Source organism: Caulobacter sp. UNC358MFTsu5.1 (assembly GCF_000712075.1).
Lineage (GTDB): Bacteria > Pseudomonadota > Alphaproteobacteria > Caulobacterales > Caulobacteraceae > Caulobacter.
In genome coordinates, this window is sequence record NZ_JONW01000005.1 from 1,184,938 (window position 1) to 1,239,930 (window position 54,993).

At 70.1% G+C, this 54,993-nt stretch carries 51 protein-coding genes (2 of these 51 cut by a window edge); 25 read left to right on the plus strand and 26 right to left on the minus strand.

The genetic code is table 11. The features are described 5' to 3' along the window. Positions 1-1,946: the 5' portion of a membrane-bound PQQ-dependent dehydrogenase, glucose/quinate/shikimate family gene (locus BR39_RS0107400; protein WP_051695255.1), read on the minus strand. The gene continues 466 nt to the left of window position 1, outside the view; the window shows 1,946 of its 2,412 coding nt (coding positions 1-1,946); its start codon is at positions 1,944-1,946; its stop codon lies off the left edge, out of view. Between the two features lie 189 nt (positions 1,947-2,135). Here BR39_RS0107400 and BR39_RS0107405 point away from each other — a divergent pair, with 189 nt between their 5' ends. The 3 genes from BR39_RS0107405 (at position 2,136) to BR39_RS0107415 (ending at position 3,887) form a co-directional block, all read left to right on the plus strand. Further along, positions 2,136-2,690, plus strand: coding sequence for a hypothetical protein (locus BR39_RS0107405; RefSeq protein WP_029909267.1), 555 nt, complete (start codon positions 2,136-2,138; stop codon positions 2,688-2,690). Between the two features lie 2 nt (positions 2,691-2,692). Next, on the plus strand, positions 2,693-2,995 hold the full coding sequence (locus tag BR39_RS0107410; RefSeq protein WP_029909268.1) for a transcriptional regulator: 303 nt from the start codon (positions 2,693-2,695) through the stop codon (positions 2,993-2,995). 202 nt (positions 2,996-3,197) lie between these two features. Continuing rightward, complete coding sequence (locus BR39_RS0107415; RefSeq protein ID WP_029909269.1) at positions 3,198-3,887, plus strand: alternative oxidase; 690 nt, start codon at positions 3,198-3,200, stop codon at positions 3,885-3,887. 211 nt (positions 3,888-4,098) lie between these two features. Here the strand turns inward: BR39_RS0107415 and glmM are convergent, their stop codons facing one another. Continuing rightward, complete coding sequence (gene glmM, locus BR39_RS0107420) at positions 4,099-5,445, minus strand: phosphoglucosamine mutase (protein ID WP_029909277.1); 1,347 nt, start codon at positions 5,443-5,445, stop codon at positions 4,099-4,101. A gap of 162 nt (positions 5,446-5,607) precedes the next feature. On the opposite strand from glmM, the gene glmS reads away from it, so the two are divergent. Continuing rightward, positions 5,608-7,428, plus strand: a complete 1,821-nt coding sequence (gene glmS / locus BR39_RS0107425) for a glutamine--fructose-6-phosphate transaminase (isomerizing) (protein WP_029909279.1) — start codon at positions 5,608-5,610, stop codon at positions 7,426-7,428. A 52-nt stretch (positions 7,429-7,480) separates the two neighbouring features. On the opposite strand, the gene BR39_RS0107430 is transcribed toward glmS, so the two are convergent. Next, on the minus strand, positions 7,481-8,893 hold the full coding sequence (locus BR39_RS0107430) for an APC family permease (RefSeq protein ID WP_029909281.1): 1,413 nt from the start codon (positions 8,891-8,893) through the stop codon (positions 7,481-7,483). Positions 8,894-9,016: 123 nt separating this feature from the next. Here BR39_RS0107430 and BR39_RS0107435 point away from each other — a divergent pair, with 123 nt between their 5' ends. Next, positions 9,017-9,478, plus strand: coding sequence for an SAM-dependent methyltransferase (locus BR39_RS0107435; RefSeq protein ID WP_029909282.1), 462 nt, complete (start codon positions 9,017-9,019; stop codon positions 9,476-9,478). 7 nt (positions 9,479-9,485) lie between these two features. Here BR39_RS0107435 and BR39_RS0107440 read toward each other — a convergent pair whose 3' ends face one another. The 3 genes from BR39_RS0107440 to BR39_RS0107450 form a co-directional block, all read right to left on the minus strand. Then, positions 9,486-10,535: an alpha/beta hydrolase-fold protein gene (locus tag BR39_RS0107440; protein WP_029909284.1), complete on the minus strand. Its 1,050-nt coding sequence runs from the start codon at positions 10,533-10,535 to the stop codon at positions 9,486-9,488. 85 nt (positions 10,536-10,620) lie between these two features. Beyond that, positions 10,621-11,808, minus strand: a complete 1,188-nt coding sequence (locus tag BR39_RS0107445; protein WP_029909286.1) for a cyclopropane-fatty-acyl-phospholipid synthase family protein — start codon at positions 11,806-11,808, stop codon at positions 10,621-10,623. A gap of 100 nt (positions 11,809-11,908) precedes the next feature. Further along, positions 11,909-12,904 (minus strand): aldo/keto reductase, encoded by a 996-nt coding sequence (locus BR39_RS0107450; RefSeq protein ID WP_029909288.1) that lies wholly within the window; start codon positions 12,902-12,904, stop codon positions 11,909-11,911. Positions 12,905-13,009: 105 nt separating this feature from the next. On the opposite strand from BR39_RS0107450, the gene BR39_RS0107455 reads away from it, so the two are divergent. The 5 genes from BR39_RS0107455 to BR39_RS0107475 all read left to right on the plus strand — a co-directional run bounded on the left by BR39_RS0107455 (position 13,010) and on the right by BR39_RS0107475 (position 18,960). Continuing rightward, entirely contained in the window at positions 13,010-13,903 is an 894-nt protein-coding gene (locus BR39_RS0107455) for a LysR family transcriptional regulator (RefSeq protein WP_029909290.1), read from the plus strand. 157 nt (positions 13,904-14,060) lie between these two features. Continuing rightward, a complete protein-coding gene (locus tag BR39_RS0107460) occupies positions 14,061-15,089 on the plus strand; it encodes an aspartate-semialdehyde dehydrogenase (RefSeq protein WP_029909292.1) in 1,029 nt (342 codons plus the stop codon). 105 nt (positions 15,090-15,194) lie between these two features. Further along, entirely contained in the window at positions 15,195-16,115 is a 921-nt protein-coding gene (gene rarD, locus BR39_RS0107465; RefSeq protein ID WP_029909294.1) for an EamA family transporter RarD, read from the plus strand. A 68-nt stretch (positions 16,116-16,183) separates the two neighbouring features. Continuing rightward, positions 16,184-17,488 (plus strand): serine hydrolase, encoded by a 1,305-nt coding sequence (locus tag BR39_RS0107470; RefSeq protein WP_051695257.1) that lies wholly within the window; start codon positions 16,184-16,186, stop codon positions 17,486-17,488. Between the two features lie 92 nt (positions 17,489-17,580). Next, positions 17,581-18,960, plus strand: a complete 1,380-nt coding sequence (locus tag BR39_RS0107475; protein ID WP_231499409.1) for an MFS transporter — start codon at positions 17,581-17,583, stop codon at positions 18,958-18,960. Here the strand turns inward: BR39_RS0107475 and BR39_RS0107480 are convergent. The 3 genes from BR39_RS0107480 to BR39_RS0107495 form a co-directional block, all read right to left on the minus strand. Continuing rightward, complete coding sequence (locus BR39_RS0107480) at positions 18,957-19,769, minus strand: transporter (protein ID WP_029909301.1); 813 nt, start codon at positions 19,767-19,769, stop codon at positions 18,957-18,959. The genes BR39_RS0107475 and BR39_RS0107480 overlap by 4 nt on opposite strands. 10 nt (positions 19,770-19,779) lie before the next feature. Next, complete coding sequence (locus BR39_RS0107485; protein ID WP_029909310.1) at positions 19,780-20,907, minus strand: serine hydrolase domain-containing protein; 1,128 nt, start codon at positions 20,905-20,907, stop codon at positions 19,780-19,782. A 204-nt stretch (positions 20,908-21,111) separates the two neighbouring features. Continuing rightward, a complete protein-coding gene (locus BR39_RS0107495) occupies positions 21,112-21,972 on the minus strand; it encodes a pyridoxal kinase (protein ID WP_029909314.1) in 861 nt (286 codons plus the stop codon). A 200-nt stretch (positions 21,973-22,172) separates the two neighbouring features. Here BR39_RS0107495 and BR39_RS0107500 point away from each other — a divergent pair, with 200 nt between their 5' ends. Then, the gene (locus tag BR39_RS0107500; RefSeq protein WP_081916577.1) at positions 22,173-23,495 is read left to right on the plus strand and encodes a site-2 protease family protein; all 1,323 of its coding nucleotides are present in this window, start codon (positions 22,173-22,175) and stop codon (positions 23,493-23,495) included. A gap of 58 nt (positions 23,496-23,553) precedes the next feature. Here BR39_RS0107500 and ahcY read toward each other — a convergent pair whose 3' ends face one another. The 3 genes from ahcY to BR39_RS0107515 form a co-directional block, all read right to left on the minus strand. Further along, positions 23,554-24,945, minus strand: coding sequence for an adenosylhomocysteinase (gene ahcY, locus BR39_RS0107505; RefSeq protein WP_029909318.1), 1,392 nt, complete (start codon positions 24,943-24,945; stop codon positions 23,554-23,556). A 114-nt stretch (positions 24,946-25,059) separates the two neighbouring features. Beyond that, positions 25,060-26,097 (minus strand): DUF1176 domain-containing protein, encoded by a 1,038-nt coding sequence (locus BR39_RS0107510; RefSeq protein ID WP_029909320.1) that lies wholly within the window; start codon positions 26,095-26,097, stop codon positions 25,060-25,062. Positions 26,098-26,123: 26 nt separating this feature from the next. Then, positions 26,124-27,656 (minus strand): CYTH and CHAD domain-containing protein, encoded by a 1,533-nt coding sequence (locus BR39_RS0107515; RefSeq protein ID WP_029909322.1) that lies wholly within the window; start codon positions 27,654-27,656, stop codon positions 26,124-26,126. Between the two features lie 108 nt (positions 27,657-27,764). On the opposite strand from BR39_RS0107515, the gene bioB reads away from it, so the two are divergent. Continuing rightward, positions 27,765-28,775, plus strand: coding sequence for a biotin synthase BioB (gene bioB / locus BR39_RS0107520; RefSeq protein ID WP_029909323.1), 1,011 nt, complete (start codon positions 27,765-27,767; stop codon positions 28,773-28,775). Positions 28,776-28,915: 140 nt separating this feature from the next. Here the strand turns inward: bioB and BR39_RS0107525 are convergent, their stop codons facing one another. The 5 genes from BR39_RS0107525 to BR39_RS0107545 all read right to left on the minus strand — a co-directional run bounded on the left by BR39_RS0107525 (position 28,916) and on the right by BR39_RS0107545 (position 32,487). After that, entirely contained in the window at positions 28,916-29,194 is a 279-nt protein-coding gene (locus BR39_RS0107525; protein WP_029909325.1) for an HPr family phosphocarrier protein, read from the minus strand. Continuing rightward, the gene (locus BR39_RS0107530; RefSeq protein WP_029909326.1) at positions 29,191-29,598 is read right to left on the minus strand and encodes a PTS sugar transporter subunit IIA; all 408 of its coding nucleotides are present in this window, start codon (positions 29,596-29,598) and stop codon (positions 29,191-29,193) included. Before BR39_RS0107530 ends, BR39_RS0107525 begins: the two co-directional genes overlap by 4 nt. 75 nt (positions 29,599-29,673) lie before the next feature. Continuing rightward, positions 29,674-30,108 (minus strand): HPr kinase/phosphorylase, encoded by a 435-nt coding sequence (locus tag BR39_RS0107535; protein ID WP_029909329.1) that lies wholly within the window; start codon positions 30,106-30,108, stop codon positions 29,674-29,676. Beyond that, entirely contained in the window at positions 30,105-31,769 is a 1,665-nt protein-coding gene (locus BR39_RS0107540; RefSeq protein WP_029909331.1) for an ATP-binding protein, read from the minus strand. The genes BR39_RS0107535 and BR39_RS0107540 overlap by 4 nt, the downstream gene beginning before the upstream one ends. 7 nt (positions 31,770-31,776) lie before the next feature. Further along, positions 31,777-32,487, minus strand: a complete 711-nt coding sequence (locus tag BR39_RS0107545; protein ID WP_029909332.1) for a response regulator transcription factor — start codon at positions 32,485-32,487, stop codon at positions 31,777-31,779. A 203-nt stretch (positions 32,488-32,690) separates the two neighbouring features. Here BR39_RS0107545 and BR39_RS0107550 point away from each other — a divergent pair, with 203 nt between their 5' ends. Beyond that, a complete protein-coding gene (locus BR39_RS0107550) occupies positions 32,691-34,412 on the plus strand; it encodes a hypothetical protein (RefSeq protein ID WP_029909334.1) in 1,722 nt (573 codons plus the stop codon). Between the two features lie 15 nt (positions 34,413-34,427). Here BR39_RS0107550 and pseC read toward each other — a convergent pair whose 3' ends face one another. Together pseC and pseB are read right to left on the minus strand one after the other, a co-directional pair. Continuing rightward, the gene (gene pseC / locus BR39_RS0107555) at positions 34,428-35,609 is read right to left on the minus strand and encodes a UDP-4-amino-4,6-dideoxy-N-acetyl-beta-L-altrosamine transaminase (RefSeq protein WP_029909337.1); all 1,182 of its coding nucleotides are present in this window, start codon (positions 35,607-35,609) and stop codon (positions 34,428-34,430) included. Further along, positions 35,609-36,643 (minus strand): UDP-N-acetylglucosamine 4,6-dehydratase (inverting), encoded by a 1,035-nt coding sequence (gene pseB, locus BR39_RS0107560; RefSeq protein ID WP_029909339.1) that lies wholly within the window; start codon positions 36,641-36,643, stop codon positions 35,609-35,611. The genes pseC and pseB overlap by 1 nt, the downstream gene beginning before the upstream one ends. Before the next feature lie 129 nt (positions 36,644-36,772). Between pseB and BR39_RS0107565 the strand changes: the two genes are divergently transcribed. Further along, a complete protein-coding gene (locus tag BR39_RS0107565) occupies positions 36,773-37,180 on the plus strand; it encodes a hypothetical protein (protein ID WP_029909341.1) in 408 nt (135 codons plus the stop codon). Here the strand turns inward: BR39_RS0107565 and BR39_RS0107570 are convergent. Next, positions 37,177-37,674, minus strand: coding sequence for a nucleoside deaminase (locus BR39_RS0107570; protein ID WP_156035612.1), 498 nt, complete (start codon positions 37,672-37,674; stop codon positions 37,177-37,179). The genes BR39_RS0107565 and BR39_RS0107570 overlap by 4 nt on opposite strands. 49 nt (positions 37,675-37,723) lie before the next feature. Here BR39_RS0107570 and BR39_RS0107575 point away from each other — a divergent pair, with 49 nt between their 5' ends. After that, positions 37,724-39,115 carry a pseudouridine synthase gene (locus BR39_RS0107575; RefSeq protein ID WP_029909346.1) on the plus strand — a complete coding sequence of 464 codons (1,392 nt, stop codon included), beginning with the start codon at positions 37,724-37,726 and terminating at the stop codon, positions 39,113-39,115. Between the two features lie 30 nt (positions 39,116-39,145). Here the strand turns inward: BR39_RS0107575 and BR39_RS0107580 are convergent, their stop codons facing one another. Next, entirely contained in the window at positions 39,146-40,084 is a 939-nt protein-coding gene (locus tag BR39_RS0107580; protein WP_029909348.1) for a CPBP family intramembrane glutamic endopeptidase, read from the minus strand. 141 nt (positions 40,085-40,225) lie between these two features. Between BR39_RS0107580 and BR39_RS0107585 the strand changes: the two genes are divergently transcribed. Both BR39_RS0107585 and rsmD read left to right on the plus strand, forming a co-directional pair. Further along, entirely contained in the window at positions 40,226-40,864 is a 639-nt protein-coding gene (locus tag BR39_RS0107585; protein WP_029909349.1) for a TMEM175 family protein, read from the plus strand. Positions 40,865-40,867: 3 nt separating this feature from the next. Beyond that, entirely contained in the window at positions 40,868-41,431 is a 564-nt protein-coding gene (gene rsmD, locus BR39_RS0107590; protein ID WP_029909350.1) for a 16S rRNA (guanine(966)-N(2))-methyltransferase RsmD, read from the plus strand. Positions 41,432-41,567: 136 nt separating this feature from the next. Here rsmD and BR39_RS0107595 read toward each other — a convergent pair whose 3' ends face one another. Both BR39_RS0107595 and BR39_RS0107605 read right to left on the minus strand, forming a co-directional pair. Next, positions 41,568-43,670, minus strand: a complete 2,103-nt coding sequence (locus tag BR39_RS0107595) for an AsmA family protein (protein WP_369795626.1) — start codon at positions 43,668-43,670, stop codon at positions 41,568-41,570. Between the two features lie 248 nt (positions 43,671-43,918). After that, a complete protein-coding gene (locus tag BR39_RS0107605; RefSeq protein WP_029909352.1) occupies positions 43,919-44,281 on the minus strand; it encodes a hypothetical protein in 363 nt (120 codons plus the stop codon). A 153-nt stretch (positions 44,282-44,434) separates the two neighbouring features. Between BR39_RS0107605 and BR39_RS0107610 the strand changes: the two genes are divergently transcribed. The 3 genes from BR39_RS0107610 to BR39_RS0107620 all read left to right on the plus strand — a co-directional run bounded on the left by BR39_RS0107610 (position 44,435) and on the right by BR39_RS0107620 (position 46,394). Continuing rightward, complete coding sequence (locus tag BR39_RS0107610; protein WP_029909353.1) at positions 44,435-45,076, plus strand: HAD-IA family hydrolase; 642 nt, start codon at positions 44,435-44,437, stop codon at positions 45,074-45,076. 32 nt (positions 45,077-45,108) lie between these two features. Beyond that, positions 45,109-45,396, plus strand: a complete 288-nt coding sequence (locus BR39_RS0107615) for a 4a-hydroxytetrahydrobiopterin dehydratase (RefSeq protein WP_029909354.1) — start codon at positions 45,109-45,111, stop codon at positions 45,394-45,396. A gap of 212 nt (positions 45,397-45,608) precedes the next feature. Further along, complete coding sequence (locus tag BR39_RS0107620) at positions 45,609-46,394, plus strand: SDR family oxidoreductase (RefSeq protein WP_029909356.1); 786 nt, start codon at positions 45,609-45,611, stop codon at positions 46,392-46,394. 92 nt (positions 46,395-46,486) lie between these two features. Here BR39_RS0107620 and BR39_RS0107625 read toward each other — a convergent pair whose 3' ends face one another. Both BR39_RS0107625 and BR39_RS0107630 read right to left on the minus strand, forming a co-directional pair. After that, entirely contained in the window at positions 46,487-47,044 is a 558-nt protein-coding gene (locus tag BR39_RS0107625; RefSeq protein WP_029909359.1) for an ActR/PrrA/RegA family redox response regulator transcription factor, read from the minus strand. Positions 47,045-47,132: 88 nt separating this feature from the next. After that, on the minus strand, positions 47,133-48,542 hold the full coding sequence (locus BR39_RS0107630) for an ActS/PrrB/RegB family redox-sensitive histidine kinase (RefSeq protein WP_029909361.1): 1,410 nt from the start codon (positions 48,540-48,542) through the stop codon (positions 47,133-47,135). Positions 48,543-48,597: 55 nt separating this feature from the next. Here BR39_RS0107630 and BR39_RS0107635 point away from each other — a divergent pair, with 55 nt between their 5' ends. The 4 genes from BR39_RS0107635 (at position 48,598) to BR39_RS0107650 (ending at position 51,701) form a co-directional block, all read left to right on the plus strand. Then, complete coding sequence (locus BR39_RS0107635; protein ID WP_029909363.1) at positions 48,598-49,191, plus strand: SCO family protein; 594 nt, start codon at positions 48,598-48,600, stop codon at positions 49,189-49,191. 90 nt (positions 49,192-49,281) lie between these two features. Beyond that, a complete protein-coding gene (locus BR39_RS0107640) occupies positions 49,282-50,538 on the plus strand; it encodes a polyhydroxyalkanoate depolymerase (protein ID WP_029909365.1) in 1,257 nt (418 codons plus the stop codon). 37 nt (positions 50,539-50,575) lie between these two features. Beyond that, on the plus strand, positions 50,576-50,935 hold the full coding sequence (locus BR39_RS0107645; protein WP_029909368.1) for a hypothetical protein: 360 nt from the start codon (positions 50,576-50,578) through the stop codon (positions 50,933-50,935). A 46-nt stretch (positions 50,936-50,981) separates the two neighbouring features. Beyond that, a complete protein-coding gene (locus BR39_RS0107650) occupies positions 50,982-51,701 on the plus strand; it encodes a M48 family metallopeptidase (protein WP_029909370.1) in 720 nt (239 codons plus the stop codon). Positions 51,702-51,846: 145 nt separating this feature from the next. Here the strand turns inward: BR39_RS0107650 and BR39_RS0107655 are convergent, their stop codons facing one another. After that, positions 51,847-53,811, minus strand: a complete 1,965-nt coding sequence (locus BR39_RS0107655) for a transglycosylase domain-containing protein (RefSeq protein ID WP_029909372.1) — start codon at positions 53,809-53,811, stop codon at positions 51,847-51,849. A gap of 322 nt (positions 53,812-54,133) precedes the next feature. On the opposite strand from BR39_RS0107655, the gene recQ reads away from it, so the two are divergent. Beyond that, positions 54,134-54,993, plus strand: the 5' end (the start) of a protein-coding gene (recQ, locus tag BR39_RS0107660; RefSeq protein ID WP_029909374.1) for a DNA helicase RecQ. 979 nt of this gene lie beyond the right edge of the window; the window shows 860 of its 1,839 coding nt (coding positions 1-860); its start codon is at positions 54,134-54,136; its stop codon lies off the right edge, out of view.

The following is a 54,993-nucleotide window of genomic DNA, read 5'->3' on the forward strand; positions in this document are numbered from 1 at the left end:
GCGCCTTCCGCGCCCTTCTTCATCGAGCCGCCGCGGGCGTCGCCGCGCGGGGTCCAGCCCTTGGCGTCGGCCACGGCGCGCGGCACCAGGCGGTTGTAGTTGGGCATGTCGTTGTAGTTGGCGACGATCACGCCGCGGCTGGAATCGACGGCCACGCCGCCCCAGTCCGACCCGCCGTTGTAGCCGGGATACTCGACATAGCGGCGGTCGGCGACCGGCGGGGTGAAGAAGCCGTCGTACTTGGCCCGCTTGAACTGGATGCGGCAGATCATCTGGTCGATCGGCGACATGCCCCACATCTGCTTCTCGGTCAGGTCGGCCTTGCGCAGGCTGTGGTACAGCGAGAACGGTTGGGTGGCCGAACGCTGCTCGGGTTCGAGCCCGCCCTGCGGCACGGCGCGTTCCTCCACGCCCGTCAGCGGACGGCCGGTGCGGCGGTCCAGCACGAAGATGTCGCCGCGCTTGCTGGGCAGCACCACGGCCGGGACCGGGCCGCCGGCGCTGGGGAAGTCGACCAGAGTCCCCTGCGAGCCCAGGTCGTAGTCCCAGACGTCGTTGTGCACGGTCTGGAAGCTCCAGCGCGGCTTGCCGGTAGTCACGTCCAGGGCGACCAGCGAGGTCGAATACTGCTTCTCCAGCGCCGAGCGACTGGAGCTCCAGTAGTCGGCGGCGCTGACGCCCAGCGGCAGGTAGACCAGGCCCAGGGCCTCGTCGCCCGTGGCCGTGGTCCACATGTTGGGCGTGCCCTTGGTGTAGGTCTGGCCCTCGGGCGGCAGGGTCGTGATGTCGGGACGGGTCATGTCCCAGGCCCAGCGCAGGGCGCCGGTGACCGCGTCATAGCCCTGGATCACGCCCGACGGGGCGTCGCGCCGCTGGCCGTCCAGCACCTGGTGGCCGGTGACGACCACGCCGCGCACGATGGTCGGGGCCGAGGTGATCGACAGCATGCCGGCCGCCGAGGGGCCCATGCCGACATTTGTCGAGACCTGGCCGTTGGTCCCGAAATCGGCGCACGGGACGCCGGTCCGGGCGTCCACCGCGATCAGCCGGGCGTCCAGCGTGCCCTCGATGATCCGGGTGGAGCAGGCCTTGGCCGGATCGGCGCCGGGCACGGCGTAGTACGACACGCCCCGGCAGGCGGCGGTGTAAGGGATGGCCTCGTCCGGCACCTTGGGGTCGTAGCGCCAGCGGGTCTGGCCGGTGGCCGGGTCGATGGCGATCATGATGTTCTTGGGCGTGCAGACATAGAGCATGTTCCCCACCTTCAGCGGGGTGTTCTCGGCGCCGTACTTCCCTTGCGCCGCCGCGCTGGGCATGTCGCCGGTGCGGATCATCCAGACCCGGGCCAGGTTGCGGACGTTGTCCGGGTTCAGCTGGTTCAGGGGCGAATAGCGCTGGCCGGCGTAGGTGCCGCCATAGGCCGGCCAGTCGGCGCCCACCCGCATCAGGGAGGGATCGTTGTCGGTCATGGCCGCGATGGCGGGCAGCGGCCCGTCGACCTTGGCCTTGTTGGCGCCGGCCACCACCACGCCGCCCACGATCAGGAAGACCGCCAGGCCCGCGAAGCCGATCAGCGATTTCTTGCGGCCCTCCGGCCCCGGATCGACGGTCGGCAGGACGGCCAGCACCAGGACCAGCAGCACGGTCGGGGCGATCACGCGCGGGACCAGGGCCCAGCCGTTCAGCCCCACCTCCCACAGCGCCCACAGCACCGTGGCGACGAACACGCCGACATAGATCCAGGCCCCCAGGGCGCGCCTCTGGATCAACAGGACGCCCGACACCAGCAGGCCCAGGCCGGCCAGCACGTAGTAGGGAGAACCGCCCAGCACGGCCAGCCAGGCGCCGCCGATCGCCAGGACCAGGCCGATCAGGGCCAGGACGACGCCCAGGACCACGGCGACCCAGGCGCCCGCGCCCTTTCGAGAAGATGCCAGGGACGCCATCGCCATGCTCCGAAACCGAACTGTCGTGTACTGGACCGAACATGTTCAGCGAGGCTTCGGTTCCCCCGTCGCGAGACCGATCGCGGCGCATCGCGAATAGATCATAGAGGACTCTGCTTGACAGAGCATTTGGACATGATAACTCTGCATCACAGAGCGCTCTGGGCGCGAAGTTCAACGGAGGGTGCGATGGGCATTTCCAAATCCGAGGCGGCGTCGGCCCTGACCGACATCGAGACCGCTGCCGGCCGCAGCCGGCTGATGAAGGGCTATCATCACGCGGCCCCGATCCTGATGGTGTGGGGCGTCGTCTGGGCGGCCGGCTACACCGCCATGGGCCTGCTGGCGCCCGAGCGCTGGGGCGTGCTGTGGCTGGTCCTGGACGTGATCGGCGTGGGCTCGACCATGCTGCTGGCCCGGCGCGGCAAGGGGACGGCGGCGCCCGGCCAGGGCTGGAAGATCGCGGCCGGCGTCCTGGTGATCCTGGTCTTCTTCGCCGGCACCTTCGCCCTGTTCCGCCCCGAGTCGACCGACGCCGCCATCGCCTATCCGGGCCTGGTCACCGGCCTGGTCTATGCCGGGATCGGCATCGCCTTCGCCCCCCGCTACCTGTGGATCGGCGCGGCGCTGTTCGCGGCCAGCCTGGTCGGCTTCTTCTTCTTCCAGCCCTGGCTGACCTTCTGGATGGCCGCGGCCGGCGGCGGGTCGCTGTTCGTCTCGGGCCTGTGGATGCGGGGAGCGTGAGCGTGGCCGAGTTGGACGAGCTTATCCACCAGCCCCTGCGGCTGAAGATCATGGCCGCGCTGCACGCCGAGCGCGACGCCGAGCCGGTGGAGTTCTCGCGCCTCAAGGCCGCCACCCAGGCGACCGACGGCAATCTGGGCAGCCACCTGACCACCCTGGAGAAGGCCGGCTATGTCGAGATCACCAAGGACTTCGTCGGCAAGCGGCCCCGCACCCGCGCGGCCCTGACCCAGACCGGCCGCAAGGCTTTCCGCCGTCACGTCGACTACCTGCGCGCCGTGGTCGAGGGCGTGGACGGCGACTAGGGGCCTCTCCTCCCCCCGCGCAGCGAGGCGTGGGGGGTCTTTTTGCGCGCCGCCCCGTGCAATGGGCGCGCCAAACGGCGTTACGTAGCCCCCCTTAGGGGGCGTCCGTTAGGGGGCGGCCCCGAATTTCGCCTGTCCTCGGCCGGGCGTACCAAGGCGTCATGACCGGCCCGAAGCGGACCGGCCCTTTCGGGGAACCATCATGACCAGCCCAGCCATCGACCTGACCGTCCACCACAAGCCCGCCGGCGTTTCGGACCGCGTCGCCCATGGCTTCGTCAAGCTGCTGCGCTTCTGCGCCGACACCTTCTTCGCCAAGCGCTACGGCCACCGGGCCGTGGTCCTGGAAACCGTGGCGGCGGTGCCCGGCATGGTCGGCGCGACGCTGACCCACCTGAAGTGCCTGCGCCGCATGGAAGGCGACAAGGGTTGGATCAAGACCCTGATGGACGAGGCCGAGAACGAGCGGATGCACCTGATGACCTTCATCGAGGTCGCCAAGCCCACCCTGTTCGAACGCTTCGTCGTCGTGGCCGCCCAGTGGGTGTTCTACCTGTTCTTCTTCGGCCTCTACCTGGTCAGCTCCAAGACCGCCCACCGCGTGGTCGGCTATTTCGAGGAAGAGGCGGTGATCAGCTACACCCACTACCTGGCCGAGATCGACGAGGGGCGCAGCGCCAACGTGCCGGCGCCGCAGATCGCGCTGGACTACTGGAACCTGCCCGCCGGCTCCACCCTGCGGGACGTGGTCGAGGTGGTCCGCGCCGACGAGGCCCACCACCGCGACGTCAACCACGGCTTCGCCAACGAACTCCGCGGCCTGCCGCAGGGCGAGATCGCCCCCTGCCCGCCGCACGTGGTGCTGGAGCCGAACTGGAAAGCGGCGGCCTGACGCCAGCCTCCCAGCTCAGGCCCCGCGCGCGCCCCGAGGAGTCCCCCTCGGGGCGTTGCGCTGTCTCCAAATGTTGTCATCCCGGAAAGCGCGCAGCGCTTGTCCGGGACCCAGGTGAACCGCAAAGCCTCAGCCCAGCCCCCTGGGTCCCGGACAGCCTCTGCGAGGCTTCCGGGATGACAACGGTTTTAGTGTTGATTGGGCGAGCGCCCTAGACCGCCTTCACCGCCGAGACGATCGACTTGACCACCTTCCTGACCAGGGCCGGGTCGTCGCCCTCGGCCATGATGCGGATCAGGGGCTCGGTGCCGGACGGGCGGACCACGATGCGGCCCGAGCCGTTCAGCTGGCTCTCACCGTCGGCGATGGCCTCCTTGACGCTCTTGTGTTCCAGCGGCTTGCCGCCGGCGAAGCGGACGTTCTCCAGCAGCTGCGGCACCGGCTCGAACTGGCGGCCCAGGGCGCTCATCGGCTTGCCGCTCTCGATCAGCACCGCCAGCACCTGCAGGGCCGCGATCAGGCCGTCGCCCGTGGTCGAGAAGTCCGACAGGATCACGTGGCCCGACTGCTCGCCGCCGATGTTGAAGCCGCCCTCGCGCATGCGGGCCATCACGTAGCGGTCGCCGACGCTGGTGCGCTCCAGCTTCAGCCCGTTGTCGGCCATCAGGCGCTCGAGGCCGAGGTTGGACATGACGGTGGCCACCACCCCGCCGGCCTTCAGCTTGTCGGCCTTGGCCAGGGCCAGGGCGATGATCGCCATGATCTGGTCGCCGTCGACCACCACGCCCTTCTCGTCGCAGATCACCAGCCGGTCGGCGTCGCCGTCCAGGGCGATGCCGATGTCGGCGCGGTACTCGCGCACCAGCCGGGCCATGGTCTCGGGATGGGTCGAACCGCACTCGGCGTTGATGTTCGTGCCGTTGGGCGCGACGCCGACCGGGAACACCTCGGCGCCGAGTTCGTAGAGGGCCTCGGGCGCGACCTTGTAGGCCGCGCCGTGGGCGCAATCGATGACGATGCGCAGGCCCGCCAGGCTCAGGTGACGCGGGAAGGTCGCCTTGACGATCTCGATGTAGCGGGCCTGGGCGTCGTCGACGCGCTTGACCCGGCCCAGGTCGCGCGGCGAGGCCAGGCCTTCCTGCAGGCCCTCGTCCATCAGGGCCTCGATCTTCAGCTCCTGCTCGTCCGACAGCTTGTAGCCGTCCGGACCGAACAGCTTGATGCCGTTGTCGGCGAAGTCGTTGTGCGAGGCGCTGATCATCACGCCCAGGTCGGCGCGCATCGAGCGGGTCATCATGGCGACGGCCGGGGTGGGCAGCGGGCCGAACAGCCGCACGTCCATGCCGACGCTGGCGAAGCCGGCCACCAGGGCGGGCTCGATCATGTAGCCCGACAGGCGGGTGTCCTTGCCGATCACCACCAGGTGGCGGCGGTCGTCCTGGGATCGGAACAGCTTGCCCGCCGCCAGGCCGACGCGCAGGGCGACCTCGGCGGTCATCGGGTGCTTGTTGGCCTGACCGCGGATGCCGTCGGTCCCGAAATACGCGCGCTTGCTCATGTTCTCGACTTTGTCTTGATCCGGTCTCGATCGGGCCGCGAAACGATCCGAAATGCAGATTTATGAGGGCCGCCGATAAGCGAATGCTAAAGGCGGCGCTCGAAATATCCCGCGACGGTAGCAATAGTCCTCACCGCTGCGTTCTACAAAGGATCATGGCCCATGTGCGGCATCATCGGCATCGTCGGCAAAGCCCCCGTCACGGAACGCCTGGTCGACAGCCTCAAGCGGCTCGAGTACCGCGGCTATGACTCAGCCGGCGTCGCGGCGGTCGTGAAGGGGAAGGTCGAGCGCCGCCGGGCCCAGGGCAAGATCAAGAACCTGGAAGCGGTGCTGGCCGAGCAGCCGCTGGTCGCCCAGAACGGCATCGGCCACGTCCGCTGGGCCACCCACGGCGCGCCCAATGTCAAGAACGCCCACCCCCACACCGCCGGCCGCGTCACCCTGGTGCACAACGGCATCATCGAGAACTTCGCCGAGCTGAAGGCCGAGCTGGCCGCCACCGGCCGCACGTTCGAGAGCGACACCGACACCGAGGTCATCGCCCAGCTGATCGACGCCGAGCTGGCCACGGGCCTGGCCCCGCTGGACGCCTTCAAGGCCACGCTGGACCGCCTGACCGGCGCCTACGCCCTGGCCGTGCTGATCGAGGGCGCCGACGACCTGATCCTGGGCGCGCGTCGCGGCAGCCCGCTGGTGGTGGGCGAGGGCCAGGGCGAGATGTTCCTGGGCTCGGACGCCCTGGCCGTGGGCCCCTTCACCAACCGGGTGATCTATCTGGAGGAAGGCGACTACGTGGCCATCGACCACGACAGCGCCCGCATCTTCGACGCCTCGGGCGCGCCGGCGACCCGCCCCGTGAAGGTCGTCCCCGCCTCGGCCGTGATGATGGAGAAGGGCAACTATCGGCACTTCATGGAAAAGGAGATCCATGACCAGCCGGAGGGCTGCCAGCGCACGATCTCGGCCTATGTCGACGCCCTGACGGCCCGCGCGGCCATGCCCGGCGACATCGATTTCAAGGCGCTGGAGCGCATCCAGATCGTCGCCTGCGGCACGTCCTACATCGCCGGGGTGATCGGCAAGTACCTGATCGAGCAGCTGGCCGACCTGCCGGTCGACGTCGAGATCGCCTCGGAATTCCGCTACCGCCAGCCGGCCCTGCGCCCGGGCTCGCTGGTCATCGCCATGTCGCAGTCGGGCGAGACCGCCGACACCCTGGCGGCCCTGCGCTACTGCAAGGCCAAGGGCATGAAGAGCGCCGTGGTGGTCAACGCCCAGGAATCGACCATGGCCCGCGAGGTCGACGTGGTCTGGCCGATCCACTGCGGCCCCGAGATCGGCGTGGCCTCGACCAAGGCCTTCACCGCCCAGGTCAGCGTGATGATCGCCCTGGCCGTCGCCGCCGCCACGGCGCGCGGGACGATCGACGCGGCCGAGGAGCAGCGGATGGTCCGGCTGATGCTGGAGGCCCCGCGCCTGATCGCCGAGGCCATCGGCCTGGAGGATGCCCTCAAGGAGATCGCCGTCGACATCGCCAAGGCCCGCGACGTGCTGTTCCTGGGCCGCGGTCCGATGTCGGCCCTGGCCCTGGAAGGCGCGCTGAAGCTGAAGGAGATCAGCTACATCCACGCCGAGGGCTACGCCGCCGGCGAGCTGAAGCACGGCCCGATCGCCCTGGTCGACGACAAGACCCCGATCATCATCCTGGCCCCCTTCGACAGCTATTTCGAGAAGTCGGCCTCGAACATGAGCGAGGTCATGGCGCGCGGCGGCCAGGTGGTGTTCATCACCGACCCCGAGGGCGCCAAGCACGCCCCGGCCGGCGCCCGCGTCGTCGTCACCGCCCCGGCCAGCGACCCGCTGGTCTCGACCCTGGTGATGTCGGCCCCGATCCAGCTTCTGGCCTACCACGTGGCCGTGGTGAAGGGGGCGGATGTGGATCAGCCGCGGAACCTGGCGAAGTCGGTGACGGTGGAGTGAGCCGCCCACATCCGACTATCCTCGCGAAAGCGGGGATGATCGGATTTTGGAATTATCCCGCCAGCTTCGACTTGCGCACCGAATAGCCGAAATAGACGACGCACGCCGCCGCGGCCCAGGCGGCGAACAGCAGCCAGGTGTCCAGCGGCAGGCCGACGATCAGGTAGGCGCAGAAGGCGACGCTGGCGACCGGCACGAGCGGATAGAACGGCACGCGATAGCCGCGCGGCAGGTTCGGCTGGGTGCGGCGCAGGATGATCACCCCCAGCGAGACGATGGCGAAGGCGATCAGGGTGCCCATGCTGGTCAGGTTCACCAGGGTGTCCAGCGGCACGAACGCGGCCAGCAGGGCGATGAAGGCCGCGACGATCCAGGTGTTGAGGTCGGGGCTCTGGGTCTTGCGGTTCACCCGCTGGAACACGGATGGCAGCAGGCCGTCGCGGCTCATGGCGTAGAGGATGCGGGTCTGGCCGTACATGACCACCAGGGTGATCGAGAAGATCGAGACGATGGCCCCCACGCAGAGGATCAGCGAGGTCCAGGCCTGGCCGGTCAGGTTGCGCAGGATCACCGCCAGCCCGGCTTCCTGCCCCGCGAACGCGGTCCAAGGCTGGGCCCCGACGGCGGCCAGGGCCACCAGGATGTAGACGCCGGTGACGATCAGCAGCGACAGGATGATGCCCAGCGGCAGGGTGCGGCGCGGGTCCTTGACCTCGTCGCCGGCGGTCGAGACCGCGTCGATGCCGATATAGGAGAAGAAGATCGACGAGGCCGCCGCCCCGATCCCGGCCACGCCCATCGGGGCGAACGGCGTCAGGTTGCCGGCGTGGAAGCCGCTGAAGGCGATGACCACGAAGAACAGCAGCACCAGCAGCTTCAGCACCACCAGGATCGCGTTGACGGTCACCGACTCCTTCACGCCGCGCAGCAGCAGGACCAGGCAGGCGCCGACCAGGACCACGGCCGGCAGGTTGAACACCCCGCCCGCGCCCGGGGCCTTGGCGATGGCGTCGGGCATGCGCCAGCCGATCAGGTCGGAGAACATCTCGTTCAGGTACTGCCCCCAGCCCACGGCGATGGCCGAGGCCGAGACGGCGTACTCCAGCAGCAGGCACGCCCCGACGAGAAAGGCGGTGAACTCGCCCAGGGTGGCGTAGGCGTAGCTGTAGGACGAACCCGACACGGGGATGGTCGAGGCCAGTTCGGCGTAGCACAGGGCCGTCAGGGCCGCGGTGATCCCGGCGATCACGAACGAGACGATCACGGCGGGACCGGCGGCCGGCACGGCCGTGGTCAGGGCCACGAAGATGCCGGTGCCGATGGTGGCCCCGACGCCGAGCATGGTCAGCTGGAACAGGCCGATCGAGCGGTCCAGGCTCTCCTCGGGCAGATGCTCGCCGCCTTCGGCGATGACCCGGCCCACGGGCTTGCGGCGAAGAAGGTCGGCCGCGCGAAACTGGCCCATGGAGTCCCTCGAAGTCTTTGGGGGGGTCTGGAAAACGGCGGCAAACTAGCCTCGCCGGGCCCGCGACATCAACTTGCCTTCGCGGGATTCGCCGCCGAAGCTGGGCCGAAGGCGGAGGAAGCCATGTCCATCACCATGACGCCGATCGGCGTGGTCCGCGGCGGTCGCGACGTTCCCGAGGACGACGACTGGGGCCAGAGCCGGGCGCGCATCGACCTGGACCCGGCCCGCTTCGACGCCGAGGCCCTGGCCGGGCTGGACGCCTTCAGTCACGTCGAGGTGGTCTATGTGTTCGACCGCGTGACCGACGACCAGATCGTCACCGGCGCCCGCCATCCGCGCGGCAACACCGCCTGGCCCAAGGTCGGCATCTTCGCCCAGCGCGGCAAGAACCGGCCCAACCGCATCGGGGTGACGGTCTGCGACATCGTTTCGGTGGACGGCCTGTCGCTGGAGGTGCGGGGCCTGGACGCCATCGACGGCACGCCGGTCCTGGACCTCAAGCCGGTGATGGCCGGCTTCGCCCCGCGCGGCGAGCACCGCGAGCCCGATTGGGCGCGGGAGATCATGAAGGACTACTGGTAGGCCAGCTTCATTCGTACACGAGGTTTTGGGCGAAGAACGGCAGCATGTCGGTATAGACCCGCCCCGTCGGGCCCCAGGTGCGATCGCCCCAGCCGCCCACATACTCCTCGGCCTCGTGCGGCACGCCGAACTCGACCAGGGCCCGCGAGAAAGCCTGGTTGGAAACCACGTGGTCGGGATTGGGGTCGTTGCGGCCCCAGTCGAACTTGAAGCCGCGCAGGGTCTTCAGGTTGTCGGCGTAGCGCGACAGGTTCTGGCCCAGCAGGAAGCTGTTTTGAAGCTTGGCGGTCAGGGCCATGTCGACCGCGATGCGCCCGTCCGGACCCTTGCGCGCCGGCAGGTCGGCATAGAGCGGCGGCTTGTCGGGATTGGGCAGGTGGGCCTGGTAGATCGCCACGAACAGCTGCGAGAAGCCGTCGGCCTTCAGATCGTCCAGCGACTTGGCGTTCTGGATCAGGTCCCAGTTGGGCCGCGAGGACATGGTCTGCAGGCCCAGGCCCGTGCCCACCGGGTGGAGGGCGTAAACCGAACCGAACACGTCGGCGTGGCGCATGCCGAAGGCGATCGCGCCGTAGCCGCCCATGCGGTCGCCGGCCAGGCCGCGCGAGTCCCGGGTCGCCAGGGTCCTGAACTGCTTGTCCGTCCACGGAACAAGGTCACGGACCATGAAGTCGTCCCAGCGGCCGGTCACCGGCGAGCTGGTGTAGATCGAGCTGCCCAGCGAGGTGCTGAAGTCGGCGGCGACCACGATCACCGGCGGGATCGCCCTGGCGGCGATCGCCTTGTCGAGCAGGGCGGCGAAGCCGTCCCGGTCGAAGGCCGCGCGCTCGTCCTCGAACAGGTTGTGCAGGTAGTAGACGACCGGATAGCGCCGGCCCGAGGCGTCGTAGCCGTCGGGCAGATAGACCCGCACCCGCCGCTGCGGACTGACGCCGATCTTGTTGCCGTCGAAGGCCTTGGACGCGACGACGAAGTCGCGCACCTGGCTCTGGGCCAGGGCCGGCGGTGCCGCCAGCAGGGTCATGAAGGCCGCCAGCAGCAGGCCGAGCCGGATCATCGGGACTCTCCGTGTCACACCCAGGGAGAACGCCACTCAACTGAAGGTCATCAGCGCCTCGCAATCAGGCGCATTTGCGGCGCCGCTAGCGCCGCTCGCCCTCGAACATGTAGTCGCGGGTGATCGGCAGGGCGCCGACCTTCTTGGCCACCTGGATCTGGAAGACCATGTGGCCGCCGTAGCGGAAGCCCAGCTCGGCCCCGCACAGGTAGAATTCCCACATCCGCCGGAACCGCTCGTCGAACATGGCGGGGATGTCCGGATCGGCCAGGAAGCGCATCCGCCAGTGCTTGCAGGTCTCGGCGTAGTGCAGGCGCAGGATCTCGATGTCGGTGATCCACAGGCCCGCCGCCTCGACGGCTTTGACGATCTCCGACAGGCCCGGGATGTAGCCGCCGGGGAAGATGTACTTGGCCGTGAAGGCGTTGGTCGCGCCGGGACCGGACATGCGGCCGATGGCGTGGATCACCGCGCTGCCGTCGTCGGCCAGCAGGCGTTTCACGGTCTCGAAATAGGTCTGGAAGTTGGGCGCGCCGACGTGCTCCAGCATGCCCACCGAGACGATGCGGTCGAAGGTCTCATTGAGGTCGCGATAGTCGGTCAGGCGGAACTCGACCTGGTCCGACAGCCCCGCCTTCTCGGCCCGCTCCTTGGCCAGGGCCAGCTGCTCGGTCGACAGGGTGACGCCGGTCATCCGGGCCCCGTGGTCGGCCGCCAGGGTCAGGGACATGCCGCCCCAGCCCGAGCCGATGTCCAGCACCTTCATGCCGGGGGTGATGTTCAGCTTGGCGCCGATATGGGCCTTCTTGGCGGCCTGGGCCTCCTCCAGCGTCATGTCGGGCCGCGCGAAATAGGCGCAGCTGTACTGCATGTCGGTGTCGAGGAAGCGCTTATAGAGCTCGTTGCCCACGTCGTAGTGGTGGGCGACGTTGCGGCGCGAGGCGATGCGGTCGTTGACCGACTGCACGGTGCGCTTGATCGCCTTGCGGGCCCGGGTGACCGGCGTGCCGCGCTTGGGCGTGCGCCCGCCGCTCCTGCCGACGATCTCCAAGAGGTCCCACAGGGTCCCCTGCTCGATCTTCAGGTCGCCTTCCATGTAGGCCTCGCCCAGGCCCAGGCTGGGATTGGCCACCAGGCGGCGCAGGCCGCGGGCGTTGACCCGCATCGTCACGGGCGGGCCCGAGCCGTCGCCGGCCTTGGTGGTCGAACCGTTCGGAAGGTGGATGGTCAGGTCGCCGACCTTGACCATCTTTTTCAGCAGAGCTTCGATCATGGCCGCGAAGCTAAACCCAGCTTCGCGGCCGAGAACAGGCCGAAATTTTCATCCGCCCACCCTTGAAAATCGAGCCCCGAGGACCACGGAGGCGACCCGGTCAGCGCTCGCTGTCCAGGTGCGCCATCTGGGCTTCGGCGTAGCGCGTGCCCGCCGCGGCGTCGCGGGGCACCGCCCGCTCGATGGCGGCCAGGTCGTCGGCCGACAGGGCGACATCCAGCGCGCCTAGCGACTCGGCGAGACGCGCGCGGGTGCGGGCCCCGACCAGTGGCACGATGTCGTCGCCTTGCGCCGCCACCCAAGCGATGGCGATCTGGGCGACGCTGACGCCCTTGGCCGCCGCGATGGCGCGCAGGGCCTCCACCAGGGCCAGGTTCTTGTCGACATTGTCGCCCTGGAAGCGCGGGGAATAGGCGCGGAAGTCGCCCCGGGCCTTGCCCTGATCCTTGTCCCAGTGGCCGCTGATCAGGCCGCGCGACAGCACGCCGTAGGCGGTCATGCCGATGCCTAGCTCGCGCAGGACCGGCAGGATCTTGTCCTCCACGCCTCGGGTGATCAGGGCGTACTCGATCTGCAGGTCGACGATGGGGTGGACGGCGTGGGCCTTGCGGATGGTCTCGACGCCCACCTCCGACAGGCCGATGTGACGCACGAAGCCCGCCTGGACCATCTCGGCGATGGCCCCGACCGTGTCCTCGATCGGCACGTTCGGGTCCAGGCGCGCGGGGCGGTAGATGTCGATGTGGTCGACGCCCAGGCGCTGCAGCGTATAGGCCAACGAGGTCTTCACCGCCGCCGGGCGGCCGTCGAAACCGATCCAGCCGGCCCCGGGGTCGCGCTGGGCGCCGAACTTGACGCTGAGGATCGCCTTGTCGCGCTTGCCGCCCTTCAGCGCCTCGCCGATCAGCATCTCGTTGTGGCCCATGCCGTAGAAGTCGCCGGTGTCGATCAGGGTGATCCCGGCCTCCAGGGCGGCGTCCAGGGTGGCCAGGCTCTCGGCGCGGTCGGACGGGCCGTACATGCCCGACATGCCCATGGCCCCCAGGCCCAGGGTCGAGACGACGGGACCGGTCTTGCCGAGTTGACGCGTTTGCATGGGGAAGTCTCCGAAGGGGGCGTGTTCGATGGCGGGGACTATGCGCCGCCGCCTCGCGTGCGATAATCCGTTCATCACCGCACGAGCCGTTCGGAAAATCGTACAATGGCCAAGCCCGACCTCGCCGATCTCGACGCCTTCACCGCCGTGGCCCGGGCCCGCGGCTTCCGGGGCGCGGCCGCCCAGCGCGGGGTCTCGGCCTCGTCGCTGTCGGAGGCCCTGCGGCGGCTGGAGGCGGACCTGGGCGTGCGCCTCCTGAACCGCACCACCCGCAGCGTCACCCCCACCGAGGCGGGCGAGCGGCTGCTGGCCCGGCTGACCCCCGCCCTGGCCGACGTCTCCCTGGCCCTGGACGAGGTCAACGCCTTCCGCGACAGCCCGACCGGCGTGCTGAAGCTGAACGTGCCGGGCGCGGTGTCGCGGATCGTCTTCCCCGACCTGATCCCGCGCTTCCTGGCGGCCCATCCCGGGGTGCGGCTGGAGATCACCGCCGAGGACGCCTTCGTCGACGTGCTGGCGGCCGGCTACGACGCCGGCGTCCGCTACGACGAGCGGCTGGAGAAGGACATGATCGCCGTGCCCCTGGCCGGGCCGCAGCGGTTCGTCGTGGTCGGCTCGCCGGCCTATTTCGCCGCGCGCGGCCGGCCGAGCCATCCGCGCGAGGTGCTCAACCACCCCTGCATCCGCCACCGCTTCCCCAGCGGAGCCAGCTACGCCTGGGAGTTCGAGAAGGACGGCGAGGTCATCCGCGTCCAGCCCGAGGGCCCGCTGGTCACCAACAGCGGCGAGCTGGAACTGGCCGCCTGCGAGGCGGGCGTGGGCCTGCTGGCCACCTTCGAGGGCTTCGTCGCCCACGCCATCGCCGCCGGACGGCTGGAGACCGTGCTCGACGACTGGCTGCCGCCGTTCAGCGGGCCCTATCTCTACTATCCCAGCCGCCGCCACATGCCCGCGCCGCTGCGGGCGTTCGTGGACTTCGTGAAGGCCGAGCGGAAATAGGGCGTGCAGAACCCGTCCACGCCGGGTGAAATCTTCCCCGAACGTGCCGCGCTAAGCGTCGCATTAGAAAGCCTGTCCTTGCTTATGCGCCTTCCCGGGCGTAACGGGTCCGCTCCCGCCGCCGACGGCGGGATCAAGTTTGAAATTGGAGGCTGCGATGGGTTACCGGGTCGCCGTGGTCGGCGCCACGGGCAATGTGGGCCGTGAGATGTTCAACATCCTCGAGGAAGTGAAATTCCCCGTGGACAAGATGCATGCGATCGCGAGCCGCAAATCCATCGGCGTGGAAGTCTCGTTCGGCAGCCAGATCATCCGCTGCGAGGACCTGGAGACCTTCGACTTCTCGACCGTCGACATCGTGCTGATGAGCGCGGGCGGGGCGATCTCGAAGGCCTGGGGCGAGAAGATCGGCGCGGCCGGCGCCATCGTCATCGACAATTCCAGCCACTTCCGGATGGATCCGGACGTGCCGCTGGTGGTGCCGGAAGTGAACCCGGACGCCGTCAACAGCCTGCCCAAGAACATCATCGCCAACCCCAACTGCTCGACCGCGCAGTTGGTGGTGGTGCTGGCTCCCCTGCACGCCGAAGCCAAGATCAAGCGGGTGGTCGTCTCGACCTACCAGTCGGTCTCGGGCGCGGGCAAGGAAGGCATGGACGAGCTGTGGGAGCAGACCAAGGGCGTCTACGTCCTCGGCGCGCCGCCGCCCAAGAAGTTCACCAAGCAGATCGCCTTCAACGTCATCCCCCACATCGACGTCTTCATGGAAGACGGCTTCACCAAGGAAGAGTGGAAGATGATGATGGAGACCAAGAAGATCCTGGATCCGTCGATCAAGCTGACCGCCACCGCCGTGCGCGTGCCGGTCATGGTGGGCCACGCCGAGTCGGTGAACATCGAGTTCGAGACCCCGCTGGACGAGGACGACGTCCGCGAGATCCTGCGCGACGCCGACGGCGTCCAGGTGGTCGATAAGCGCGAGGACGGCGGCTACATGACGCCCAAGGAAGCGGCCGGCGAGTTCCCGGTCTATGTCTCGCGCATCCGCACCGACCCGACGGTCGAGAACGGCATCGCGCTCTGGTGCGTGGCCGACAACCTCCGCAAGGGGGCGGCCCTGAACGCCGTGCAGATCGCCCAGCTGCTGCACGAAAAGGGCCTGATCAAGCAGAAACTCCCGGCCTAAGCCGCCGTCCGCAACAAGCGGGTGGACGATTTCAGGGGCTCCCGGGACATCAGGTCCCGGGAGCCCTTTTCATTTGCGATCTACGATTCGAGGGGACACGAAGCGATGTCGGCGGACCTGACCAAGAGCCCAGCCACGAACCAGGACGAGGCCCGGACGGCGTTGATCGCCGGGGTGGGCTGCTACCTCCTGTGGGGCTTCCTTCCGCTCTATTTCCACCTGCTGTCGAACCTGGGCGTGGGCCCGTGGGAGATGGTCGCGCACCGCACCCTGTGGGCCGCGCCCTGGGCCTTCCTCGCCGTGCTGCTGGCCCGCCAGGGCGGCCAGGTGGCGGCCGTGCTGCGCCAGCCCCGCACCCTGGGGATCCTGGCCCTGAGCACGGCGGCGATCTTCATCAACTGGTCGATCTACGTGTTCGCGGTCACCGCCGGCCACGTGATCGAGGCCAGCCTGGGCTATTACATCAACCCGCTGATGAACATGGCGGCCGGCGCCGTGCTGTTCCGCGAGCGGATCAGCCGCGAGGGGGCGATCGCCATCGGCCTGGCGGTGATCGGGGTGGCGATCCAGACGGCGGCCCTGGGCCACCTGCCGATCATCTCGCTGGGCGTGGCCCTGAGCTTCTGCGTCTACGGCATCCTGCGCAAGCAGGTGAAGGCCGACGCCCAGACCGGCCTGTTCATCGAGTGCGCCTACCTGGCGATCCCGGGTCTGATCTACGTCCTGCACCTGCAGGCGACGGGCGCCGGCCACTTCGCCACGGGCGCGGGCGTAACCACCCTGCTGGCCCTGGCCGGTCCGGCCACCGTCGTGCCCCTGGCCCTGTTCGCCTGGTCGGCCCGCCGCATGCCGCTCAGCGCCATGGGCTTCCTGCAGTTCATCGCCCCGACCCTCCAGTTCCTGATCGGCGTGGCGCTGGGCGAGGCCTTCACCCCGCTGCGGGCCCTGTCGTTCGGCTTCATCTGGGCGGGCGTGGCGGTGTTCGCCTACGGGGCGTGGAAGCGGACGCGAGCGGTGGCGGCCTGAATCGGCGGGCCGGGGATGACGGGGCCGGGAAGTCGGCTAGGCTGCCGGGCTCCAGGAGAGTCCGCCGCATGCCCACCCGACGTTCCCTGCTCGCCGCCGGCGGCGGCCTGGTCCTCACCGGCGCCCTGACCGGCGCGGCGCGCGACCCGCTGGACGACCTGCTGGCCGGGGCCGGCGATCCGGGCGCCGCCGTTCCGGGCCTGGCGGGCGCGGCGTTCAGGGACGCGTCCAGGCCCGGCGCGACGACCGTGGCGCGCGGCCTGGCCGACGTCGCGACCGGTCGCTCGATGACGGCGGACTCCCCGGCCCGCATCGCCTCGATCTCCAAGCTGGTCACGGCCCTGGGCTTCATGACCCTGGTCGAGGCCGGCAAGGTCGGGCTGGACGACGACGTTTCCGACATCCTCGGCTGGTCCCTGCGCCATCCGCGCTTCCCCAAGGCGACGATCACCCCGCGCCGGCTGATGTCGCACACCAGCGGCCTGCGCAACGGCCCCAGCTATCCCGTCGCCTTCGGCCGCCCGCTGAGCGCGGCCCTGACGCCCGGCGGCGCCCAGTGGGGCGACGGGGCCTGGTTCGGGCCGGCCGGCGAGGCCCCGGGCGACTGGTTCGCCTATGCCGACGTCAACTTCGCCGTGGTCGCCCAGCTGATAGAGCGGCTGTCGGGCCAGCGCTTCGACCGTTTCATGACCGCGCGGGTGCTGGAGCCGCTGGGCGTCCAGGCCGGCTTCAACTGGAGCGGCGTCGCCCAGGCGGTCCGCGACCGGCGCGCGGTGCTCTACCGCAAGGCCCCGTCCGACGACGGTCCCTGGGATGCGGCCGGCCCCTGGGTCGCCCAGCTCGACCAGACCCTCCCGCCCGCCCCCGAGCTCGCCGTCCGCGTGGCGCCCGAGGCGGCCGGGCGCGCGCTGGACAGCTACCAGCCCGGCGAGAACGGCTTCGTCTTCGGACCGCAGGGCGGCCTGCGGGCCTCGGTCGTCGACCTGGCGGCGATCGGACGGCTGCTGGCCCGGCGGGGCGCCCCGATCCTCAGGCCCGAGACCTTCGCCGCCATGACCACGCCGACCTGGCGCTTCGATCCGGCCCGCCCGAACGGCGAAGGCTATGGCGGCCTGATCCGCGCCTACGGCCTCGGCGTCCAGACCCTGACCGGGACGGCGGGAAGCGACGATCCTTTCGACGGCTGCGAGGGCTGGATCGGCCACGCCGGCGACGCCTACGGCCTGACCTCGGGCCTGTGGGTCCATCCGACGAAGGGCCGGGGGATGGCCTATCTGCTGACCGGCCAGGCCGCGCCGCTGGCGCGCAACAAGGGCCGCTCGAAGCTGACCCGCCAGGAAGAGGCCCTGGCCGGCCGGCTGGCGCGGGCCTGACGACGCCGTCGGACGGGGCATGGCGCCGGGCGCGCGCCTGGGCCATGCTCGCGGCCATGGCCGGCCCGCATCATCCCCCCTGTGACGAAGGCGTGATCCGCGCCGCCCGCCCCGAAGCCTCCGCGCCGCGCAAGCGCCTGGCCCTGGCGGCCACGGTGCTGGGCTCGAGCATGGCCTTCATCGACGGCTCGGTGGTCAATGTCGCCCTGCCGGCCATGCGCGCGGCGCTGAAGGCCGACCCCGCCCAGGTGCAGTGGATCGTCAACGCCTACCTCCTGCTGCTGGGCGCCCTGGTGCTGATCGGCGGCTCGGCCGGCGACCGCTACGGTCGGCGGCGGGTGTTCGTGATCGGGGTCGGCCTGTTCGCCGCCGCCTCGCTGGGCTGCGCCCTGGCTCCGGACGCCGGCTGGCTGATCGCCGCCCGCGCCGTCCAGGGGATCGCCGCGGCCCTGCTGGTCCCGGCCAGCCTGGCGATCCTGGGCTCCACCTTCGACGACCAGGAGCGCGGCGGGGCGATCGGGGCCTGGGCCGGGTTCGGCGCGGTGACCACGGCGATCGGGCCGGTGCTGGGCGGCTGGCTGGTCGACCATGTCTCGTGGCGCGCCATCTTCCTGATCAACATCCCGCTGGCGGTCGCCACGGTCTGGCTGGCCCTGGCCGCGGTGCGCGAGAGCCGCGACCCCGAGGTCGAGCGCCTTGACTGGCGCGGCGCGGTCCTGGCCGCCGCCGGCCTGGGCGCGGTGACCTGGGGCCTGACCGCCGCCGGCGAGCGGGGCTGGACCAGCCCGGCGGTCTGGGGCGCCCTGGCGGTCGGCGCGGCCCTGCTGGCCGGCTTCGTCGTCAGCCAGGCCCGCGAGGCCCATCCGATGATGCCGCTGGCGCTCTACCGCTCGCGGACCTTCAGCGGCGCCAACCTGCTGACCCTGGCGCTCTATTTCGGCCTGACCGGGGCCCTGTTCTTCCTGCCCTACGAACTGATCGCCCGGCACGGCTACGCGGCCGCCGCGGCGGGGGCGACCCTGCTGCCGTTCTCGCTGGTCATGGGAACCCTGTCGGGGATGGCGGGCCGGCTGGCCGACCGGTTCGGGGCGCGGCCGATGCTGACGGTGGGTCCGATCCTGGCGGGGATCGGCTTCGCCCTGCTGGGCGGGCCGTGGATCGGGGCGGGCTTCTGGACCGGCGTGCTGCCCGGCCTGCTGACCGTGGCCCTGGGCATGACCATCGCGGTCGCGCCCCTGACCAACACGGTGATGAGCGCCGTGGCCGCCAGCCATGCCGGCGTCGCCTCGGGGATCAACAACGCCGTGGCCCGGATCGCCGGCCTGCTGGCGGTGGCCATACTGGGCCTGATCTATTTCGCGCCGGGCCCGTCCGGCTATCCGTGGGTGATGGGGATCAGCGCGGCGACGGCGATCCTCGCGGGGATCGTCGGGGCGCTGACCATCGAGGGAAAGCCTAGCAGAAAGGCCTAGAACCGCTTGGCCACGCCCACCGCCAGCTCCAGGTCCGGCGTGTCGTGGTTCAGCCCCACATAGGCCGAGGCGTCCAGCTGGACGTCCTTCAGCGCGGGCGGGGTCCACGCGGCCGTCAGGTCGAAGCTGGCCGAGGTGACGTGGCCGGACGGGTCCTCGTCGCGATCGGCCCACAGCTCCACGCCCAGGGCCACCGGCCCGAACGACCGCCCGATCCCGACCGCCCCGCCGAAGCCGGCGTGACGGCCCGAGCCGTCGGCGTCGGCGCGGACGTCGACCTCGGGCGACAGGGCCAGCGACCAGTCGGCGTTCAGCGGCAGGGAGACGGGCAGGATCAGACCGCCCAGCCAGGTCCCGTCGCCGATCTGGTCCGATCCGACCGGCGCGGTGACGAAGGGCTGCAGGGCGACCGAGACGCCGTCGCCGCCCGGGTTCTTCAGCGACCAGCGCAAGGCCAGGCCCAGGTCGCCGACGCCGTCGGCGGTGGCGCTGGCGCCGCTGGCGCGGTCCTTGTCGTGGATCCGCTCGTAGGCGTTCCAGCTGAGCTGACCCTCGACGCGGTCGGACAGGCCCAGCCGCAGCTCCAGCGTCCCGAAGGAGGTGTCGTCGCTCGACGTCCCGTCGCCTCGGGTCCAGGCGCGGTCGGCCAGGCCCAGCTCGGCCTGGAAGCGGCCGGCGTCCAGCACGCAGGGCGGCGAGCCCTTGCCCGGCCGGTCGGCGCAGAAGTCGCGTCCGGTGTCTTGAGCGTGGGCGGTCGAGGCCAGGAGCCAGACGAGACCGGCGACGCTGACGATTCCGGCCTTGGCCATGTCCGCCTCCCTAGAGCGCCGTGTACGCCGCCTGGATCAAACGCACGGCGCGCGGATCTCCGATCAGCTCGGTGCCCTGCTTGTTCATCACATAGGCCCCGGACACGCCGCGCGAGGGGTCGGCGAAGGCGCACGAGCCGCCCCAGCCGCTGTGGCCGAACGCCTCGGCCGTCGGGCCGTAGAAGAAGTTGGGCGTGTTGCGCATGAAGCCCGCGCCCCAGCTGATCACATAGGGCAGGACCAGGTCCTGGCCGACGATCCGCTCGGCGCTGGCCAGGGCGATCACCGCCGGCGACAGCACCGGGACGCCGTCCAGCTCGCCGCCCGAGGCCAGGGCGCCCATCAGCCGGGCCAGGGCCGGGGCGGTGGCGTGGCCGTTGGCCGAGGGGATCTCGGCCCGGCGCCAGTCGGCGGTGCCTCGGCCACCGGGGGCGGCCCACTTGGTCATGAAGGCGGCCTTCACCGCCTCGTTCATCGCCCCGAACTTGGGCAGGGCGGTGGGGCGCATCAGCTCGGCGCAGCGGGCGTGCTCGCTGTCGGGCAGGCCGATCCAGATATCGAGGTCCAGCGGCCGGGCCAGGTCCTCGCGCAGGGCCGTCCCCATGGTCCGGCCGTCGACGCGGCGGAAGATCTCGCCGGCCGTGAAGCCGAAGGTCACCGGGTGGTAGCCGCTGGCCGAACCGACCGGCCACAGCGGGGCCATGGCGGCCAGCTTGGCGGTGGTGGCCTGCCAGTCGAACCAGATGGCCGGGTCGGTCTCGTCCGGGAAGCCCGACAGGCCGTCCTGGTGCGACATCACCTGGCCGACCGTGACGTCCTGCTTGCCGTTCTGGGCGAACTCCGGCCAGACCGAGGCGACGGTCTGGTCGTAGGACAACCGACCCTGGTCCACGAGGCGGGCGATCAGCAGGGCGGCGACGGCCTTGGTGGTCGAGAACAGCGGCGTCAGGGTGTCGGGCCCGAAGGCGACCTCGCGCTTGCGGTCGGCGAAACCGCCCATCAGGTCGACGACGACCTCGCCGTGGATGGCCAGGCTGAAGCGCGCGCCCAGCTCGCCTCCATCCTCGAAGTTCGCCGCGAAGGCGTCGCGGACGGCGGAGAAGCGGTCGGGGCAGAAGCCGGTGATGTCGACGGTCATGGGTGTGCTCTACTCCACCGCCGTTCAGCTTGTCACCCGCCACCACAACACCGTCATCCCGGGCCTTGTGCCCCGGGATCCCTGGTTCAGCCCGCACGTGAAGCGCTTTGGCGCGCTGGCGCGCCACACCTCCGCCCTTGCGGCGGACAGAGGGGCCCCGGGCACAAGGCCCGGGATGACGGGCTGAATTTGTGGTCGCTGCCGTTAGGCCAGCCGCTCGATCCGCACGGTGGGCGAGGTCTGCTTGATCCGCGCGGCCATGGCCACGATGGGCAGTTCGGGCGCGTTCCAGATGTTGGCCGCCGTCACGGTCTCGGCCACGCCGCCCACGGCGCGGGCCAGGCCGTACGAGATGGTCTGGCCCTCCAGGATCGAGGCGGCGTAGAGGGCGGTCAGCAGGTCGCCGGTGCCGCTGGGCGAGCGCTCGGCCTTGGCGTGGGCGGCCAGCCAGGCCTCCTTGCGGTCGACATAGACCACGCCGATCTCGTTTCCTCTGTGTACGGACGACACCAGGGTCGGCTTGCCGAGCAGGCGGCCGGCGCGCACCGCCGCGTGGGGGTCGCGCGAGTCCGTGCCGGTCAGGCGCTGCAGCTCCCAGGCGTTGCAGGCCACGATGTCGGCGCGCGGGATCAGGTCGCTGGCGATGGCCTCGGCCACCTCGGCGGGGACATAGAGGCCCTTGCCGGCGTCGCCCATGGTGGGATCGACGATCACGGTCGGCTTGCGGGCCGTCGCGCCCTGCGGCGGGTTCTCGCGCGGCGTGGCGCGGACGGCGTCGATGGTCCGGGCGGCGGCGCGCACCTGGGCGGCGCTGGCGAAATAGCCGGTGATGACCATGTCGGTCAGGCCGAACAGGCCGTTGGCCTCGATGCCGTCCAGCATGCCCTCCATCACCTCGATGGGCGCGGGCGCGCCGCCGGGGATGCCCCAGCCGGGATGGCGGCCGAACAGCACGGTCGGCACGACCATCGAGTCGATGCGGAACTGCACGAGGGCGGCGGCCTGGGCCGACGCGCCGACCCGGCTGCCGGCGACATGGCTGGAGATGATCAGAGCGAGCGGCATGACTAGCGGCTTAGCCGAGCATTGGGGACTTGAATAGGGCAAGCTGGGCCATGATCGGCGACTGACCGCATAACATCGGTATGTCTTTGCCCGAGCATCCCAGACCTTGTTCAACCGCCCAACGAAGAGGCCGCCGCGAAGCGGCGCCCGGCGGGCGGCGGCGTTGACTCGCCAAGCCTGACCATGGACAGGCTAAGGCCATGCTTGGTTTCATTTCGGACGGCCCTCTCCGTGCGGGCGCGACGCGCCGCTGCCGCCAATGCGGTTTCCGATCCGCCGTCGCCTCGTCGTTCCGCGTCGAGCGCGGCGGCATGTTCGGCCGTCGGGGTCACGTCTGCTTCGGGTGCAAGCCCTATCAGGCCGGCCCCGATCGCGCCTACTGGCATAGCTGGTTCTTCCAGCTGTTCACCTCGGCCGCGATCGCCTGGTGGTGCAGCCTGGACGGCGGCTTCGCTTTCGGCGTCCTGCTCTGGCTGACCCTGGTCCTCGCCCGCCCGCTGGCCATCCTGGTCCACGAATCCGGACACGTCCTGGCCGCCAAGGCGGTCGGCTTCGACGTGGTCGACGCGCAGGTCGGCCGCGGCCCGGTGGCCTTGGCGCACCGCGCCTGGGGCGTCCGGTGGTCGATCCATCGCTACGCGGCGCTGGGCGGGATGACCCTGTTCATCCCGCCCGAGGGGGCCAGCCGTTGGCGCAGCGGCGTGAGCTACGTCGGCGGCGCCCTGGCCAACCTGGCGGCGGCGGTCGTGGCGGCGGCGCTCTTTCCGTTCGCGGACGGCGCCGCGGGGGGCCTGGCGGGGGCGGTCGTCGTCGGCTGGCTGTTCCTGAACCTGCTGATGGCGCTCAACGCGCTGTGGCCGAGCAAGGGCGTCGACCACCCCTCGGACGGCGCCCTGATCCTGGCGCTGCTGCGCAAGCCCGCGCCCGACGCCAACGAGCGGTTCCCCCTGCTCCGCCAGACCCAGCGCCTGACCTTGGCCGGCCGCTTTTCAGAGGCCGCCGACGCCTTCGAGGCCCAGCTGAAGGTCTGGCCGAACGATCCGTACGCCCTGGGCATGGTCGTCCACTGCATCTCCCTGGCGAAGGACGATCGCGCGGCGCTCGCCCGCTATCGCGCCCTGGCCGCCGAAGCGCCGGCCGGACCGCCCAGGCCGTTCGACTGGCATGCGTACATGGCCGGCTGGATGGCCGGCAATATCGCCTGGGCGGCGATCAACGCCGGACCCGACGCCGATCTCGACCTCGCCGAACGGCAGCTCCAGGTCGCCCTGTCGCTGCTGCCCGACGTCCCGGCCATCAAGGGGACCCATGGCGCTTGGCTGGCCGCCCGGGGGCAGGCCGACATCGGCGAGGGCCTGCTGGCTCAGGCGCTTCCCGAGCTGGAGACGCCCAGCGACAAGGCCGCCTTCGCCCGGCGGCTGGCCGAGGCCCGGCGGGCGCGCGCGGACGCCGTCGGCGCGGCCGAGGCCGAGCGGCTGGGCGATCACATCCTGAGCCGTGCGCTGGAGCGCCCGGCCGTCTAGCAAAAGGGCCCGCCGCGTTTCCGCGGCGGGCCCTTCCGGCTTGGCGGTGAGGCCAGGCTTAGTAGCGGTAGTGACCCGGCTTGAACGGACCCTTCACCGGCACGTCGATGTAGTCGGCCTGTTCCTTGCTCAGCACCGACAGCTTGGCGCCCAGCTTCTCCAGGTGGAGGAAGGCGACCTTTTCGTCGAGGTGCTTGGGCAGGGTGTAGACGTCGTTCTTGTAGGCCGACTTGTTGGTCCACAGTTCGATCTGGGCCAGGGTCTGGTTGGTGAACGAGGCCGACATCACGAACGAGGGGTGGCCCGTGGCGTTGCCCAGGTTCACCAGGCGGCCTTCCGACAGCAGGATGATCTTCTTGCCGTCCGGGAATTCCACGTGGTGGACCTGCGGCTTGATCTCGTCCCACTTGAAGTTCTTCAGGCCGGCGACCTGAATTTCCGAGTCGAAGTGGCCGATGTTGCAGACGATGGCGTTGTTCTTCATCCGACGCATGTGGTCGACGGTGATGACGTCCTTGTTGCCGGTCGCCGTCACGTAGATGTCGGCCTTGTCGGCGACGTCGTCCAGGGTCTGGACCTCGTAGCCTTCCATCGCCGCCTGCAGGGCGCAGATCGGGTCGATTTCGGTGACGATCACGCGGGCGCCGCCCTGGCGCAGCGAAGCGGCCGAGCCCTTGCCCACGTCGCCGTAGCCGCAGACCACCGCGACCTTGCCCGACAGCATGACGTCGGTGCCGCGACGGATGGCGTCGACCAGCGATTCACGGCAGCCGTACAGGTTGTCGAACTTCGACTTGGTGACGCTGTCGTTGACGTTGATGGCCGGGAACGGCAGCTCGCCCTTGGCGGCCATCTGGTACAGGCGGTGCACGCCCGTGGTGGTTTCTTCCGACACGCCGCCGATGGCATCGCGGATCGCCGAGTAGAAGCCCGGCTTTTCGGCCAGGTAGCGCTTCATCACGGTGTAGAGCGCTTCTTCTTCCTCGTTCTGCGGGTTGTTCAGGATCGAGGGATCCTTCTCGGCCTTCGGGCCCAGAACGCACAGCAGGGTGGCGTCGCCGCCGTCGTCGAGGATCAGGTTCGGATAGCCGCCGTCATGCCATTCGAAGATCTTGTGGGCGTATTCCCAGTACTCGACCAGGTTCTCGCCCTTGAAGGCGAAGACCGGGACGCCGGCGGCGGCGATGGCGGCCGCGGCGTGGTCCTGGGTCGAGAAGATGTTGCACGAGGCCCAGCGGACCTCGGCGCCCAGCGCCGTCAGGGTCTCGATCAGCACGCCGGTCTGGATGGTCATGTGCAGGCTGCCGGCGATGCGGGCGCCCTTCAGGACCTGGGCCGGGCCGTATTCGGCGCGGGTGGCCATCAGGCCGGGCATTTCGGTCTCGGCGATGGCGAGTTCCTTGCGGCCGAAATCGGCGAGCGAGATGTCCTTGACGATGTAGTCGGCCACGGTCGGCTCCTGCGGTCGGGGGATGGTCTTGGGCGGTCTATACCGCGCCCGGGCCCTTCTCGCAATTAAGGCATAAGGATTTCTTTATATGCCGAGCCGACAGACCGCCCGCCGCTAACGCACCTCGGCGTGGAACGCGGTCGGCCAGTCGTAGCCGTAGCCCCGGCAGACCGGCATGACCGTCGCCTCGGACAAGGCGAAGACCTCGCCGCTCCAGACCCAGGCGGTGGAGTTGCCGCAGTCGCCGACCCCGCGCCCCTTGCTGTAGGACGACAGGACGCGGGTCTTGGGATCGTAGTCGGCGTTGGTGGCCAGGCCGTCGTCGACGCCCTCCAGCGGCGCCAGGATCGCTTTCCCCGCCTTGTCGACCACCACGAACAGCGAGTCGAAATTGTAGGCCCCGCCGCTGCACGGGACCTGCCACAGAACCTGGTCGGCCGACAGGCGATAGGCCTGGGGCTTCTGGCTTTCCCAGTCGGGCCCGACGTCGCATTCGGCCTTGCGCAGCAGGGCCTGGACCGGCGCGGGCGGCTTGGACGGCAAGCCGGTCTGGGCGGCGGCCGGGGCGGCGCGCAGCACCGGAACGGGCGGCGGGGCGGGGACGCCGGAAGCCGGGGTCGCGCCCTTGGCGACCATGGCCGTCACCGTGCCGACCCGCTTCTGCTGGTCGTCGGCGTAGCGCAGGGCCGCGACCATGCCGGCCAGCGACACCTGGCCCACCGTCCTGTCGCCGGCCCGGATCGTCAGCACCGCGCCGTTGCGCGCCGCGCCCAGCAGCGGTCCCACCTGGGCGTCGTCGAGCACGACGGTGAAGCCGCCGGCCTCGCTCAGGGGCTTGGACCGCGCGGTCAGCACCACCTTGCCGTCGACCGCCAGGACGGGCGGCTTGCCGCCGAGGCCGGCCTCGCTGTCGGACTGGTCGATCTCGACCTTGGCCGGCGCGCCCGCCGCGGCGGCGCGGGTCAGGCGCAGGACGGCCGGCAGCTCGCCCTCCTCGGACCCGAAGCCGACGACCGTGCAGGCCCGCAGGTTGTCGCAGACCACCGTCCAGTCCTTGAAGCTCTCGACGCCGTCGGCGCGGGCCGCGACCGGGGCCGCGACGGGAACCAGGGCCAGGACGGCCAAGCCCAGGGCCGGGATTTCGATCTTCATGCGACGCCTCCGATAAAGAGGAACGATCACCAGAACCGTTTGGCCTCGACGAAGCTGACATAGGCGCCCTGGGCGTCGGCCAGCAGCTCGGCTTCGTGCTCGGCGCCGCCCGCCGTCAGCCGTCCGGCGGCGAAGGCGGCCTCGGGATCCTCGCACGACAGGGCCACCTCGCGGGCCAGGGCCTCGCGCCCGGCCAGGTCGTTCAGCAGGCCCAGGGCGTCCTGCAGATCCTTGGTCGCCTCGACGAAGCCGGCCAGGCGCTTGGGATGGTCGGGGAACAGCCCGCCCAGGTCCTCGACGGCGTAGCGCAGCTTCTTGCCGCGGATGCGCAGGTGGTGGCGATCCTCGGGGCTGAGGGAGATCAGGTCGCGGCCGTCCTTGCGGATACGGCGGCGGCGCTTGTCCAGCGCCTTGGCGGCGAAGGCGGCGGCGGGCTTCTCGCGACGTTTCTTCAGCCGGGCGTCGGTGGTCCAGGCGCCGGCCTCGAGCCAGGCGGCGGCGTCGATGGCCAGGGCGCGGAAGCGGGCGCTGTCCACGGCCGAGTCGGCCTTGGCGTAGGCCTCCGTCTGGGCGGCCAGCAGCGCCTTGCCGAACGCCGCCAGGGCCCGGGCCTCGTCCTGGACGGCCTCGCCCGGGTCCTCGCTCGGCTCCTGGGCCGTCTGGCGCTCGACGGCGGGGCGCCAGACGTCGGCGATGAACACGTCCAGACCGCGCGCCGCGCCCAGGGCGTCGGCCAGCCATTTCAGCTCGGCCTTGACGTGGAGGGCGGCCGGATCGCCGGCCAGGGCCTTGAAGGTGGACAGCAGGGCGCGGAACCGTCGGGCCGCCACGCGCAGCCGATGCACGCGCTCGGGACCGGGACGGGCGCGCAGGGCCTCGGCGGCGGCGCACAGCCGGTCCAGGGCCGCGCGGCCCAGGGCCTGCAGCGCCTCGCCCGTGGTCGCGTCGGGCTTCAGGGACGCCTCGGCGCGCGGGCCTTCCGGCTCGCCCAGGGCGAGGGCGTAGCCACGCTCGGCCTTGCTGACCAGGGACAGGCGCAGCGGCGCGTGGGCGGCCAGGTCGCGGGCCAGGTCGAACAGCACGCGCGGCGCGCCGGCCTTCAGCTCCAGCTCCAGCTCGCTGACCGCCGCGCGGCGGTCGTCGGCCAGCAGCTCGCCCTGGTCCAGGGCCGCCTCGATGGTCGCCCCGTCACGCTCGACCAGCCGGGTCACGCGCCGGACGTTGGTGGCGAACACCGGGGCCAGGGCGTCGCCGTTGATGACCTGGGCGGCCGGGGTCTTGGCCAGCAGCTCGCGGTCGGGCTCGGGCCCGGCCACCGCGTTCTCCCACTCGCCCCGGGCGAACACCCCGCCGGACGAGGCCGATTTCAGGGTCTGCTTGCGGCCGTTCTCGCCGTCGCGGATGCGCAGGCCGAAGCCCGCCTTGCGCAGGGCGTGGTCGACGGTGTCGAAATAGGTGGCGTCGAGCTGTCGAACCGCCTCCCGCCCCTCAAGCCGGGCCAGGATCGCGTTCGAAGACTCCGGGGCGATCAGGAACTTCAGCTCGATTTCGTGATCCATGCGACAATTATAACTTGGCCGACGGCGTTTGGCTGCATCGGGCCGTGACGGGGTGCGCACGTTGGACGTGCTTGCCATTCCCTTTGACCGAGTCCAAACCTGCGCGCCATGAGCCAGATCAACGCCGCCCAGCCCCGTTACGATTGGACCCTCGACCAGGTCGAGGCCCTGTTCGACCTGCCGTTCATGGAGCTGGTGTTCCAGGCCGCGACCGTGCACCGGGCCTGGTTCGACCCGTCGGAAGTGCAGCTGTCGCAGCTGTTGTCGGTCAAGACCGGCGGCTGCGCCGAGAACTGCGGCTATTGCAGCCAGTCGGCCCACTTCAAGACCGGCCTGAAGGCCGAGAAGCTGATGGACGCCGACGTGGTGATCGCCAAGGCCCGCGAGGCCCGCGAGGGCGGGGCCCAGCGCTTCTGCATGGGCGCGGCCTGGCGCGAGCTGAAGGACCGCGACCTGCCCAAGCTGGCGGCCATGATCGGCGGGGTGAAGGCCCTGGGCCTGGAGACCTGCGCGACCCTGGGCATGCTGACGCCGGAACAGGCGAAACAGCTGAAGGACGCCGGCCTCGACTACTACAACCACAACCTCGACACCGGCCCGGAATATTACGGCGACGTGGTCTCGACCCGCACCTACCAGGAGCGCCTCGACACCCTGGCCTATGTCCGCGACGCGGGCATGAGCACCTGCTGCGGCGGCATCGTCGGCATGGGCGAGACGCGCCGCGACCGGGCCAGCCTGCTGCACCAGCTGGCCACCCTGCCCAGCCATCCCGACAGCCTGCCGATCAACGGCCTGGTGCCGGTCAGCGGCACGCCGCTGGGCGACGCCATCCTGAAGGACGGCGCCAAGGCCATCGATTCGATCGAGTTCGTCCGCACTATCGCCGTGGCCCGGATCGTCTGCCCCAAGTCGATGGTCCGCCTGTCGGCCGGTCGCGACGACATGAACCGCGAGCTGCAGACCCTGTGCTTCCTGGCCGGCGCCAACTCGATCTTCGTCGGCGGCAAGCTCTTGACCACCCCGCTGCCGAACATGGACGACGACAGCAAGCTGTTCCACGACCTGGACCTGCGCCCGATGGGCGCGAAGGCCCCGGAAGCGGTGGCGGCGGAGTAGATTCAGATTTCCCTCCCCCTTGTGGGGAGGGTGGCCCCGAAGGGGTCGGGTGGGGTCTGATGACTCAGGGGTGGCGGCGAAGCCCCACCCACCAGCTTCGCTGGTCCCCCCTCCCCACGAGGGGGAGGGAAAAGCGACTTCTATCTTTCCTCGTCGAACCGGTTCGAGACCAGTTCCGTCAGCGCGTCGAGCGCCGCTTCGGCCTCGGGGCCCTCGGCGGCGATGTCGATGGTGGAGCCGATGCCGGCGGCCAGCATCATGAGGCCCATGATCGAGCGGGCGTCGACGCTGGTGCCGTCGCGGGCGACCGTCACCTCGGCGTCGAAGCCGGAGGCCAGCTTGACGAACTTGGCCGAAGCGCGGGCGTGGAGCCCCCGCTCGTTGACGATCTCGACCGTGCGCGCCGCCATGCGACTCATTTTTCTCCCGCCAGCACGTAGGAGGCCACGGAGATATATTTCCGTCCAGCCTCCTGGGCGTGGGCGACGCAGGCCTGCAGGTTCTCGCGCTGGCGCACGCTGGCCAGCTTGATCAGCATCGGCAGGTTCAGACCGGCGATGACCTCGGCCTTGGTCTGCTCCATCACCGAGATAGCCAGGTTCGAGGGCGTGCCGCCGAACATGTCGGTGAGCAGAATCACGCCGTCTCCGTCCTGATCGACGGCGGCGCACGCCTTCAGAATGTCCGACCGGCGACGCTCCATGTCGTCTTCCGGGCCGATGCAGATGGCCTTCACCGCGCTCTGCGGTCCGACCACATGCTCCATGGCGGAGACGAACTCCTCCGCCAGCCGCCCGTGCGTGACTATCACGAGCCCGATCATGCCTGATCTCTCAAACGGGATCCCCATAACCCGTGGCGGCAGGGAGGCGCCGCGCGGGCCGTCTTGATACGCTTGTTAGTCGGCGACTCCAAGATGCTCGAACATCCGTCTGATTTTCCCGGGGGCGCCGGGTTCCAGAGGCCACAGGTCCAGAACGCGCGTGGAGACGCCTTCGATGACTTCGAACATGGGGGCCGGCAGCCGTTCTACCGCCTGCGGCCGATCCACGCACCGCACCAGGAGGTCGATTCGGCAGAAGGGCCGGCTGGCCTGGGGCAGCACGCCCAGGCCCCGCGCCTCGATCAGGCCGACCAGCGCCTCCGGCGCGCGGCCGTAGAGCCCGCCGCCCGAAACGAACACCTGGGTGCGGTCATCGGCGACCAGCACGAAGCCCTGATCCAGGGCCCGCAGCGCCAGATCGCTCTTGCCGACGCCCGACGGACCTTCGATCAGCGCGCCGCGCCAGGTTCCCGCCATCCGGCGGGCGATCAGGCCGGCATGGCGGATCATTCGCGCGGGCCGCCGTGATGGTGGGGGCCGTGGGCGCCGGCCTCGGGCAGGTCGACCCGGAACCGGGCCCCGATCACCTTGCCCTCGGCGTCCTTGCGGTTCTCGGCCCGCATGGTCCCGCCGTGCGCCTCGACGATCTGGCGGGCGATCGACAGGCCCAGGCCCGAATTGCCGCCGAACGCCTTGCCCTTCGGCCGCGAGGTGTAGAAGCGCTCGAAGATGGTCTCCAGATTGTCGGGCGGAATCCCCGGGCCGTCGTCGTCGACCGTGACGATCAGCCGGTTGTGCTGGTCGCGCAGGCCGGGATCGCGGCTGAGCGTGACCCGCACCTCGCCGTCGGCGGCGCTGAACGAGCGGGCGTTGTCGATCAGGTTGCGGAACACCTGGCCCATCGGGGTCTCGCGCGCCACGATCCGGGCGTGCTGCGGCGCGCGCTTGGCGTCGAAGGTCACCCGCACGCTGCCCGGGGCCTCGCCCGGACGCAGCTGGGCCTCGTAGAGGTGGATCACCTCGGCCAGCAGCAGGTTCAGCTCGAACGCCCGCGGCGCCTCGCGCGACAGCTCGGCGTCCAGCCGGGAGGCGTTGGAGATGTCGGTGACCAGGCGGTCCAGGCGGGTGACGTCCTGCTGCAGGATGGCCAGCAGCCGGGCCCGGGCGGCCGGGTCGGTGACCAGGTCCAGGGTCTCGATCGCCGAGCGGATCGAGGTCAGCGGATTCTTGATCTCGTGGGCGACGTCGGCGGCGAAGCGCTCGATGGCGTCCATCCGCTCCGACATCGAATCGGTCATCTCCTCCAGGGCGCGCGACAGGTCGCCCAGCTCGTCCTTGCGGTCGGAGATGTCGGGCAGGGAGATGGCCCGGGCGCCGTCCAGCCGCACGCGGTCGGCGGCGCTGGCCATGCGCAGCACTGGCTGGGCGATCAGGCGGTTCAGCAGGAACGACGAGATCAGGGTGGTGGCGATGGCGATCAGGGCGAAGGGCAGCAGGGCCTTGCGCTCGGCGGCGATGATCTGGTCGATATCGCCGGCTTCCAGGGTCAGCACGCCCAGCACGGCGCGCACGTGCTGGATGGGGATCGACACCGACACCACGCGCTCGCCCATCTCGTCGATGCGGGTGCCGGCTACGGGCTCGCCCAGCTTGGCCTGGGCGATCTCGGCGGCCAGGGCCTCGCGGGCGGCCTTGGCGACCTCGGGCTTGGTGTCGGTATCCCGGGTCGGCAGGCCGAAGGCCGGCTGGCCGGGCTTGCGGGCCGGCGGCAGGACCTTGGACTCCACCCGGTCGGCGACGACGTAGCTGTCGGCCAGCTGGTTGCCCTGGGCGTCGAACAGCCGCGCCCGCTGCGAGCGGGGGATGAACAGGCTCTGCAGGATGTCGCTGGCCTGGTCGGGGGCCAGGCGCGGCTCGGGGTCTCCGACCGTGGCGGCCAGGTCGATGACGTTGGCGATCAGCTCGCCCTGGGTGGTCAGGCTGTCGATGCGCGTGTTGATCAGGCCGCTGCGCAGCTCGTTGAGCACCAGCGCCCCGCCCAGCAGCACCGCCAGGGCCAGCAGGTTCAGGCCGATGATCAGCCGGCCCAGGCGCGAACCCCTGGGCCAGGCGAACTTCGGCCACGTCAGGCGCCGTTTCGGCTTGCCCTCAGGCCCGCTGTCCGAGGCCATCTTGCGATCAGGATTCGCGATATCGGTAGCCGACGCCATACAGGGTTTCGATGGAATCGAACTCCGGATCGACCTGGCGGAACTTCTTGCGCATGCGCTTGATGTGGCTGTCGATGGTGCGGTCGTCGACATAGACCTGATCGTCGTAGGCGGCGTCCATCAGGTTGTCGCGGCTCTTCACGAAGCCCGGGCGCTGGGCCAGCGACTGCAGCAGCAGGAACTCGGTGACCGTCAGGCGCACCGGCTTGCCGTCCCACAGGCTGTCGTGGCGCGCGGAATCGAGCGTCAGCTTGCCGCGCTTCATGATCTTGGAATTGGCCGCGCCCGGGGCGGCGCCGGCGGCGTCCTCCTCGTCCGGACGGGCCCGGCGCAGCACGGCCTTGACCCGCTCCAGCAGCAGGCGCTGGCTGAACGGCTTGTGGATGTAGTCGTCGGCCCCGAGGTTGAAGCCGAGGATCTCGTCGATCTCGTCGTCCTTGGAGGTCAGCATGATCACCGGGATCTCGGTGGTCTGGCGCAGGCGCCGCAGCACTTCCATGCCGTCCATGCGCGGCATCTTGACGTCCAGGATCACCAGGTCGGGCGCCTGGCTCTCGACCGCGTCGAGACCGGACGCGCCGTCGTAGTAGGCCTTCACGACATGGCCATGGCTTTCCAGCGCCAGCGAAACCGAGGCGACGATGTTCTCGTCGTCGTCGATGAGAGTAATATCGGCCATCGAGCCCTATGGGTCCTTTCGCGGATTTCCTGTCGATACTATCGACCGGCGTCGCCCGCTACAACGCGCGGGGCGGCTAAGCTTTCCCGTTCTTTTGCGGCTCCAGCGTGGCGCGAATGCGGCGCGCCCCGACAACCCGCGCGGCGGCAACCTCACCTTAAGGTCTTGTATCCCATAACGGAGTCTCGGGGAGCCCTTTGCCTATGAGCGACCAAGTCCATTACGAGCTGTTCGTGCGCCGCAAGCCCGGCGCGCAATGGACGCTCGACATGGCGACCGAGATCCGGACCCACGCCCTTCAGACCGCCGAGGAGGCTCTGGAGCAGGGCCGTGCGGTGGCCGTGCGCGTCAGCAAGGAAACCCTCGACCCCGAGACGCGCGAATACAAGTCGATCGCCATCTTCACCAAGGGCCAGGTCGACGGCGGCAAGCCCAAGAAGCAGCAGGAGGACCTGGATCCCCTCTGCGTCCAGCCGTCCGACCTCTACACCGCCCACGCCCGCGACCGCATCGGCCGGCTGCTGGAGGGCTGGCTGGACCGTCACAACGCCACGCCGTTCGAGCTGCTGCACCGTCCCGACCTGGTCGAGAAGCTGGAAGCCTCCGGCACCGACCTGCAGCACGCCCTGCAGAAGATCGCCATCCCCGAGGCCGAAGCCCGGGGCATGTCGGTCCACGAACTGATCCGCACCTTCCAGGGCCTGGTCGAGCGCACCGTCGCCAACCTGATGAAGGCGTTCAAGAAGGGCGACCTGCCGGACCTGGACAAGGAAGGCTTCGCCCGCGCCGCCGAGCGCCTGGCCATCGATCCCGACCGCGCCTTCCTGCTGGGGGCCGGCGTCGCCGCCTCGATCGCACCCGGCAAGAACTGGTCCGAGAAGATCGCCCGCCTGCTGGACCTGGCCGACGCCGCGCCCAGCGAGCCCAAGGCCCGCGCCGCCGCCCTGGCCGCCATCGAGACGCCCCTGGCCGAGATCATCGGCTCCAAGGCCGGCATGGCCGACCTCCTGGGTGGTCAGAAGGAGGGCGGCGAGGCCGACCTCGGGACCACACTGGCCGCCATGACCCGCCTGGCGGGCGGGGCGCAGGTCGAGGCCCTGATCCGCGTCGAGACCGGCGTGCGCAACTGCATGCCCGAGCTGTCGGGCACGGCCCGGCGCCTGTGCGAATGGCTGAGCGGCGAGGAATTCCCCGCCGTGCGCATGTCGATCGCCCAGCGGGTGCTCAAGGAACTGAACGGCGTGCGCCGCCTGAAGCCGGCCGACGCCGAGCAGGAGATCGAATATCTCCGCGCCCTGGCCATGAGCCTGACGGCCGCCGCCGGCCGCATCCTGCCGCCGGAAGACATCACCAGCGCCTTCACCACCCGGTCCAAGACCCTGCTGAACGGCGAGTTCATCGAATCCCTGCTCGGCCGCGACCGCTCGTCGCGCGAGGAGGTGCAGATGCTGATCCGCCTGGCCGAGAACGTCATGGGCGCGGTCAACAAGCGCACGGCGGCCCGCTGGCTGTCGGCCAACGTCCTGGCCCTGCGCTTCGAGCGCGAGCTGCGCCAGGGTCCGGACTCGGCGGCCGCCAAGCTGGCCGCCCTGGCCGCCCTGCAGAAGGCCCTGGTCCGCTCGGGCCTGGTGGTCGAGGACTACGAGCCCCTGTGCGCCCGCCTGGGCGAGGTGGGCGGCATGATCGAGGCCGACGCCCGCCTGGTCGCCATGCTGGTCCGCGCCCCGGCCCCGCTGCCCCAGAAGATGTCGGTGCTGATCAAGCTGGCCATGGGCGAGGCCGGCCCCACGGGTCCCGTCGCCGACCGGGCCAAGACCGAGGTGATGAAGCTCGCCCGGGCCCCTGAGGCCCGCGAGGAGCTGGCCAATTCGCCGGAGACGATGGACCTGCTCAAGGGCATGGTTCAGCAGAAGGCGGCGGCTTAGCAATCTCGCCCTCTTTCAAAGAGAGAGGGATTCTCCCAGCGCCTCGACCACCCTGTCCACGTCCCCGTCCGCCATCGTCGGATAGAGCGGCAGGGTCAGGCAGCGCGCGTACCAGGCGTCGGCGCCGGGCAGGTCCAGGGCGCCGTAGCGGCTCTGGTAGTAGGGCTGGCGGTGCACCGGGATGTAGTGGACCTGACTGCCGACGCCGCGCGCCTTCAGCGCCTCAACCACCGCCAGGCGGGTCGTGCCCAGGGCTTCGAAATCGATCAGCACGGTCAGCAGGTGCAGGGCCGGGTCGGACCACGCCGGGCTCTCCGCCAGGCGCACGGCCGGGGCCAGGGCCGCCAGCTTTTGCCGATAGAGCGCGGTCAGCGCCTTCCGGCGGGCGACGAAGCGGTCGAGCTTGGCCAGCTGCGAGATCCCCAGGGCGCACAGCACGTCGGGAATGCGGTAGTTGAAGCCCAGCTCGGGCATCTCGTACCACCAGGGCTCGGCGCCGGCCGGCCGTTGCATGCCGTGGCCGCGCAGGCTGCGGGCCCGGGCCGCCAGGGCCGCGTCGTTGGTGGTCAGCATGCCGCCCTCGCCCGTGGCCAGGGTCTTGACCGGATGGAACGAGAAGCTGGCGAAGCTGGAATAGGCGCCGTCGCCGACCGGATGGGCCGCGCCGTCGAAGGTCCCGACCGAGCCCAGGGCGTGGGGCGCGTCCTCGACCAGGGTCGCGCCAGCCGAGGCGGCCAGGTCGCGCAGGGCCGGCAGGTCGCAGACGTCGCCGCGCAGGTGCACCGGAAGCACGGCGCGGACCCGGCGACCTTCGGCGCGCTTCAGGGCCTCGGCCAGGGTGTCGGGCGTCATCAGGCCGCTGTCGGGATCGACGTCGGCGAACACCACCTCGGCCCCGACGTAGCGGGCGCAGTTGGCGGTGGCCAGGAAGGTGACCGACGGGGCGATGCAGACGTCGCCCCCCTTTCCTTCATTGGCGCCGACCCCCAGGGCCATCATCGCCAGGTGCAGGGTCGCCGTGCCGTTGGCCACCGCGATGGCGTGCTCGGCCCCGACCTTGGCCTTGAAGGCCGTCTCGAAGGCCTCGACGGTCGGGCCGGTGGTCAGGAAGTCGGCGCGCAGGGCCGCCGCGACCGCCGCCACGTCGTCGTCCTCGATGGTCTGACGGCCGTACGGCAGGAACGGCGGGCTGCTCATCAGGCCTTCTCGGCCAGCATGGCGTTCAGGCCGTCCTCGCTGAGCCAGTCGTCGTTGCTGTCGCTGCTGTAGCTGAAGCCCTCGGCCACGTCCTTGGTCCCCGCCTCGCCCCGGAAGGCCTTGCGCGGATATTCCACGAAGGTCGGCTCGATCACGTAGCGGTCGGCCAGCTCGACGGTGGCGCGGGCGTCGTCGGCGCTGATCATCATCTCGTGCAGCTTCTCGCCGGGGCGGATGCCGATGATCTTCACGCCGGCGGCCGGCGACATGGCCTTGACCAGGTCGGGCATGGTCATGGACGGGATCTTGGGCACGAAGATCTCGCCGCCGCGCATGATCTCCAGCGACGACAGCACGAACTCCACGCCCTCGTTCAGGGTGATCCAGAAGCGGGTCATGCGCGCGTCGGTGACCGGCAGCTCGGTCGCGCCCTGGCTCAGCAGGCGCTTGTAGAGCGGCACCACGCTGCCGCGCGAGCCGACGACGTTGCCGTAGCGGACCACCGCGAAGCGGGTGCCGATGTCGCCCGACAGGTTGTTGGCCGCCACGAAGGTCTTGTCCGAGGCCAGTTTGGTCGCGCCGTACAGGTTGATCGGGTTGCAGGCCTTGTCGGTCGACAGGGCCACCACCTGCTTGACGCCGTTGTTGAGGCTGGCCCAGACCACGTTCTCGGCGCCCAGCACGTTGGTGTGGATGCATTCCGAGGGGTTGTATTCGGCGGCCGGCACCTGCTTGAGGGCCGCGGCGTGGATGACGATGTCGACGCCGCGCAGGGCCAGGGTCAGGCGCTCACGGTCGCGCACGTCGCCCAGGAAGAAGCGCATCTTGCCGTAGGTCGCCTCGTCGAACTGCTCGCGCAGCTCCAGCTGCATGTCGCTCTGCTTCAATTCGTCGCGGGAATAGACGATCACCTTCCGCGGGTTCGCCCGCTTGAGCACGGTTTCGATGAAGCGGCGGCCGAACGACCCGGTGCCGCCGGTCACCAGGATGACCTTGCCGTCCAGATCGAGCTTTTTCGGTGAAAAGCGCCCCAATTTCAGTCTCCTACGCCCCCGCCGCGAACCGCAGGCGACCTGCCGCGCTCGGGACGATTCATGGTTAACGGCCCTTTGTGCCCCGCCAGACGTAAAGAGGACGTCAACCACGTCGTGTCACAAGGGGCCATGCGCCGCGCCCTCCTCATTCCCGTCCTGTCGCTGCTGGCGACCGCCAGCCTGGCCGCCCCGCCCGCCTTCGCCGGTCACGGCAAGGAGGAGAAGAAGGCGCCGCCGACCTATTTCGCCCTCCAGCCGCTGACGGCCACGACCATCCGCCGCGACGGCCGCCGGGGCGTCATGACCCTGGAGGCCGGGATCGAGGCCAAGGACGCGACCCTGATGGAGCGCGCCCAGCAGTCCGAGCCCCGCCTGCGCGCCGCCTTCGCCCAGGTGTTGATGACCTACACCGCCGGCATGCCGCGCGGCGCTGCGCCGGACCTGAACTATCTGGGCGACAAGATGCAGGACGCCGCCGACAAGGTGCTGGGCCGCAAGGGCAGCAAGGTGCTGCTCGGTTCGGCGATGGTGAACTAGGGCGCCGACTTCTTCCGCCGCGCCTTGAAGAACCCCCGCAGCAGGTCCGCGCTCTCCTGGGCCATCACCCCGCCGGTCACGTCCGGCCGCCAGTGGCAGGTGGGCTGGGCGAAGAATTTCGGGCCGTGGACCACCGCCCCGCCCTTAGGGTCCTCGGCCCCGAACACCACCCGGCCGATGCGGGCGTGGCTGATCGCCCCGGCGCACATGGCGCAGGGCTCCAGCGTCACCACCAGGGTCAGGTCGGTCAGGCGGTAGTTGCCCAGCTTGGCCGCCGCGATCCGCATCGCCGCGATCTCGGCGTGGGCCGTGGGGTCATGGGCGCCGATCGGACCGTTGCCGGCCCGGGCGATCACCTCGCCGGTCTTCGGATCGAGGATCACCGCCCCCACCGGCGTCTCGCCCGCAGCGGCGGCGGCGCGGGCCTCCTGGAGCGCGAGAGCCATGGCCCCCAAATCCCCGGCGTCTTGATCCTGGGGGGGATCGGTGCGCATTAGAAAACCGCCCATCGTGAGATGCGCCCTGCCCTTGAAGGACGACGCCATGACCGAGAAATACCAGCCCCACCTGCATGACAACGCCCTTCTGGGTCAAGACGACCACGAGTTCGGTCTCGACGGCGAAGGCGGCGACGGCGAGCGCGTCGCCAAGATGCTGGCCCGCTCGGGCGTGGCCTCGCGGCGCGAGGTGGAGCGGCTGATCGAGGCCGGCAAGGTGGCCCTGAACGGGACCGTGCTGACCACCCCCGCCGTCAAGGTCCGCCCCGGCGACATCCTGACCGTCGACGGCAAGATGATCGACGAGCCCGAGCCGACGCGCATCTTCCGCTATCACAAGCCCACCGGCCTGCTGACCTCGCACAACGATCCCAAGAACCGGCCGACGGTGTTCCAGGCCCTGCCGCGCGACCTGCCGCGCGTCATCTCGGTGGGGCGCCTGGACCTCAATTCCGAAGGCCTGCTGCTGCTGACCAACGACGGCGAGCTGTCGCGCGCCCTGGAGATGCCGCAGAACGCCTGGCAGCGCCGCTACCGGGTGCGCGCGTTCGGCGTGACCACCCAGGAGAAGCTGGACCGGCTGAAGGACGGCATCACCATCGAAGGCGTGCGCTACGGCGCCATCGAGGCGCGGCTGGACAAGGCCCAGGACAAGGCCGGCGGCCGGAACCTCTGGATCACCGTCTCGCTCAGCGAAGGCAAGAACCGCGAGGTCCGCAAGGTGCTCGAGGCCATCGGCCTGAAGGTCAACCGCCTGATCCGCCTGTCCTACGGCCCGTTCGCCTTGGGCACGCTTCTGCCGGGCCAGGTCGAGGAGGTCGGCCCCCGGGTGATCCGCGAGCTGCTGGAAGGCATCATCCCGCCCGAGAACATGCCGCAGGGCGACAAGCCCCGGTTCATCGGCGTGGCCGAGCCGCTGAAGGCCCCGGGCCAGGCGGGCGGCGGCGACGTCCAGCGGCGCGGCGTGCCCCGGGTGGGCAAGATGACCCAGGTCTCCATCCTGCAGCCCGAGGAGAAGGCCGAGGACGAGAAGTTCGTCCGCAAGCCGGGCTGGGCCAAGCCGAAGAAGAAGCCCGTGATCGCCCACAAGGCCGGCGCGGCCAAGCCGGGCGCCGGGAAGACGGCTGCGGGAAAGACGGCTCCGAGCAAGCCGGGCGCGCGTCCGGGCAAGAAGTCGATCGAGACCAAGATCGTCGGCCCCCGCGCCCTGTCGCCGCGCGAGGCCGCCGACAAGCGCATCCGCGAGAAGGCCCTGGCCGAAAAGGCCGCCGACAAGCGCGGCGCGGCGCAGGGCAAGGACGCCCGTCCCGCCTCGGCCAAGCCCAAGCCCGGCGCGCTGCGGGCCGAGGGCTACAAGCCGCAGGGCGCGGGTCGCGGCGGAAAGCCGGGCGGGGCGCGTCCGGCCGGCAAGCCCGGCGCGCCGCGCGGCAAGCGCTGATCGATCAGGCCGCCGCCCTAGGTCGCCGCCCTAGGTGGCCGCGAAGCGGGTCCAGCGGCGCAGCGGGGCCCACCGCGCGGCGATCTCGGCCAAGGCGACATAGCCGGCCAGCATCAGCGGGGCGATGACCAGGGTCTCGGGCGGGAAGCCGTGCGGCGGGTCGGGCTTCAGCGCCATCGGCTGGACGAACAGCAGGATGACGATGTTGTTGGCCGCATGGGCCCCGATGGCGAACTCGATCCCGCCCAGCCGCAGGGTCATCCAGGCCAGGCCCACCCCCATCGCCAGCCGCACCAGGAAGGCGTCGAGATTGGGATCGAAGTGAATGGCCGAGAACAGCAGGCCGCTCAGCACCAGCACGGCGCGGGGGTCGGGGAACCAGGCCCCGACGATCTTGATCAGCCAGCCGCGGAAGACCAGCTCCTCGGCGGCCGCGGCGATCAGCAGCAGGACGACGACCAGGGCCAGATAGGTCAGCCGGACGCCCAGGTCGGGGCCGATCGCCAGGATCGGCGCGCCCGGGGCCTTGGGATCCAGGGCCGCCGAGGCCAGCAGCAGCGGCCCGATCGTCACCGCGAACAGGCCCAGGCCCAGCAGCAGCAGCCGCCAGCGGAAGCGGGGGGCGGCGGTGAAGTACGTCCGCAGCCGGCGGCGATGCAGCAGGGCCGCCGCGCCCACGAAGGCCAGGGCCATGGCGCCGTTCACGACGGCCAGCAGGCCCAGCACGAAGGCCACCTCGGTCAGGCCGGTCGGCGCCTCGCCGCGCCCGATCATCTCCATCAGGCGCTCGACCGACTCCACGCCCCCGCCGACGATCGCGAAGGCGACGAACACGACGAGGCCCGCGATCACCGCCGCCAGCAGGGCCGCGATCACGCCGATGGGCACGGTCAGCAGGAGCGGAACGACGCGCCGGTCGGCGGGCGTCAGATCGTCCAGGAACGGCGACTGTCGAAGCTCTGCTAGCACCACGGTCCTTGGATCCGGTTGTGGATCATCGCTAGGCGTTCGCCGCCCGCGACGCAAGCGGCGCGACACGCGACTTGCCCCGCCAGCCGGCGCGCGGCACACAACGCAGGCAACATGGGGCGACGACAGGGCGGGGCGAGCATGACCGACATCACCGACAAGGAAGCGCAGCACCTTCATCGCCTGATCCTGTTCTCGGACGCGGTGTTCGCGATCGCCATCACCCTGCTGGCCATCGAGATCCATCCGCCCGAGCACTGGAGCAGCGTCGGCGACCTGCTGAGCCAGATGCGGCACAAGCTGATGGCCTACGCCGTCAGCTTCGCCGTCGTGGGCGTCAACTGGATCGCCCATCGCCGCACCTTCTCGCGCCTGCGCCGGGCCGACGGCGTGCTGGACGTGCTGAACCTCCTGATGCTGGGCCTGCTGGCCCTGCTGCCCCTGGGCACCGAGATGCTGTGGGAGAACGGCACGGCCTCGTCGGTGGTCGTCTATGTGGCGCTGGTGACTGCCATCGGCCTGGCCCACGCCCTGGCCTGGGGTTACGCCGCCATGTTCGCCGGACTGTCCGAACCGATGCCGACCGGCGAGAAGGTCTATGTGCTGCTGCGCGTGGCCCTGCTGCCCGGCCTGATGTGCGGCCTGACCTTCCTCAGCATCATCACCCAGACCTGGTGGGGCTGGCTGGGCATCGCCGTGGTCGTGGCCGGACTGTCGATGACCAACCGCCTGATGGCCCGGAGCGGCGCGCTCCCCGCCGTCCCGGCCGCCGAGGACTGAGTCTTGCGCATCGTCTCGGGCCAGTATCGCGGCAAGGCCATCGTCACCCCGCCGGGGGCCAACACCCGCCCCACCTCCGACCGGGCCCGCCAGGCCGTGTTCAACATCCTCGAGCACGCCGCCTGGGCGCCGGAGCTGCACGGGGCGCGGGTGATCGACGTGTTCGCCGGCTCCGGGGCCCTGGGCCTGGAGGCGATGTCGCGCGGGGCCGCCTTCTGCCTGTTCGTCGAGACCGACGACAACGCGCGCGGCGCGATCCGCGAGAACATGGAAGCCTTCGGCCTGTTCGGCCAGGCCCGGGTGCACCGGCGCGACGCCACCGATCCGGGCCCGCGCCCGGGCAGCGTCGGCGCGCCGTTCGACATCGCCTTCCTCGACCCGCCCTACGCCAAGGGCCTGGGCGAGAAGGCCCTGGCCGCCCTGGCCGCCGGCGACTGGCTGTCCCCCGGCGCCGTCGTGGTGTTCGAGCGCGGCCGCGACGAGCCCGATCCGGCGCCGGAAGGCTTCGAGCGGTTGGACGCCCGGGAGTACGGGGCGGCGAAGGTGTTCTTCTTCCGGCTGGCGTGATCAAAAATCCGCTCATCCCGGCGGATGCCGGGACCCAGATGGAATGACTCCCGAGCTGACGCCATGAGCTCGGCGTTCTTCCAATCCGCCACACCGATATGGGATCTGGGTCCCGGCGTTCGCCGGGATGAGCGGGCTATTTTTTGACCTTCGCCGGGGTGGTCTGGGCCACCTTGACCGGGGCGCCGTCGCTGCGGGCCTCGGCGACCAGGCTGGCGCAGTCGGCGTCCTTGGCCTCGCCGCCGGTGACGAAGGGCAGGATGGCGGCCAGGGGCGAGACAAAGGCGCCCAGCGCCGCGGCGATCCCGCCCTGGGCCACCGCCCCGCCGGTCTCCAGCCCGACCTTGGGCGACATGAACGGTCCCTTGATGGTGATCGGGATGAACAGCCGGACCAGGCGCGGCTTCTTGCTGTCGCCGTCGATCCTCAGGTCCATGCGTTCGTTCTGCAGGTCGATCGTGCCCTTGCCGCGCGCCAGCACCACGCCGGTGTCGGCGACGATCTGGTTGGAGGTCATGACGCCGTCCTTGACGTTGAAGTCGGCCACCGCGCAGCGGACGCTGGTCTCCTTGTCGCTCTTGCTGAGCAGCAGGAGCAGGCCCTTGGAGGCGTTGACGCCCAGCAGCTCGGCGAAGGCCTGGCGGATCTGGCCCTTGGGCGAGACCAGGGTCACCTGGCCGTTCGCGGTCGAGGCGGCGCGGTGCACCGAATTGCCGTAGCCGGTCAGCTTGGCCCGGGCCATCACCCCGCCCTCGACGGCCGGCTTACCGTCGTTCTTGATGGTGATGAAGTCTTCCAGCTTGGCGTTGGTCAGGCGCAGGTCCAGATCGGTGCGCGGCACCTTGGGATTGGCGTCCAGCCGAACCTTTCCGGCCAGGTCGCCGCGCGAGAAGGTGAAGGCGATGGGATCCATGGTCAGCACGCCCTTCTCCAGCGTCAGGTCCAGCCGGACCTTCTGAAGGGGCAGGTTCGGCGCGTTGACCGCCAGGGCCCGGTACTTGACCTTGGCGTCCATGGCCTTGACGCGCTCGACCTGCAGGGTGGCGTCGGGCAGCAGGCGCTGGGTGGCGTCGCGCTGGGCGGCCTCGACCTTCTGGCCGGCCGAGGCGGTCTCGCCCCTGCCGGTGGCCGGCGCCGCGCCGACCAGGCTGCCCAGGTCGTCGAAGTCCAGGCGCCGGGACTGCAGGTCGGCCTCCAGATAGGGCCGCTCGCGGCCCGTCAGCACGAACAGGTCGCCCGAGACGTCGCTGTCGCCGATCCGCCCGTTCAGCTTCTTGAAGTCGAACCGCTGGCCGTTGCGGGTCAGATGGCCGCTGATCTTGTAGGGCGGGGTGTTGGGCAGGGTCAGGCCGGTCAGGGCGTAGAGGCGGTTCAGGTCCGTGCCCGAAACGCTCAGCTGGGTCTCGAACAGGCCCAGGTTGAACGGCTTGGTGATGTCGCCCTTGGCCAGGACGTGGGTCGAGCCCGCATCGACCCTGGCGTCGAACGGATAGGGCCGGTTGGGCGAGATGTTCAGCAGCGGGCCGCCGGTGACCAGGGCGGTGAACGGCGAACGGTTCAGCTGGCCCTTGCCCTCCAGCACGAACCGGCCGCGTCCATCGGCGGTGGCGTGTTCGTTGGAATTGACCGTGCCCAGGAAGAAGACGTCGCGCTGCTGGTCTTCGTAGCGCAGCTGGCCGTCATTGATGATGAAGTGCTGGATGGCCGGCAGCTTCAGCGGCGTCTTGGGGGCGTTGGGGTCGCCGAACGTCCAGTTGGCCTTGCCCGAGCCGTCGCGCAGCAGGCGCACGTCCGGCCGGTCCACCGCCAGCAGCGGCAGGATCACGTCGCCCTTCAGCAGGGGCAGCAGCTTGATCTGCACCGCGATGCGGTCGACCTTGGCCATGGGCGTTCCGGCCGGCGAGCCCTTGGGATCGGCCTTGGCCGCCCAGTCGGGCTGGGCGATGCGCACCCCCAGGGCCTCGGCCTTGGGCGAGAACGACCAGGGATGGACGCGCAGGTCGCCGGTGATCACCACCTCGCGGTCCAGCCGCGCCGAGGCGAAGCGGCCCAGCGGGCCCCGGAACCAGTTCCAGTCGAAGATCACCAGGAAGACGACGATGGCGATCGTCAGCAGGATCGCCCCGATCATCCCCCAGCGCGCACGCGGCGGCAGACCGCGCAGACGCGCGATCAGGTTGGGGGGCGGCGGATTGGGGGCGAGCGTCGTCAGGGCGGGAACCTCCGGATACCCGTCCACAACGCGCGGACGGGGTCCTTATGTTCCGAAAACGGTCAGTTCCCGCCCCGGGGCGGCCTCGGCGGCGGCTAGTAGACCAGCCGCAGGCTGCCCACGCCGATGGCGGCCAGCACGAAGGCGACGATCGCCACGATCTCGTAGGCCTTGAAGAGCGGCTTGCTCGGTTGGCGCATGATGAAATTTCCCCCGTCCCGATTTGATGCGTGTGGTCCCCCCTCACGCAATCTCCGGGCCAAAAACATGAGTCTTCACGGCAGCTTGCCCGGCCAGACCAGGAAGCCGCCGGCGTCGCGTCCCGCCACGCGGTAGACCGGATAGGGCGCGACCGGGTCCGACGGCGCCGGGTCCGGAAGGATCCGGGTCCAGCCGCCGTAGCGGTCGCCGCGCAACGGCTGGTCCTCCACGTCCAGCGGCCGCTCGTATGCCCAGCGGTCGAAGTCGCTCCAGACCGCCCGGGCCTCGCACTCGACGCGGTCGTAGCGATAGGCCCCGCCCGGGCCGGTGACCCGGCGGACGGCGCAGTCCTGCGGCCGATCCGCGGCCGACGCGGCGGCGCCCGTTCCGCCTACGGCGGCGACGAGACCCAGCAAAAGCAGCGCACGGCGGATCATGGCGAAAACTCCAGAAGGTTAACAAACCAGAGCCCCTGCGTGCTTTCGCGCGCTTTCGCCTTCAACGCGAGCTTGGCCATGAAGATTCTTCGGGCGATTGCCAGACGCGGCCGCCCGCCCTAGCTTTCGGTCAAACAAGTGTTTGAGGCGGACATGGCGATCGAGGCGGTGATCTGGGATTTCGGCGGGGTGTTCACGACCTCGCCGTTCGAGGCCTTCCGGCGGTTCGAGCAGCAGCGCGGCCTGCCGCAGGACTTCATCCGCCGGGTCAACGCCGCCGATCCCGACGCCAACGCCTGGGCCCTGTTCGAGCGCAACGAGATCGACGCGGCCGCCTTCGACGCCCTGTTCCTGGAGGAGGCCACGCGTCTGGGCCACGCCGTGCGCGGCGCCGAGGTGCTGCCCCTGCTGTCGGGCGACGTGCGGCCGCGCGTGGTGGCGGCGCTGAAGGCCTGCAAGGCGCGGTTCAAGGTGGGCTGCATCACCAACAACGTCGTCACCGGCCACGGCACGGGCATGGCCGGCTCGGCGCAGAAGGCCGAACAGATCGCCGAGATCTTCGCCCAGTTCGACGCGGTGATCGAAAGCTCCAAGGCCGGGGTCCGCAAGCCCGACCCGCGCATCTACGAAATGATGTGCGAGCTGATCGGCGTCGCCCCGGAGCGTTGCGTCTACCTCGACGACCTGGGGGTCAACTGCAAGCCGGCGGCGGCCCTGGGCATGACGGCCATCAAGGTCTCGACCGAGGACCAGTTGCTGGCGGACCTTGCGGCGGCGACCGGTTTGGCGTTCTGAGGGGGAAACCCTTTCCGCCGCAGGAGCCCGCCATGACCCGCCCCGCCAAGATCGGCGCCGCCGCCGCCCTCTCCCAACTGCAGGGCTGGGCCTCGGTCGCCGACAAGGACGCCATCGGCAAGACCTTCAAGTTCACCGACTTCAACGCCGCCTTCGGCTTCATGACCCGCGTGGCCCTGATGGCCGACAAGCTGGACCACCATCCGGAGTGGTTCAACGTCTACAACCGCGTCGAGGTGGTGCTGACGACGCACGACGCCGACGGGGTCAGCGAGCTGGACGTGACGATGGCGCGGTTCATGGACGAGATCGCGGCCTAGCGCCCCCTCCGTCGGGCTGCGCCCGCCACCTCCCCCGTTGCACGGGGGAGGAGAGGCTGGTTCGCTTCCTCCTCACCCGCGAAGCGGGAGAGGTGGCGCGCTGCGAATACGCAGCGCGACGGAGGGGGCGTCCAGAGCCGCCGTTTCCCCCTTCCGTCCCCGCCCCATCCAGTTCAAACTAGCGTTTGAATTATAACGGGAGGACGCCGCAGATGGCGCAGAGCACGGGCCGGGTCGCCGGCAAGAAGGCCTTCATCACGGGCGGCGCCCAGGGCCTGGGCGCGGCGGCCGCGCGGCGTCTGGCCGAGGAAGGCGCCAAGGTCAGCCTCGCCGACATCAACTTCGCCGGGGCCCAGGCCGTGACCGACGAGATCAACGCCGCCCACGGGGCCGGCACGGCCTTCGCCTTCCAGCTGGACGTCACCCAGGAAGACCAGTGGATCGAGGCCCTGGAGAAGGCCGACGCGGCCATGGGCGGGATCTCGGTGCTGCTCAACAACGCCGGCGTCGCGGGCGACAAGCCGCTGGAGCAGATGGAGTTCGACCTCTGGAAGAAGATCATGTCGATCAATGTCGACAGCGTCTTCCTGGGGGCCAAGCACGCCCTGAAGTACATGCGCGCGCACCAGCCGGGCTCGATCATCAACATCAGCTCGATCGCCGGCCTGATCGCCAACCACAATTCGCCGGCCTACAACGCCTCCAAGGCGGGCGTTTGGCTGCTCAGCAAGAACATCGGCCTCTACTGCGCCAAGATGGGGCTGGATATCCGCTCCAACTCGATCCACCCGACCTTCATCGACACCCCGATCCTGGACCCGCTGAGCCAGCGCCTGGGCAAGGAGGAGGCCCACGCCAAGCTGGGCCGTCAGATCCCGCTGGGCCACATCGGCGAGCCGAACGACATCGCCAACGCCGTGCTCTACCTGGCCAGCGACGAGAGCAAGTTCATGACCGGCGCCGAGCTGAAGCTGGACGGCGGGATTTCGGCGATGTGATCATCGGGGACATGCCCTTGCGGCGTGTCCCCATCCGCTAGCGTCGAGCCAAGACTTGGGGACACGCCGCAAGCGCATGTCCCCGGTCCCGCCTACCGCGGCGCCCGCTTCGCCAAAATCCGCTGCAGGGTCCGCCGGTGCATGTTCAGCCTGCGCGCCGTCTCGGAGACGTTGTGGCCGCACATCTCGTAGACCCGCTGGATGTGCTCCCAGCGCACGCGGTCGGCGCTCATCGGGTTTTCCGGCGGGGCCGGGGCGGCGTCCTTGGCGGCCAGCAGGGCGCGGGCCACGTCGTCGGCGTCGGCCGGCTTGGACAGGTAGTCGATCACCCCGGCCTTCACCGCCGCCACGGCGGTGGCGATGTTGCCGTAGCCGGTCAGCATGATGACCTTGGCGTCGGGGCGGACGTCGCGCACGGCCTCGACCACCTTCAGTCCGGTGCCGTCCTCCAGCCGCATGTCGAGCACGGCGTGGGCCGGGGCCTGGGATTTCAGGGCGCTCATCGCCTCGGCCACCGAGGCGCAGAGCGTCACCGCAAATCCGCGCTGTTCGAGGGCTCGGCCCAATCGCGTCCGTAGCGGCGCGTCGTCGTCGAGGAGCAGCAGGGACTTGTCGGGCAAGGCCGCGACCATTTCACCGATATCCGCCATGAAATTCAGCGCCTCCCAACGCCGACACTCAACCGGGCCACGAGCGAGCTATCTTGTTGCCCATTTCCCGAGTGTCGCAAGTGTTTCATCACAGCTCGCTCGCACCGATGATGGCCGGCGCCTCCAGCGCCGACCTCGGCCAGCGCGCCGCGACCACCGCGCCGCCGCGCCGACCGTTCTTGAAATCCACCGTGGCCCCAGTTCGTTCCAGCAGGGTCTTGGCGATGAAGAAGCCCAGGCCCATGCCGATGTGGCCGGTCCTGGACCCTTCCGCCCCCGGGCGGGACGTCACATAGGGCTCGCCCAGCTTGGCCAGGATCTCCGGCGAGAAGCCCGGGCCGTCGTCGCGCACCTCGATCACCACGGCGCGGGCGTCGAAGCGGGCCACGACGATCACCTCGGCCCGGGCGAAGTCGACGGCGTTCTCGACGATGGTCGTCAGGGCGTGGAGGATCTCGGCGCGGCGCCAGATGTCGGGCGCGGAATCGCCGGGCGGGCCGTTGACCACCGCCTCCACGCGGATGCCGTGGATCATGTGCGGCTCGATCACCTCGTGCACCAGCTGGACGAGGCTGATGCGCTCGTGCACGGCGTCCTTGGCCTCGGGCATCTCGGTCAGCCGGGCCAGGATCTCGCGACAGCGGGCGGCCTGGCCGATCATCAGCTCGGCGTCCTCGCGGGTCTGCTCGTCGGGCGCGTTGCGGATCATCTCGCGGGCCACCACCGAGATCGTGGCCAGGGGCGTGCCCAGCTCGTGGGCGGCGGCGGCGGCCAGGGCGCCCAGGGCCGACAGGCGCTGCTCGCGGGCCAGCACGGTCTCGGTGACGTTCAGGGCCAGCTCCATGCGCGCCGATTCGGTCGCCGCCTGCCAGGCGTAGGCCCCGGTCACCGCGATGCCGAGGATGCGCGACAGCACGATGGTCATCAGGGTCAGGCCGCCGGGCACGGGCCCCGGTCCCGCCGACGGCCGGTAGGGCAGCGGCAGGTTGAAGAAGGCCAGGATCACGCAGGCCGCCACCGCCAGGACGCCGATGGCCGCGGCGAACCGGGCCGGCAGGGTGGCGGCGGCCAGGGTGACGGGCGCGATCAGCAGCAGGGAGAACGGATTGATGATCCCGCCGGTCAGGTACAGCATCCCCGCCAGCTGCAGGGTGTCGAAGGCGATCTGGGCCGTGGCCTCGACCTCGCGCGCCATCCGCTGGCCGCCGAAGGCCAGGCCGATCAGCACGTTCAGCCAGGCCGACATGGCGATCAGCGAGAAGCACAGGGCGTAGGGGACCTTCAGGTCCAGGACGAGGCCGGCGATCAGCACCGCGGCGGTCTGGCCGACCACCATGATCCAGCGCTGGGCGATCAGGGTGCGGACCCTCAGGCGTCCGCGACGAAGCCCCGGACCCGCCCAGGACCAGTCCTCGTCTTGCGCCGCCTCGACGTCAGGCTTATCGAGCCCCGGTCGAGGCGAACTGTGCGGCGCATTCTTGAGAGACGCGTCTGCCATGTCGCACCTTAAGGCCAGAAATTCTCCCCTGGCGAGAGCGAAAGGTTCAACGCCCATGCCGCGTCATCGGTTGTTCGCGATTCTGGCAGGCCTCGTGGCCGTGCTGGTGGCCGGCGGGCTGATCTACAAGACCGGCGTTCTGGACAAGGCCCCGCCCCCGTCCCTGGTGGGCGGCCCGTTCCAGCTGGTCGACCAGAACGGCCAGCCGACCACGGAAGCGGCGCTGAAGGGCCAGTGGAACGCGGTGTTCTTCGGCTTCACCTACTGCCCGGACGTCTGCCCCGGCACCCTGCAGGCCCTGGCCGCCGCCAGCGACCAGCTGGGCCCCAAGGCCAAGGACCTGAAGATCGTCTTCATCTCGGTCGATCCCGGCCGCGACAATCCCGAGCAGCTGAAGACCTTCCTGTCGGGCCCCACCCTGCCCAAGAACATCCTGGGCCTGACCGGCACGCCCCAGCAGGTGGCGGCCGCCGCCAAGGCCTATCGCGCCTACTACAAGCAGGTCGGCGACGGGCCGGACTACAGCGTCGACCACTCCACGGCCATCTACCTGATGGATCCCAAGGGCCGGTTCAGCAAGGTGATCGCCTACAACCTGCCGCCCGAGGAGATCGCCCGGCAGATCAAGGACGCCATGGAAGGGCGCTGACCGGCGCCCGCGACGCTGTACCGCTACCGGAAGGCGGTACCTTCTTAGGGTTTGGCGTGTTATGTTGCATTGCAACATTCTGGATGCGCCATGCTGTACGCCCTGCACGAGGCCAGTTTCTACGCCTCCACGCCCCTGCGCTTCGCGGCCCTGGCCGCGCGCGACTTCTGGGGCTCGCCCCTGAACCCGGCGGCCGACACCGATCTGGGCCGGCGCATCCACGCGGGCGCGGACCTGTTCTCGAACGTCACCCGCCGCTACGGCAAGCCGGACTGGCGCGTCGACACGGTCAAGATCGGCCAGGTCGACGTGCGCGTGCGCCCGACCGTGGTCTGGGAAAGCCCCTGGGCGCGGCTGATCCAGTTCGACCGTGACATGGCCGACATGCGCCGGGCCGGCAAGTTCGCCCTGGACCCCGCCGTGCTGATCGTCGCCCCCCTGTCGGGCCACTACGCCACCCTGCTGCGCGGCACGGTCGAGGCCTTCCTGCCCGACCACGCGGTGTTCATCGTCGACTGGATCAACGCCCGCGAGGTCTCGGTCCTGCAGGGCCGTTTCGACTTCCACGACTATATCGACCACATCCAGCAGATGCTGCGGCTGCTGGGCCCGCGCCCCAACGTCGTGGCCGTCTGCCAGCCGGGCCCGCCGGTCCTGGCCGCCGCTGCGCTGATGGCCGAGGACAACGACCCCTCGCGCCCGGCCAGCATGACCTTCATGGGCTCGCCCATCGATGCGCGCCTGTCGCCGACCGTGACCAACCAGCTGGCCGAGGAAAAGCCGTTCACCTGGTTCCAGTCGAACATGATCTACACCGTGCCCGCGCCCTATCCGGGCATGGGCCGGCGCGTCTATCCGGGCTTCGTCCAGCTGGCCAGCTTCATGAGCATGAACGCCGAGAAGCACCAGCAGGCGCACCAGCGGTACTTCCAGGACCTGGTGAAGGGCGACGGCGACAGCGCCGACAAGCACCTGGAGTTCTATGACGAGTACCTGTCGGTGCTGGACCTGACCGAGGAATTCTACCTCCAGACCATCGACATCGTCTTCCAGCAGTACCTGCTGCCCAAGGGCGAGCTGGTCCATCGCGGCCGGTTGGTGCGGCCCGAGGCGATCACCGACATCGGCCTGATGACGGTCGAGGGCGAGAACGACGACATTTCCGGCATCGGCCAGACCCAGGCGGCGCACGCCCTGTGCTCGTCCCTGCCCGAGTCGATGAAGGAGGACTACGTCCAGCCGGGCGTGGGCCACTACGGGGTGTTCAACGGCCGCCGGTTCCGCGAGGAGATCTATCCGCGCGTCCGCGACTTCATCCTGAAGAACGATCCGAACTTCCAAAGCTAGGCTTGAGCTTCGCTGACGAAATCTGCGAAACAGGGCCATGTCCGACGCCCCTGTTTCGCTGATCGATCGCCTGGCCGGCCTGGCCTTCAGGACCAAGCTGTTCGCCACGGGCGTGGTCTACATGCTGGTCATGTTCGCACTGTCCGAAGCGACCGGCGACGACCTCGTCCCACGTCTGTGGTTCGCCACGACGCTGCCCGTCGTCTGGGGACTGGCCTTGCTGGCCCAATGGCTGTCGATGCGGCCTCGCCCCGCCTTCGCCGAGGCGGTCGCCGGCGTCGTCGCCTCGGCCCGTCGACGACCTTTCGTCGCGGTGTTCTACGCCGCCGCCGCCGTCGCCATCGAGGCGCAGACGATAGCCTGGGCCCTGGGCCGTTCGTTGATCCCCGACCTGTAGCGCGGCCCCCCTTGCACCTGGACCGTTGCGGCGCGATCTAGAGGACATGAACCTCTTCCGCCCGCAGCGCTACGCCGACGGTGACCGGCTGGACGTGCGCGGCTGCGCGGTGCGGCTGAAGGTCGACGGCCGGGCGCGGCGGATCTCGCTGCGGGTCGACCGGGCCAAGTCCGAGGTGGTGGCCCTGGCCCCCTCCCCGCGCCGGCTGTCCGAGGCCGTGGCCTTCGCCCACGAGAAGGCCGACTGGATCGCCGGCCAGTTGGCCGCCCTGCCCAATCGCCAGGTCATCGCGCCGGGCGGGATCCTGCGCCTGCTGGGCAAGCCCTATCGGCTGGAGGTCGGCCCCGGCCGGCCGAAGATGACGGAAGACGCCCTGATCGCCCCGGACGACAGCGCCTGGGGCCTTCGCATCCTGCGCCTGGCCAAGCGCGAGGCCCTGACCCGCCTGACCGAGCGCACCGCCCACCACGCCGCCGCCCTGGGCCGGCCCATGCCCTCGGTGGCCATCGCCGACCCCAAGGCCCGCTGGGGCTCGTGCCGCCCGGCCCGCCCCGGCCATCCGGCCGCGATCCGCTACAGCTGGCGACTGGTCCTGGCCCCGTTCGAGGTCGCCGACTACGTCGTGGCCCACGAATGCGCCCACCTGATCGAGGCCAATCACGGACCCCGGTTCTGGGCGCTGTGCGAGAAACTGTCGGGCGATCCCGCGCCCCACCGACGCTGGCTGCGGGCCCACGCGGCGGAGCTGCACGCGATCTCGGCCTAAATCCAGTCTTCCCTCCCCCTCGTGGGGAGGGTGGACGCAAAGCGGACGGGTGGGGTCTGCTGACTCGTCTTGCTGACTCATCAAACCCCACCCGACCCTGGCTCCGCCAGGGCCACCCTCCCCACAAGGGGGAGGGACAGGCCGATTAGTACGGCAGCTGCTCCGGCGCGGGCGTCCCCGGAGCCGGGGTTTCCGCCGCCGGGCCTTCGGGCGCGGCCGAGGGGTCCAGCAGGGCGCCGATCGGGTCGTCGCCGGCCGGGGGCGGGGGCTCGATGACGCCGCCGGGGATCGGGGTGGCCTTCAGGCGCGGCAGGGCCGCGGCCATGAAGTTGCGCCAGATCTCGGCCGGGGCGCCGCCGCCGGTGACCTTCTTCATCGAGGTGTTGTCGTCCTTGCCGGTCCACACCGCCGTGACGAAGCCGCCCGTATAGCCGACGAACCAGGCGTCGCGGTAATCGCTGGTGGTGCCCGTCTTGCCGGCGATGTCGTAGCCCGCGACCTTGGCCCGCGCGCCGGTGCCGTTGGCCACGACCTGGCGCATCATCTGGTTCATGTACTGCAGCGACGGCGAGCCGATCACCGCCGGGCGCTGGGTCTTGTCGACGCTGTGGTCGTACAGGACCTTGCCGCTGGTCGTGCGGATGCGCTCGATGCCGTAGCCCTTGGCCAGGAAGCCGCCGTTCGAGAACGGGGCGTAGGCCTGGGCCATCTCCATGGGGCTGACCTCGACCGCGCCCAGGGCCATCGACGGGTCCAGCTGGATCTTGCTGGTGATGCCCAGGCGGCGGGCGGTGTTGGCGACGTTGCTGGTGCCCACCTCGCTGGCCAGGCGCGCGGCGACGGTGTTGATCGACTGGGCCAGGGCCGTCTGCAGGGTCATCGGACCCAGGTACTTGTTGGTGTAGTTCTTGGGCTCCCAGTTGCCGATCTTCACCGGCTCGTCGACCACCATGACCGACGGGTTGCGGCCCTGGTCCATGGCGGTCAGGTAGACGAACGGCTTGAAGGCCGACCCGGCCTGGCGGCGGGCGCTGGTGGCGCGGTCGAACTGGGTCTCGCCGTAGTCGGCGCCGCCGACATAGGCGCGGATGCGGCCTTCGCCGTCGATGGCGACCAGGGCCGCCTGCTGCACGCCCTGGGTCTTGTGGCCCTCGACGCCGACCTGGACCGAGCGTTCGGCGGCCACCTGGATCGGCAGGTCCAGGGTGGTCTCGACCACCAGGTCCTCGGTCGGCTCGCCGACCAGCGAGCGCACCTGGGCGTCGACATAGTCGGTGAAGTACTGGGCGCGCTGGTTGGCCAGGGTGGCCGAGACGCGGACGGGTTCGGCGAAGGCCTGGTCGCGCTGCTCGGCGGTGATGGCCTTCATCCGCACCATCTCGTCCAGAACGATGGTGGCGCGGCGGGCGGCGCGGTCGCTGGCCGAGACCGGCGAGTAGCGGGCGGGGGCCTTCATCAGGCCGGCCAGCAGGGCGGCCTCGCCGACGGTCAGCTGGCTGGCGGGCTTGTTGAAGTAGCGCTGCGAGGCGGCCTCGATGCCGTAGGCCCCGGCCCCGAAATAGACCCGGTTCATGTAGAGGGCCAGGATCTGCTTCTTGCTGAACTTCAGCTCCAGCCAGACGGCCAGGATCAGCTCCTGGGCCTTGCGGCGATAGTTCTGGGCCGGGCTGAGGAACAGGTTCTTGGCCAGCTGCTGGGTGATGGTCGAGCCGCCGCGCTGGGGTCCGCCCTCGTGGCTGAGGTTCCAGATCAGCGAGCGGGCGATGCCCCAGGGGTTGAAGCCGATGTGGTGGTAGAACTGGCGATCCTCGATCGCCACGAAGGCGGCCGGCACGTATTCGGGCAGGGCGTCCAGGTCGACGGGCGGCGCGTACTGGCTGCCGCGCACGGCCAGCAGGGCGCCGGACCGGTCCAGATAGCTGATCGAGGGCTGGCGCTTGACGTCGTACAGCTTGGAGGTGTCGGGCAGGTCGCTGGCGAACACCGCGAAGAAGGCGACGATGAAGATCAGGCCCCAGACGCCCAGCACCATCGTCCAATAGAGCAACGCCTGCAGCGGCGTGCGCTGAGGTTTCGCCGGCTTGTTCCCGCCGAAGACGCCGTTGGCCATGTCAGTCCTTGATCCCGAAAGGGCGCGAAGTCCCGGGGCCGCGCCGAAATCCGTTTAGCCGAAGCTCACAAAACGCGCGACAAGATTGACGAGGGATGAACGGCCTTCGGTGCGGCCCAGTGGGCGCCTTGCGCGCGGCGCGTGTTCATGGTTCGTTTCAGCCTGTGGTCGCGACCGGGGAGGCTGGCGACCGTCCATGCAGGGGCCGTGCAGCCGATGTCCGCTTTCAAGCCGATTTTGGGGGCCGGATCATGGCGCCGCGCTTGGCCTGGGCTCCGCGCGCTGTCAAAAGACGCCCGTGTACGACCAGCCTGATTCCGTCATCGACCCCTCGCCGCCCTCGCTCGACGCGGCGCGCGAGGTCCTGCGCCGCACCTTCGGCCATTCGGACTTCCGGGGCCTGCAGGCCGGGGTGATCGGCGAACTGCTGGCCGGGCGCAGCGCCCTGGCCGTGCTGCCCACCGGCGGCGGCAAGAGCCTGTGCTACCAGATCCCCGCCCTGGTCCGTCCGGGCCTGGGCCTGGTGGTCTCGCCGCTGATCGCCCTGATGGCCGACCAAGTGGCGGGCCTGCAGCAGGCCGGCGTCGCGGCCGAGCGGCTGGACAGCAACACCCTGCCCGCCGAGCGGGCCGAGATCTGGCGGCGGATCGACGACGGGCGGCTGGACCTGCTGTACCTGTCGCCCGAGGGCCTGATGCAGCCGTCGATGCTGGAGCGGCTGTCGCGCCTGCCCCTGTCGCTGGTCGCCGTCGACGAGGCCCACTGCGTCAGCCAATGGGGCCACGACTTTCGGCCCGAATACCGGATGCTGGGCCGCCTGGCCGAGGTGTTCCCGCACGCCCCGCGCCTGGCCGTCACCGCCACCGCCGACGCCCGGACCCGCGACGACATTCGCTCGGAACTGCGCCTGAAGGGCGCGGCCGAGTTCGTCGACAGTTTCGCCCGCCACGAGCTGGCCCTGAACGCCGAGCGCAAGAAGGGCAAGGGCCACGACCGGGTCATCGAGCTGGTCACCGAGCGGCCCAACCGCGCCGGGGTGGTCTATGCCGGCAGCCGGGATTCGACCGAGAAGCTGGCCGAGAAGCTGATCGCCGAGGGCATTCCGGCCCTGGCCTATCACGCGGGCCTGGACAAGGCCGTGCGCGCCCGGCGGCTGGAGGAGTTCCTGGAGGCCGACGAGGC

Excerpts from the sequence above, each read along its gene's own strand:
- BR39_RS0107445 (WP_029909286.1), bottom strand. The coding sequence starts at position 11,808 with ATGATCGAAGCTCTGCTGAAAAAGATGGTCAAGGTCGGCGACCTGACC.
- bioB (WP_029909323.1), top strand. The coding sequence starts at position 27,765 with ATGAGCCAGATCAACGCCGCCCAGCCCCGTTACGATTGGACCCTCGAC.
- BR39_RS0107525 (WP_029909325.1), bottom strand. The coding sequence starts at position 29,194 with ATGAGTCGCATGGCGGCGCGCACGGTCGAGATCGTCAACGAGCGGGGG.
- BR39_RS0107535 (WP_029909329.1), bottom strand. The coding sequence starts at position 30,108 with ATGATCCGCCATGCCGGCCTGATCGCCCGCCGGATGGCGGGAACCTGG.
- BR39_RS0107575 (WP_029909346.1), top strand. The coding sequence starts at position 37,724 with ATGACCGAGAAATACCAGCCCCACCTGCATGACAACGCCCTTCTGGGT.
- rarD (WP_029909294.1), top strand. The coding sequence starts at position 15,195 with ATGTCGGCGGACCTGACCAAGAGCCCAGCCACGAACCAGGACGAGGCC.
- BR39_RS0107450 (WP_029909288.1), bottom strand. The coding sequence starts at position 12,904 with ATGCAAACGCGTCAACTCGGCAAGACCGGTCCCGTCGTCTCGACCCTG.
- BR39_RS0107605 (WP_029909352.1), bottom strand. The coding sequence starts at position 44,281 with ATGATCCGCCGTGCGCTGCTTTTGCTGGGTCTCGTCGCCGCCGTAGGC.
- BR39_RS0107405 (WP_029909267.1), top strand. The coding sequence starts at position 2,136 with ATGGGCATTTCCAAATCCGAGGCGGCGTCGGCCCTGACCGACATCGAG.
- BR39_RS0107500 (WP_081916577.1), top strand. The coding sequence starts at position 22,173 with ATGCTTGGTTTCATTTCGGACGGCCCTCTCCGTGCGGGCGCGACGCGC.
- BR39_RS0107455 (WP_029909290.1), top strand. The coding sequence starts at position 13,010 with ATGGCCAAGCCCGACCTCGCCGATCTCGACGCCTTCACCGCCGTGGCC.
- BR39_RS0107485 (WP_029909310.1), bottom strand. The coding sequence starts at position 20,907 with ATGACCGTCGACATCACCGGCTTCTGCCCCGACCGCTTCTCCGCCGTC.
- BR39_RS0107615 (WP_029909354.1), top strand. The coding sequence starts at position 45,109 with ATGACCCGCCCCGCCAAGATCGGCGCCGCCGCCGCCCTCTCCCAACTG.
- BR39_RS0107510 (WP_029909320.1), bottom strand. The coding sequence starts at position 26,097 with ATGAAGATCGAAATCCCGGCCCTGGGCTTGGCCGTCCTGGCCCTGGTT.
- BR39_RS0107460 (WP_029909292.1), top strand. The coding sequence starts at position 14,061 with ATGGGTTACCGGGTCGCCGTGGTCGGCGCCACGGGCAATGTGGGCCGT.
- BR39_RS0107630 (WP_029909361.1), bottom strand. The coding sequence starts at position 48,542 with ATGGCAGACGCGTCTCTCAAGAATGCGCCGCACAGTTCGCCTCGACCG.
- BR39_RS0107640 (WP_029909365.1), top strand. The coding sequence starts at position 49,282 with ATGCTGTACGCCCTGCACGAGGCCAGTTTCTACGCCTCCACGCCCCTG.
- BR39_RS0107530 (WP_029909326.1), bottom strand. The coding sequence starts at position 29,598 with ATGATCGGGCTCGTGATAGTCACGCACGGGCGGCTGGCGGAGGAGTTC.
- BR39_RS0107585 (WP_029909349.1), top strand. The coding sequence starts at position 40,226 with ATGACCGACATCACCGACAAGGAAGCGCAGCACCTTCATCGCCTGATC.
- glmM (WP_029909277.1), bottom strand. The coding sequence starts at position 5,445 with ATGAGCAAGCGCGCGTATTTCGGGACCGACGGCATCCGCGGTCAGGCC.
- BR39_RS0107470 (WP_051695257.1), top strand. The coding sequence starts at position 16,184 with ATGCCCACCCGACGTTCCCTGCTCGCCGCCGGCGGCGGCCTGGTCCTC.
- BR39_RS0107480 (WP_029909301.1), bottom strand. The coding sequence starts at position 19,769 with ATGGCCAAGGCCGGAATCGTCAGCGTCGCCGGTCTCGTCTGGCTCCTG.
- glmS (WP_029909279.1), top strand. The coding sequence starts at position 5,608 with ATGTGCGGCATCATCGGCATCGTCGGCAAAGCCCCCGTCACGGAACGC.
- BR39_RS0107515 (WP_029909322.1), bottom strand. The coding sequence starts at position 27,656 with ATGGATCACGAAATCGAGCTGAAGTTCCTGATCGCCCCGGAGTCTTCG.
- BR39_RS0107545 (WP_029909332.1), bottom strand. The coding sequence starts at position 32,487 with ATGGCCGATATTACTCTCATCGACGACGACGAGAACATCGTCGCCTCG.
- BR39_RS0107645 (WP_029909368.1), top strand. The coding sequence starts at position 50,576 with ATGTCCGACGCCCCTGTTTCGCTGATCGATCGCCTGGCCGGCCTGGCC.
- BR39_RS0107620 (WP_029909356.1), top strand. The coding sequence starts at position 45,609 with ATGGCGCAGAGCACGGGCCGGGTCGCCGGCAAGAAGGCCTTCATCACG.
- BR39_RS0107655 (WP_029909372.1), bottom strand. The coding sequence starts at position 53,811 with ATGGCCAACGGCGTCTTCGGCGGGAACAAGCCGGCGAAACCTCAGCGC.
- BR39_RS0107440 (WP_029909284.1), bottom strand. The coding sequence starts at position 10,535 with ATGATCCGGCTCGGCCTGCTGCTGGCGGCCTTCATGACCCTGCTGGCG.
- BR39_RS0107635 (WP_029909363.1), top strand. The coding sequence starts at position 48,598 with ATGCCGCGTCATCGGTTGTTCGCGATTCTGGCAGGCCTCGTGGCCGTG.
- BR39_RS0107495 (WP_029909314.1), bottom strand. The coding sequence starts at position 21,972 with ATGCCGCTCGCTCTGATCATCTCCAGCCATGTCGCCGGCAGCCGGGTC.
- BR39_RS0107625 (WP_029909359.1), bottom strand. The coding sequence starts at position 47,044 with ATGGCGGATATCGGTGAAATGGTCGCGGCCTTGCCCGACAAGTCCCTG.
- BR39_RS0107415 (WP_029909269.1), top strand. The coding sequence starts at position 3,198 with ATGACCAGCCCAGCCATCGACCTGACCGTCCACCACAAGCCCGCCGGC.
- BR39_RS0107650 (WP_029909370.1), top strand. The coding sequence starts at position 50,982 with ATGAACCTCTTCCGCCCGCAGCGCTACGCCGACGGTGACCGGCTGGAC.
- BR39_RS0107430 (WP_029909281.1), bottom strand. The coding sequence starts at position 8,893 with ATGGGCCAGTTTCGCGCGGCCGACCTTCTTCGCCGCAAGCCCGTGGGC.
- pseC (WP_029909337.1), bottom strand. The coding sequence starts at position 35,609 with ATGAGCAGCCCGCCGTTCCTGCCGTACGGCCGTCAGACCATCGAGGAC.
- BR39_RS0107435 (WP_029909282.1), top strand. The coding sequence starts at position 9,017 with ATGTCCATCACCATGACGCCGATCGGCGTGGTCCGCGGCGGTCGCGAC.
- BR39_RS0107540 (WP_029909331.1), bottom strand. The coding sequence starts at position 31,769 with ATGGCCTCGGACAGCGGGCCTGAGGGCAAGCCGAAACGGCGCCTGACG.
- BR39_RS0107610 (WP_029909353.1), top strand. The coding sequence starts at position 44,435 with ATGGCGATCGAGGCGGTGATCTGGGATTTCGGCGGGGTGTTCACGACC.
- BR39_RS0107550 (WP_029909334.1), top strand. The coding sequence starts at position 32,691 with ATGAGCGACCAAGTCCATTACGAGCTGTTCGTGCGCCGCAAGCCCGGC.
- BR39_RS0107565 (WP_029909341.1), top strand. The coding sequence starts at position 36,773 with ATGCGCCGCGCCCTCCTCATTCCCGTCCTGTCGCTGCTGGCGACCGCC.
- BR39_RS0107570 (WP_156035612.1), bottom strand. The coding sequence starts at position 37,674 with ATGCGCACCGATCCCCCCCAGGATCAAGACGCCGGGGATTTGGGGGCC.